Annotated in this window: 46 protein-coding genes, 1 pseudogene and 1 other annotated feature; of the genes and pseudogenes, 24 read left to right on the top strand and 23 right to left on the bottom strand. The window is 56.2% G+C overall.

Translation table 11 applies throughout. The features are described from left to right. Positions 1-91: 91 nt before the first annotated feature. Entirely contained in the window at positions 92-1,447 is a 1,356-nt protein-coding gene (locus HX884_RS10315) for a 6-phospho-beta-glucosidase (RefSeq protein ID WP_038979911.1), read from the top strand. 11 nt (positions 1,448-1,458) lie between these two features. Next, entirely contained in the window at positions 1,459-2,208 is a 750-nt protein-coding gene (gene chbG, locus HX884_RS10310) for a chitin disaccharide deacetylase (protein ID WP_013097018.1), read from the top strand. A gap of 89 nt (positions 2,209-2,297) precedes the next feature. Here chbG and katE read toward each other — a convergent pair whose 3' ends face one another. Continuing rightward, positions 2,298-4,547, bottom strand: coding sequence for a catalase HPII (gene katE, locus HX884_RS10305; RefSeq protein ID WP_126347629.1), 2,250 nt, complete (start codon positions 4,545-4,547; stop codon positions 2,298-2,300). A 188-nt stretch (positions 4,548-4,735) separates the two neighbouring features. Between katE and cedA the strand changes: the two genes are divergently transcribed. Further along, on the top strand, positions 4,736-4,984 hold the full coding sequence (cedA, locus tag HX884_RS10300) for a cell division activator CedA (RefSeq protein WP_071829998.1): 249 nt from the start codon (positions 4,736-4,738) through the stop codon (positions 4,982-4,984). Positions 4,985-5,037: 53 nt separating this feature from the next. Here the strand turns inward: cedA and tcyP are convergent, their stop codons facing one another. From tcyP to hxpB, 4 genes are all read right to left on the bottom strand, one after another. Then, positions 5,038-6,429, bottom strand: a complete 1,392-nt coding sequence (gene tcyP / locus HX884_RS10295; RefSeq protein ID WP_013097015.1) for a cystine/sulfocysteine:cation symporter — start codon at positions 6,427-6,429, stop codon at positions 5,038-5,040. Positions 6,430-6,556: 127 nt separating this feature from the next. After that, positions 6,557-7,147 carry a metal-dependent hydrolase gene (locus HX884_RS10290; RefSeq protein WP_013097014.1) on the bottom strand — a complete coding sequence of 197 codons (591 nt, stop codon included), beginning with the start codon at positions 7,145-7,147 and terminating at the stop codon, positions 6,557-6,559. A gap of 93 nt (positions 7,148-7,240) precedes the next feature. Then, on the bottom strand, positions 7,241-8,002 hold the full coding sequence (gene kduD / locus HX884_RS10285) for a 2-dehydro-3-deoxy-D-gluconate 5-dehydrogenase KduD (RefSeq protein WP_013097013.1): 762 nt from the start codon (positions 8,000-8,002) through the stop codon (positions 7,241-7,243). Between the two features lie 129 nt (positions 8,003-8,131). Continuing rightward, entirely contained in the window at positions 8,132-8,803 is a 672-nt protein-coding gene (gene hxpB, locus HX884_RS10280; protein WP_013097012.1) for a hexitol phosphatase HxpB, read from the bottom strand. Between the two features lie 148 nt (positions 8,804-8,951). On the opposite strand from hxpB, the gene HX884_RS10275 reads away from it, so the two are divergent. Continuing rightward, complete coding sequence (locus HX884_RS10275; RefSeq protein WP_013097011.1) at positions 8,952-9,488, top strand: YniB family protein; 537 nt, start codon at positions 8,952-8,954, stop codon at positions 9,486-9,488. Between the two features lie 33 nt (positions 9,489-9,521). On the opposite strand, the gene HX884_RS10270 is transcribed toward HX884_RS10275, so the two are convergent. The 3 genes from HX884_RS10270 to pfkB form a co-directional block, all read right to left on the bottom strand. Further along, the gene (locus HX884_RS10270; RefSeq protein ID WP_013097010.1) at positions 9,522-10,382 is read right to left on the bottom strand and encodes a fructosamine kinase family protein; all 861 of its coding nucleotides are present in this window, start codon (positions 10,380-10,382) and stop codon (positions 9,522-9,524) included. Between the two features lie 105 nt (positions 10,383-10,487). Beyond that, positions 10,488-10,778, bottom strand: a complete 291-nt coding sequence (ghoS, locus tag HX884_RS10265; RefSeq protein ID WP_013097009.1) for a type V toxin-antitoxin system endoribonuclease antitoxin GhoS — start codon at positions 10,776-10,778, stop codon at positions 10,488-10,490. A 103-nt stretch (positions 10,779-10,881) separates the two neighbouring features. Continuing rightward, positions 10,882-11,814: a 6-phosphofructokinase II gene (gene pfkB, locus HX884_RS10260; protein ID WP_020688369.1), complete on the bottom strand. Its 933-nt coding sequence runs from the start codon at positions 11,812-11,814 to the stop codon at positions 10,882-10,884. 295 nt (positions 11,815-12,109) lie between these two features. On the opposite strand from pfkB, the gene HX884_RS10255 reads away from it, so the two are divergent. Beyond that, complete coding sequence (locus tag HX884_RS10255; RefSeq protein WP_178328096.1) at positions 12,110-12,868, top strand: YdiY family protein; 759 nt, start codon at positions 12,110-12,112, stop codon at positions 12,866-12,868. A 261-nt stretch (positions 12,869-13,129) separates the two neighbouring features. Continuing rightward, positions 13,130-13,339, top strand: a complete 210-nt coding sequence (locus tag HX884_RS10250; protein ID WP_023620708.1) for a hypothetical protein — start codon at positions 13,130-13,132, stop codon at positions 13,337-13,339. Positions 13,340-13,446: 107 nt separating this feature from the next. Here HX884_RS10250 and yniD read toward each other — a convergent pair whose 3' ends face one another. Beyond that, the gene (gene yniD / locus HX884_RS10245) at positions 13,447-13,554 is read right to left on the bottom strand and encodes a small membrane protein YniD (protein WP_008500658.1); all 108 of its coding nucleotides are present in this window, start codon (positions 13,552-13,554) and stop codon (positions 13,447-13,449) included. Positions 13,555-13,639: 85 nt separating this feature from the next. Further along, positions 13,640-13,732: a stress response membrane protein YncL gene (gene yncL / locus HX884_RS10240; RefSeq protein ID WP_023620707.1), complete on the bottom strand. Its 93-nt coding sequence runs from the start codon at positions 13,730-13,732 to the stop codon at positions 13,640-13,642. 306 nt (positions 13,733-14,038) lie between these two features. Here yncL and thrS point away from each other — a divergent pair, with 306 nt between their 5' ends. From thrS to selO, 14 genes are all read left to right on the top strand, one after another. Further along, positions 14,039-15,967, top strand: a complete 1,929-nt coding sequence (gene thrS, locus HX884_RS10235; protein WP_013097005.1) for a threonine--tRNA ligase — start codon at positions 14,039-14,041, stop codon at positions 15,965-15,967. Between the two features lie 3 nt (positions 15,968-15,970). After that, on the top strand, positions 15,971-16,513 hold the full coding sequence (gene infC / locus HX884_RS10230) for a translation initiation factor IF-3 (protein WP_023616141.1): 543 nt from the start codon (positions 15,971-15,973) through the stop codon (positions 16,511-16,513). 97 nt (positions 16,514-16,610) lie between these two features. Next, a complete protein-coding gene (rpmI, locus tag HX884_RS10225) occupies positions 16,611-16,808 on the top strand; it encodes a 50S ribosomal protein L35 (RefSeq protein ID WP_001124225.1) in 198 nt (65 codons plus the stop codon). Between the two features lie 50 nt (positions 16,809-16,858). Further along, positions 16,859-17,215 carry a 50S ribosomal protein L20 gene (rplT, locus tag HX884_RS10220; protein ID WP_000124850.1) on the top strand — a complete coding sequence of 119 codons (357 nt, stop codon included), beginning with the start codon at positions 16,859-16,861 and terminating at the stop codon, positions 17,213-17,215. 178 nt (positions 17,216-17,393) lie between these two features. Then, positions 17,394-17,518: a sequence feature (Phe leader region), on the top strand. After that, positions 17,399-17,443 (top strand): pheST operon leader peptide PheM, encoded by a 45-nt coding sequence (pheM, locus tag HX884_RS10215; protein WP_001386830.1) that lies wholly within the window; start codon positions 17,399-17,401, stop codon positions 17,441-17,443. Its footprint overlaps the feature before it by 45 nt. A gap of 62 nt (positions 17,519-17,580) precedes the next feature. After that, positions 17,581-18,564 carry a phenylalanine--tRNA ligase subunit alpha gene (gene pheS, locus HX884_RS10210; RefSeq protein ID WP_178328095.1) on the top strand — a complete coding sequence of 328 codons (984 nt, stop codon included), beginning with the start codon at positions 17,581-17,583 and terminating at the stop codon, positions 18,562-18,564. Positions 18,565-18,579: 15 nt separating this feature from the next. Continuing rightward, positions 18,580-20,967: a phenylalanine--tRNA ligase subunit beta gene (pheT, locus tag HX884_RS10205; RefSeq protein ID WP_178328094.1), complete on the top strand. Its 2,388-nt coding sequence runs from the start codon at positions 18,580-18,582 to the stop codon at positions 20,965-20,967. Positions 20,968-20,971: 4 nt separating this feature from the next. After that, positions 20,972-21,271 carry an integration host factor subunit alpha gene (gene ihfA / locus HX884_RS10200; RefSeq protein WP_013097001.1) on the top strand — a complete coding sequence of 100 codons (300 nt, stop codon included), beginning with the start codon at positions 20,972-20,974 and terminating at the stop codon, positions 21,269-21,271. A gap of 103 nt (positions 21,272-21,374) precedes the next feature. Further along, positions 21,375-22,355: a vitamin B12 ABC transporter permease BtuC gene (gene btuC, locus HX884_RS10195; RefSeq protein ID WP_038419164.1), complete on the top strand. Its 981-nt coding sequence runs from the start codon at positions 21,375-21,377 to the stop codon at positions 22,353-22,355. 22 nt (positions 22,356-22,377) lie between these two features. Next, the gene (locus tag HX884_RS10190) at positions 22,378-22,929 is read left to right on the top strand and encodes a glutathione peroxidase (RefSeq protein ID WP_020688363.1); all 552 of its coding nucleotides are present in this window, start codon (positions 22,378-22,380) and stop codon (positions 22,927-22,929) included. Then, positions 22,929-23,684 (top strand): vitamin B12 ABC transporter ATP-binding protein BtuD, encoded by a 756-nt coding sequence (btuD, locus tag HX884_RS10185; protein ID WP_178328093.1) that lies wholly within the window; start codon positions 22,929-22,931, stop codon positions 23,682-23,684. Before HX884_RS10190 ends, btuD begins: the two co-directional genes overlap by 1 nt. A gap of 74 nt (positions 23,685-23,758) precedes the next feature. Continuing rightward, entirely contained in the window at positions 23,759-24,223 is a 465-nt protein-coding gene (locus HX884_RS10180) for a C40 family peptidase (RefSeq protein WP_023620702.1), read from the top strand. Positions 24,224-24,516: 293 nt separating this feature from the next. After that, on the top strand, positions 24,517-25,227 hold the full coding sequence (locus HX884_RS10175) for an EAL domain-containing protein (RefSeq protein ID WP_020688361.1): 711 nt from the start codon (positions 24,517-24,519) through the stop codon (positions 25,225-25,227). Between the two features lie 64 nt (positions 25,228-25,291). Then, the gene (selO, locus tag HX884_RS10170) at positions 25,292-26,734 is read left to right on the top strand and encodes a protein adenylyltransferase SelO (RefSeq protein WP_139936856.1); all 1,443 of its coding nucleotides are present in this window, start codon (positions 25,292-25,294) and stop codon (positions 26,732-26,734) included. A 39-nt stretch (positions 26,735-26,773) separates the two neighbouring features. On the opposite strand, the gene HX884_RS10165 is transcribed toward selO, so the two are convergent. Genes HX884_RS10165 through HX884_RS10145 form a run of 5 tightly spaced genes read right to left on the bottom strand, consistent with a single transcriptional unit; the run spans position 26,774 to position 31,547 of the window. Next, positions 26,774-27,544: a 3-hydroxybutyrate dehydrogenase gene (locus tag HX884_RS10165; protein ID WP_178328092.1), complete on the bottom strand. Its 771-nt coding sequence runs from the start codon at positions 27,542-27,544 to the stop codon at positions 26,774-26,776. A gap of 10 nt (positions 27,545-27,554) precedes the next feature. Further along, complete coding sequence (locus HX884_RS10160; protein WP_178328091.1) at positions 27,555-28,946, bottom strand: GntP family permease; 1,392 nt, start codon at positions 28,944-28,946, stop codon at positions 27,555-27,557. Between the two features lie 43 nt (positions 28,947-28,989). Beyond that, the gene (locus tag HX884_RS10155; protein ID WP_058684484.1) at positions 28,990-30,171 is read right to left on the bottom strand and encodes an acetyl-CoA C-acetyltransferase; all 1,182 of its coding nucleotides are present in this window, start codon (positions 30,169-30,171) and stop codon (positions 28,990-28,992) included. A 9-nt stretch (positions 30,172-30,180) separates the two neighbouring features. Further along, entirely contained in the window at positions 30,181-30,837 is a 657-nt protein-coding gene (locus tag HX884_RS10150) for a CoA transferase subunit B (RefSeq protein WP_020688356.1), read from the bottom strand. Positions 30,838-30,839: 2 nt separating this feature from the next. Continuing rightward, the gene (locus HX884_RS10145) at positions 30,840-31,547 is read right to left on the bottom strand and encodes a CoA transferase subunit A (protein ID WP_020688355.1); all 708 of its coding nucleotides are present in this window, start codon (positions 31,545-31,547) and stop codon (positions 30,840-30,842) included. Positions 31,548-31,687: 140 nt separating this feature from the next. Between HX884_RS10145 and HX884_RS10140 the strand changes: the two genes are divergently transcribed. Continuing rightward, complete coding sequence (locus HX884_RS10140; RefSeq protein ID WP_178328090.1) at positions 31,688-32,611, top strand: LysR family transcriptional regulator; 924 nt, start codon at positions 31,688-31,690, stop codon at positions 32,609-32,611. Here the strand turns inward: HX884_RS10140 and HX884_RS10135 are convergent. From HX884_RS10135 to ppsR, 8 genes are all read right to left on the bottom strand, one after another. Continuing rightward, on the bottom strand, positions 32,578-33,357 hold the full coding sequence (locus HX884_RS10135; RefSeq protein WP_058679432.1) for a heme ABC transporter ATP-binding protein: 780 nt from the start codon (positions 33,355-33,357) through the stop codon (positions 32,578-32,580). The two genes, HX884_RS10140 and HX884_RS10135, sit on opposite strands and share 34 nt — an antisense overlap. Further along, entirely contained in the window at positions 33,350-34,342 is a 993-nt protein-coding gene (locus tag HX884_RS10130) for an iron ABC transporter permease (protein WP_178328089.1), read from the bottom strand. Before HX884_RS10130 ends, HX884_RS10135 begins: the two co-directional genes overlap by 8 nt. Further along, the gene (locus HX884_RS10125) at positions 34,342-35,163 is read right to left on the bottom strand and encodes a hemin ABC transporter substrate-binding protein (RefSeq protein WP_029882023.1); all 822 of its coding nucleotides are present in this window, start codon (positions 35,161-35,163) and stop codon (positions 34,342-34,344) included. The genes HX884_RS10130 and HX884_RS10125 overlap by 1 nt, the downstream gene beginning before the upstream one ends. Further along, positions 35,160-36,188 carry a hemin-degrading factor gene (locus HX884_RS10120; protein WP_029882024.1) on the bottom strand — a complete coding sequence of 343 codons (1,029 nt, stop codon included), beginning with the start codon at positions 36,186-36,188 and terminating at the stop codon, positions 35,160-35,162. Before HX884_RS10120 ends, HX884_RS10125 begins: the two co-directional genes overlap by 4 nt. A 45-nt stretch (positions 36,189-36,233) precedes the next feature. Then, positions 36,234-38,219, bottom strand: coding sequence for a TonB-dependent hemoglobin/transferrin/lactoferrin family receptor (locus tag HX884_RS10115; protein WP_178328088.1), 1,986 nt, complete (start codon positions 38,217-38,219; stop codon positions 36,234-36,236). Positions 38,220-38,295: 76 nt separating this feature from the next. After that, positions 38,296-38,478 (bottom strand): hemin uptake protein HemP, encoded by a 183-nt coding sequence (gene hemP, locus HX884_RS10110; RefSeq protein ID WP_020688348.1) that lies wholly within the window; start codon positions 38,476-38,478, stop codon positions 38,296-38,298. 210 nt (positions 38,479-38,688) lie between these two features. Next, positions 38,689-39,735: a 3-deoxy-7-phosphoheptulonate synthase AroH gene (gene aroH / locus HX884_RS10105; RefSeq protein ID WP_038980294.1), complete on the bottom strand. Its 1,047-nt coding sequence runs from the start codon at positions 39,733-39,735 to the stop codon at positions 38,689-38,691. A gap of 152 nt (positions 39,736-39,887) precedes the next feature. Beyond that, positions 39,888-40,721 (bottom strand): posphoenolpyruvate synthetase regulatory kinase/phosphorylase PpsR, encoded by an 834-nt coding sequence (ppsR, locus tag HX884_RS10100; protein ID WP_023620693.1) that lies wholly within the window; start codon positions 40,719-40,721, stop codon positions 39,888-39,890. 335 nt (positions 40,722-41,056) lie between these two features. On the opposite strand from ppsR, the gene ppsA reads away from it, so the two are divergent. The 3 genes and pseudogenes from ppsA to HX884_RS10085 form a co-directional block, all read left to right on the top strand. Beyond that, complete coding sequence (gene ppsA, locus HX884_RS10095) at positions 41,057-43,435, top strand: phosphoenolpyruvate synthase (protein WP_013096979.1); 2,379 nt, start codon at positions 41,057-41,059, stop codon at positions 43,433-43,435. Positions 43,436-43,668: 233 nt separating this feature from the next. Then, on the top strand, positions 43,669-45,069 hold the full coding sequence (locus tag HX884_RS10090) for an MFS transporter (RefSeq protein ID WP_020688344.1): 1,401 nt from the start codon (positions 43,669-43,671) through the stop codon (positions 45,067-45,069). 3 nt (positions 45,070-45,072) lie between these two features. Continuing rightward, positions 45,073-46,389 (top strand): annotated as a pseudogene (locus HX884_RS10085) (glycoside hydrolase family 3 protein); the annotation flags it as partial. Positions 46,390-46,444 lie beyond the last annotated feature (55 nt).

The following is a 46,444-nucleotide window of genomic DNA, read 5'->3' as shown; positions in this document are numbered from 1 at the left end:
TGCGCTCCGGATGAATATGATGATCTCATATCAGGAACTTGTTCGCACCTTCCCTTGCAGGCGATTAACCTGATACGCTAAGGGAGATGTTATGCAAAAGAAATTAAAAGTCGTGACCATTGGCGGCGGCAGCAGCTATACCCCGGAATTACTGGAAGGTTTCCTGAAACGTTATCATGAATTACCGGTCAGTGAATTATGGCTGGTGGATGTTGAAGAAGGGCAGGAAAAGCTGAATATTATTTTTGACCTGTGCCAACGGATGGTAGAAAAAGCCGGTGTGCCCTTAACCGTGCATAAAACCCTCGATCGTCGCCTGGCGTTGCAGGACGCTGACTTCGTTACCACTCAGCTGCGAGTGGGCCAGCTCAAAGCGCGTGAACTGGACGAACGCATTCCGCTGAGCCACGGCTATCTGGGACAGGAAACCAACGGCGCGGGCGGCCTGTTTAAAGGTTTGCGCACCATCCCGGTCATTTTCGACATCATCAAAGATGTGCAGGAGATCTGCCCGAACGCATGGGTGATTAACTTTACCAACCCGGCCGGGATGGTCACCGAGGCGGTCTATCGCCATACCAACTTCAAGCGTTTTATCGGCGTCTGCAATATCCCGATTGGCATGAAGATGTTCATCCGCGACGTGCTGGAGCTGACCGACAACGACGATCTCTCTATTGATCTGTTCGGTCTCAACCACATGGTGTTCATCAGAGATGTGATAGTAAACGGCCAGTCTCGCTTTGCTGAACTGCTGGACGGCGTGGCTTCCGGCCGCCTGACCGCTGCATCGGTGAAAAATATCTTCGACCTGCCGTTCAGCGAAGGGCTCATCCGTTCCCTGAATCTGCTGCCATGCTCGTATCTGCTTTACTACTTCAAGCAGAAAGAGATGCTGGCCATCGAAATGGGCGAGTACTATAAAGGCGGTGCCCGCGCTCAGGTTGTGCAGAAAGTTGAAAAGCAGCTGTTTGATTTGTATAAAGATCCGAACCTGAACGTGAAGCCGAAAGAGCTTGAACAGCGCGGTGGGGCGTACTATTCCGACGCGGCGTGCGAAGTGATCAACGCCATTTACAATGACAAGCAGGCTGAGCACTACGTCAATGTGCCGCACCACGGCCATATCGACAATATCCCGACCGACTGGGCCGTAGAGATGACCTGTATCCTGGGCCGTGAGGGGGCAAAACCGCATCCGCGTATTACCCACTTTGATGACAAAGTGATGGGGCTCATCCATACCATCAAAGGGTTTGAAGTGGCGGCCAGCAACGCTGCGCTGAGCGGTGAGTTGAATGATGTGCTGCTGGCGTTGAACCTCAGCCCGCTGGTGCATTCCGACCGCGATGCGGAAGGGCTGGCCAGCGAGATGATACTGGCGCATGAAAAATGGCTGCCAAACTTTGCCGCCACGGTTGAGAAGCTCAAGCATCAACACCGTTAAGAGGACGTGCGATGGAAAACCTGCTGATCGTCAATGCTGATGATTTTGGCCTGTCTAAGGGGCAAAACTACGGCATTGTTGAAGCCTGCCGACGGGGTGTGGTGACCTCGACCACCGCGCTGGTGAATGGAGAGGCGATAGAACACGCGGCGCAGTTGAGCCGTGAAGCGCCTGAGCTGGGCGTGGGCATGCACTTTGTGTTGACGCTGGGGAGGCCGCTTTCAGCGATGCCGTGCCTGACGCGTGACGGGCAACTCGGGAAATGGATTTGGGAACTGGCGGAGCAGGACGCGCTGCCGCTCGAAGAGATTGCCCGCGAGCTGGACTGTCAGTACAACCGTTTTGTTGACCTCTTTGGTCGCGAACCAACCCATATCGACAGCCATCATCATGTGCATATGATCCCGGCGATTTTTCCGCTCGTTGCGGATTTTGCTCAACGTAAAGGCGTGGCGATGCGTGTGGATCGTGACGTGCGCGGGTTGCCGGGCTTTGCCGTGACCACATCGGAGGGGTTCAGCAGCGCATTTTACGGTGAGGAGATCGACGAAGCGCTGTTCCTGAAGGTGCTGGATGATTCCGCAGCCCGGGGGGAACGGTCGCTGGAGGTGATGGCGCATCCTGCGTTTGTCGATAACACCGTCCGTAAGAGCGCCTACTGCTGGCCGCGCTTGGCGGAGCTGGAGGTGCTGACGTCGCCGTCGCTGAAATACGCGATTGCCGAGCGCGGGTATCGGTTGGGGACTTTCGGGGATCTTTAAGACAAAGCCCGGTGGCGGCTTCGCCTTACCGGGCCTACAAAACCAGTCGAAATGTAGGCCGGGTAAGCGCAAGCGCCACCCGGCTTTTTTTACGCCGGTATCTGGTCAATCTTGCTGCTACGCGACCAGACGCGGTGCGCGGCTAGCAGATCAAACAACCTGGTCATAAACGCGTCGTCGACGTTATCGCCTTCCACAATCCCGTCTTCACCCTGATCGGCCACGTTCAGGCGTGCTTTAAACTGTCGCGCATCACCGGAAAGGGCGATCGGTTTCAGATGCTTATAGGCTTCAAGCAGATAATAGACCGCGTCACCGTTGCTCAGCAGGCTGGCAATATCGCCGCACGGCACAATCACCGCGTCCACTGTCAGGGATGGCGCACCGGCAAAGGTGGCGGCAACCGGCAGCACTGACCCGTCATCGGCAGTCACTTCACCCATTCGGGAGTAGAGCAATTTGGCGTGTACGCCTTTGGTTTTCAGCGCCTGCATGATCCCCAGCACGTCGCTGGCGCGAGTTTTGTCGTTAAGCAGGATCGCCACCACCCGGCCTTTAATCGAGCCTCCCGGCACCGCGTACAGGCTGAGCGCCGGATCTTTTTTCACCCCGTTGACCTCTTTTGGCGGGGCAAGATTGCGTTGCTCATCCGTCAGCGTAATGCCGAGGTTATCGGCCACGCTCTGGGCGAGTTGAATATCAATGTGTGCCAGCTGATCGACCACGCGCTCGCGGATGTAGGTCCGCACAACCTTGCTCAGTTCGAAGCTGAAGCCGCCGATAATATGCTGCTGCTCAATCGGTGTCTGGCTGTTCCAGAACAGGCGAGGGTGGGCGTAATACTCTCCAAATGACGGGCTGCGCTCGCGGATTTTGTTGCCGTCCACACGTTCCTGATACGACTCAAATCCACCCCGTTTCGGGCCAGGAGGCGTTTCGCGCGGCCAGTTATCGTTGATGGAGTTCGGCTCATAGTTGGCCGGGTTGGTATCAATATCCTGACGATGCATCCCGTCGCGCTGGAAATTGTGGTACGGACAGGTGGGGCGGTTAATCGGAATTTCATGGAAGTTCGGCCCGCCGAGTCGGCTGATCTGCGTATCGGTGTAGGAGAACAGTCGCCCCTGCAGCAGCGGATCGTTGGTGAAATCCAGGCCCGGGACGATATGCCCGGGGTGGAAGGCCGCCTGTTCGTTCTCGGCAAAGAAGTTATCCGGGTTGCGGTTAAGCACCATTTTGCCCACCAGCTGAACCGGTACCAGCTCCTCGGGGATCAGTTTGGTCGGATCCAGCAGGTCAAAATCGAATTTGAATTCGTCCTCTTCCGGGATCAGCTGTAACCCCAGCTCATATTCCGGGAAGTCGCCCGCTTCAATGGATTCCCACAGCTCGCGGCGATGGAAGTCCGGATCGCGCCCGGTCAGCTTCTGGGCTTCATCCCACACCAGCGAGGCTTTCCCGGCGACCGGTTTCCAGTGGAAACGGACAAACGTCGCTTTGCCCTCGGCGTTGATCATCCGGAAGGTATGAATGCCAAACCCTTCCATGGTGCGATAGCTGCGCGGGATCCCGCGGTCAGACATCGCCCACATCACGTTGTGTAACGTCTCGGGTTGCAGGGAGACATAGTCCCAGAAGGTGTCATGCGCACTTTGTCCCTGCGGTATCGCCCAGTGGGGCTCCGGTTTTACCGCATGGACAAAGTCAGGAAATTTATGCGCATCCTGAATGAAAAAGACCGGGGTGTTATTGCCGACCAGGTCGAAGATACCCTCTTCGGTATAAAACTTGGTGGCAAAGCCGCGAATATCTCGCACGGTATCAGCCGAACCTGCGCCACCCTGCACGGTGGAAAAGCGCACAAACACGGGGGTGATCTTATCCGGGTCTGAAAGGAAGTCAGCTTTGGTGATTTCCTTCAGGCTCTTGTAGGGCTGGAAATAGCCGTGAGCGGCGGAACCGCGCGCGTGCACGATACGCTCCGGGATACGCTCATGGTCAAAGTGGGTAATTTTTTCCCGCAGGATGAAGTCTTCCAGCAGAGTCGGTCCGCGGGATCCCGCGCGCAGGGAATTCTGATCGTCAGCGATGCGCACCCCCTGATTGGTGGTCAACGCATAGCCTTCTCCGCCTTTGCGGTGTGGCTCGAGTGATTTTAGCTTCTCATTGCCGGTGTCCGGCGATTTCATGCTACCGGGCGCGGTGGGCTGCTCGCCAGGGGCTGAGGGGCCCGGTGAAGGGCGATGAGAGCCATCTTCAGGTGCAAGGGAGTCCATACCCGGCTGTGATTCTTCAGTGCCATGAATGGGTGATTGATGTGTGTTATCTTTGTTCGACATTGCACGCTTCTCCTTTATTCATTCCTAAAAAACCCTGTTAACTATAGAACAATGTACGGAAAGGGCAGGCGAACTCAGCTTTTTCAGACACCGCCTTAGTAAAAGAGGCGGTCCACCACACGCAAGGCGCGACGCGTGGGGGCAGGATCGGCTATCATAGAAATTTCCTGCTTTCAGAATGTGCTTTAATGAACCAGTCGCTTATGAAACCTCTTCGTCAACAAAATCGCCAGGTTATTAGCTACGTGCCCCGTGTCGAACCCGCTCCCCCTGAACATGCGCTGAAGGTGGATGGCTATCGCGATGTCTGGCAGTTACGTGGCAAATATGTGGCCTTTGTGCTGATTGGCGAGCATTTCCGTCGTTCTCCGGTGTTTACCGTGCCGGAAGCGGCCCAGCGGTGGGCGGTACAAATTCGACAGGATGAAGAAGTTTGAAAAATAACACGTATAAAAAAACCGCCTGACGGCGGTTTTTTTATTTTCAATGATTAACGGTGCGCCAGCTCGGCGTCCTCTTCACTATCCAGGATGGCTTTGTCGGTCTGCTTCAGCCACTGGCTGGTCAGCGTACCGGCCGTCATTGAGCCGCTCACGTTCAGGGCGGTACGCCCCATGTCGATCAGCGGTTCAACGGAGATCAGCAGGGCCACCAGCGTCACCGGCAGGCCCAGCGCAGGCAGAACAATCAGCGCGGCGAAGGTAGCACCGCCGCCCACGCCCGCAACGCCTGCGGAGCTAATGGTGACAATACCGACCAGCGTAGCAATCCAGACCGGATCCAGCGGATTGATCCCAACCGTTGGCGCAACCATCACGGCCAGCATCGCCGGGTAGAGACCCGCACACCCGTTCTGACCAATCGTGGCACCAAAGGAGGCCGAGAAGCTGGCGATAGACTCAGGTACACCCAGGCGACGAGTCTGCGCTTCGACGTTCAGCGGAATAGATGCGGCGCTGGAACGGCTGGTGAAGGCAAAGGTCAGCACCGGCCAGACTTTACGGAAGTATTTCAGCGGGCTTACGCCGTTCACACCCAGCAGGATGCCGTGTACGACAAACATAATGCCCAGACCCAGATAAGAGGCGACAACGAAGCTGCCCAGCTTAATGATGTCCTGCAGGTTAGAGCCAGCAACCACTTTGGTCATCAGCGCCAGAACACCGTAAGGGGTCAGCTGCATCACCAGACGAACCAGCTTCATCACCCAGCTTTGCAGGGTATCGATAGCGGTCAGCACGCGCTCGCCTTTCGGCGCATCGTCTTTCAGCAGCTTCAGTGCCGCCACGCCCAGGAAGGCAGCAAAAATCACCACGCTGATGATGGAAGTTGGGCTGGCGCCTGTCAGGTCAGCAAACGGGTTCTTCGGAATGAAGGAGAGCACCATCTGCGGCACCGTCAGGTCAGCGACTTTACCCACGTAGTTGGTCTGAATTGCGGTCAGACGCGCGGTTTCAGCTGTACCCTGAACCAGACCCTCGGCGGTCAGGCCGAACAGGTTGGTCACCAGCACACCCACCAGCGCAGCAATCAGCGTGGTAAACAGCAGCGTACCAATGGTCAGGAAACTGATTTTACCCAACTGCGTAGCGTTATGCAGGCGAGCAACAGCGCTCAGAATAGAGGCAAATACCAGCGGCATGACGATCATCTGCAGCAACTGGACATAGCCGTTACCGACAATATTGAACCACTGAATGGAGTCTTTCAGTATCGGGCTATCGGAGCCGTAGACGGCATGTAAGGCCAGGCCAAACACGACACCCATGACCAGACCCACCAGCACTTTCTTCGCCAGGCTCCACTGTTTGTGGCGCGCCTGGGCGAGAATCAATAGCAATATAACGAACACGACAATGTTCGCGATGAGTGGAAAATTCATCCCCGTTCTCCTGATTTATTATGTGGCCGGTTTTTACCGGTCCTGTTGGCGCAAGGTTAGCAGAAGTGTGATGTCGCGCTTATATCCAAATGGAATGGGTTATGACAAATGCGATAATTTTGCTGGTTTACTGTTCAATCTGGTGATGAATAAAGCGATTGAACTGAAATTGCAGCGAATTGATCATCTGAGATGACCAGCGCACTGCACTGTTTTCGGGCAATGTCTGCGGCATCCAGACGGCATAGGCGAACAGAGCCATGCACAACACGCGCTCAAGCTGATTCCCTTTCTGAGGAACGAGAACAGGCAGGCGGAAACGCCAGCGGCAGGGCCACAGCAGCGGCACGCCAGCAGGCGTCAGCATATCGGCGAGAATATGACTCAAATAGCCCAGCACCATGCCCTGAATGGCATCGGCGGGCACTATCCAGCTTTCAGGTACTTTTAAATAGAACAGCGTCAGCAGGGCAAACACGGCCAGCAGGCTGTGCGTAAACCCGCGATGGCCAAACGCACGGGCGATAGGTTTTGAGATCCACTTCAGGCGTTGCCCAAGAAAAGATTTAGGATGGTCGATGTCGGGCAACAGGCAGGTCAGCACGGCAGAAGGAACAATATGCCACCAGTCCCCCTGTGCAAGCACGGGGGTAAGCTCAGCGTTTTTGGCAAATACTGCGCACGCAATGGAAAAAAGCAGGTGGCCTTCCGCCGTCATGATAAAACCCAGGAAACTGTCAATTCATACAGTATAGGGTTTTTATACAGTAGGCGAAAGAGGTGACGGTGTAACTCTTTGTCACAAAGCGGGTCAACGCGCCAGCCAGCCCCCGTCGACGGCCAGGGTATGGCCGTTCACGTAGTCTGAGGCGGCGGAGGCCAAAAACACCACCGGGCCCTGCAGATCTTCCGGTACGCCCCAACGCCCGGCAGGAATGCGGTCAAGGATTTCCTGGCTACGCTGCTCGTCATCACGCAGCTGCTGCGTATTATTGGTCGCCATGTAACCCGGTGCGATAGCGTTGACGTTAATGCCATGCGCCGCCCACTCGTTCGCCAGCAGACGGGTGATCCCCAGCACGCCACTTTTTGAGGCGGTATAAGAGGGCACGCGGATGCCGCCCTGGAAGGAGAGCATTGAGGCGATGTTGATGATTTTCCCACCCTGACCCTGGGCGATAAACTGCTTTGCCACGGCCTGTGAGAGGAAGAAGACGGATTTCAGATTGAGGTCGATCACCTCATCCCAGTCCTTTTCCGTGAACGCCAGCGCATCTTCCCGGCGAATCGTCCCGGCGTTATTCACCAGAATATCGACGCGCCCCATCTCAGCGACGGCATGCTCCACAACGCCCTGAAGACTCGCCTGCTGGCCGAGGTCGGCCCGAATGGCCGTAAACCGTCTGCCGAGCCCCGTCACGCTGGCCGCTGTTTGCTCAGGCGCTTTACGGTTGACGCCCACGATATCGCAGCCCGCCTGTGCCAGCGCGATGGCCATGCCTTGCCCCAGACCGGTATCGCATCCGGTGACGATGGCCACTTTTCCTGAAAGAGTAAAGGTATCCAGTATCATTCGCGCCTCAGAAGCAGGTGATTGTCGTTCTGAAACTTAGAATAGGAGTCGGGCGTGAGAAATGCAACCGAAATGGAACGGTGTTTTATTTTATTTTCAGGCAGCACGAGGCTGCCTGAAACAGAGCGTTTATTCGCCTCGCAGGTGTTGCACCGTCAGGTCAGCCAGGGAGTTTAGCTTCACGTCGGCAAGCGCAAAACGGGGATCGTGTCGGCCCTCTTCAGCAGGAACGACAATGGAACGCATCCGCGCAGCTTTTGAGGCCACCATGCCGTTAACAGAATCTTCCAGCGCCACGCAGGTTAGCGGATCAAGACCGAGCTTAGCGGCACAGTCCATATACACCTGGGGATGGGGCTTACTGTAGGGGAGCTTTTCCGCAGAGGCCAGCGCATCGAAACTGTCACGCAGCTCGAACATGGTGAGCACTTTTTCCAGCATGTGCAGCGGGGAGGCGGAGGCCAGTCCCACCTTCAGCCCCTGCGCCTTGCACAGGGCGACAGCTTCACGGACGCCCGGCAGCAGCGGCCTGGACTCTTCCACCAGCGCAATGGCGCGGCTGATAATGCGGGCGGTGACCTCATCGCGATCCGGGCCCACCCATGGCTGATGGGCATACCACAGGTCAACCACCATATCGATACGCAAGCCCAGCGTATCCGGAAGTTCATGGCGGCGGCTGATATCGACGCCGAGGCTGGCCATGACGTCCAGTTCAGCACGATCCCAGAGCGGTTCGGAATCGATCAGTAATCCATCCATGTCAAAAATAGCGGCAAGAATTTGGCGCGGTGTCGACATCACAACGTCTCCTTATTAAGGGTGTACGACAGACGATACGTGCTAAGTACAATCTGCAATTTAGCATATTGCCTTTAAAGATCGGGCGAAAATGACGGTCAGGAGGTAGACTTAGCCACAAATAACGCGTCTTTATGAAGAGGAACTGATGACGTATCAACAAGCTGGACGCATAGCTGTCTTAAAACGGGTTGCTGGCTGGGTGATTTTTATTCCTGCCGTTATTTCTACGCTGATTTCTGTGCTCAAGTTTATGTACGATCACAGCGAAAAACAGCCGGGTATCAATGCGGTCATGCTTGATTTTGCGCATGTCATGATTGAGATGATGCGTTTTAACACGCCATTTTTGAATATCTTCTGGTTCAACTCGCCCACGCCGGACTTTCACCAGCAGCTGAATATCGGGTTTTGGGTGATTTATGCGCTGATCTTTATCGCCATGGCGTTACAGGCGTCAGGGGCACGCATGAGCCGTCAGACCCGTTTTTTACGTGAAGGGGTGGAAGACCAGATGATTCTGGAACAGGCCAAAGGCCCGGAAGGGATGACGCGTGAACAGATCGAGTCCCGCATCGTGGTGCCACGTCACTCTATTTTCCTGCAAATCTTTCCGCTCTATGTCCTGCCGGTGATCATTATTGTGGCGGGCTACTTCTTTTTCTCACTGCTCGGCTTTTTATAATCACAGGGTGGCCTGAGGCCACCCGTCCTGCCTTCATGCGGCCAGTACGCGCTCAAGCGCCCGTTGTGCGTTCACCAGATGCTCACCCCCAAACAGGATTGCGCGGTTCATCAGGGTATAAAGCTGATACACCGGCTGACGGTCGAGGAAGCCCTGCGGTAAGGGGGAGATTGACTGATAGCCGTCATAAATTTGTGGCGGCTGCTCGGGGTGCAGGGGCAGCATGGCGAGGTCGCACTCTCTGTCGCCCCAGTAGCAGGCCGGATCGTATATATACGGCCCATTGGGGCCCAGCGCGCAGTTATCGGACCACAAATCGCCGTGCAGCAAAGAAGGCTGAGGCTGATGAGAGGCCAGGCGCTGCTGTATATGCTCGACGATAGCATCAATGTTGCCAAATTCGAGGCCTTTCTCGGCGGCGAGCTCAAGCTGCCAGCCGATACGCTGCTCGGCAAAAAAGGTCGACCAGCGGCGTTGCCAGGCATTCGGTTGTGGTGTGGTGGAGAGATCGTTATCAAAGTCGAGACCAAACTGCGGCTGGTCGCTCCATTGATGCAGGCGCGCTATCTGCTGTCCCAGAATAAACGCATTGTGGGCATCCAGCGGACGGGCAGGGAGATATTCCATCACTAGAAAGCTGTAGTCGCGGTCGCTGCCCACGGCCAGCACCTCCGGGACGGTGACCGTTTTGCTGCGCGACAACAGTTCCAGCTGATCGGCTTCGGCGGTGAAAATCGGGAGCAACTCTCGCTCGTCGCATTTTACGAAGAGATCACGCCCTGAGTAGCGTATATGCCATGCGGCGTGGATCTCTCCGCCTGGCAGTTCGTTACGCAGTTCAATTTCACCTTCGCCCAGTTGTTCACGTAAAAGATGACTGATAGCCTGCCACATGATCTCTCTCCCATGTTGTCTGCCAGATCATAAAGTTAGCGCATAACTGCGGTAAAAAAATACGAACTAACGCACACCTGAGCGGTTTACCTTCATGCAGGGCACTTATTGTTCTTTTTTCTGCCAGGTTTCCCAGGTATCCACATCAATTTCGGCAGGTTTATCTGTCACGCTCTCAGCCAGGCTTTCCGCCAGCGCGCGAACCTCCTCTTCGCTGAGGGCGCTTATCAGACCGAATGCCAGCGTGCCTAAATCATGAATATTGCCTTCTTCATCCGTCAGCGTGAGCAGGAAATTGGCCCGGGTAAAGGCGTTGTTAAGCTCATTCAGCTCGGTCAGCGACGCTTCATGAATGTTGACGGTAACGACGTAGCGGGTGATGTCACCACTGCTCATAATTCACCTCATTGTTATCATGAAAGTTTTCTTAGCATAGTCGATAGTGTGTGTTTGGCGACTTTGCACTGCATTTCCCCTTCAGCGCGAAGGGGAAAGCGGGTTAATTTCGGGACAGGTAATCGACAATTTTTTGCGTATCGGCCAGCGAACACAGCCGCGTTCCCTGGTTGATGGTTGCCGCGCTACCTGCCGCCACGCCGTAGCGTGTCATCTCTAACAGCGTCGCGCCCTGCGCCAGTTTTAGCGTCATTGCCCCAACCATGCTGTCGCCTGCGCCTACGGTACTCTGGCTTTTCATCGGCGGCGGGACAACCTGCACTGACCCCGTTTCATCCACGGCCAGCGCCCCTTGTGGGCCAAGAGAGACCACCACGCGCCGCGCTTTACCCGTGCGCACCAGCTCCTGGGCCGCGCTGCGCACATCATCTGGCTGAGTGAGTTCGCGGTTAACCAGCGCGCTCAGCTCTTTCTGGTTTGGTTTGACCAGCTCAAGATTGCCTGGCTCTAATGCTGCCTGCAACGCCTCGCCGCTGCTGTCTACAATACAGCGGATGCCGCGCTGCTGTGCGGCCCGAATGAGCGCCGTCAGCTTTTCCGTACTGACACCGGGCGGCAGACTGCCGCTGATGACCAGCAGTGAACCGCTTTCAATCGTCAGCACTTTCTCTTCAAGCTGACGGAACTCGTCGTCGCTCAGTCTGGCGCCTGGCATCACAAAGCGATATTGCTCTCCGCTGGACTCCACGTGCACGTGCAGATTTTGACGTGTCCAGTCTTTGGCCTCGACCGTCTCCACGGCGACCTGTTCATCTGCCAGCAGAGAGACAAGATGTTCGCCGGTGGCTCCGCCTGCGGGGAATATCGCCGTGGCTTTCCCACCGAGATGGGTGATGGCGCGTGCCACGTTGATCCCTCCGCCGCCGGGCTCAAACACCGGGGCACTGCAGCGGAGTTTACCTTCCGGGTAAATCTGCGGCGTGAGGGTGGCGGAATCGAGGGAAGGGGAGAGCGTCAGAGTGTAGATAGAAACCATCATTACCTCCTTTTAGCGTGGGTTCCTTTTAGTCTGGCACCATTTGGCAGGAAGGCAATGTAAATAACAGTATGATTTTCAATATGAATAATGACAAAGCGAAGGCTAAGCGATATATAAAATAAAACGCATTTTGGGATCGTTCTTATTCAAAAAATGAAATAAGAAAACATTGCTATGTTATTTGCGGCTTTTTATAATTTGTTACCTTTCTCTGGACGCCTTGTCATTGATCCTCAAGAAAGTTTCCGGGACCGTGTGGTCTCTTTTTTTGTTGTACGGACTCCTTAATAAAATGAAGCTTTTGAAGACAGTGCCCGCTGCACTGATGCTGGCGGGTGGCGTGTTTGCGGCTATGAACGCAACCGCTGATGATTCCGTTTTTACTGTCATGGACGATCCCACCGCGGCGAAAAAACCTTTTGAAGGTAATTTGAACGCCGGGTACCTGGCGCAATCCGGTAACACGAAAAGCTCCTCTCTGACGGCGGATAGCACGTTGACCTGGTACGGTAACACCACCGCCTGGTCTCTGTGGGGAAACGCCAGCAACACCTCCGCTAACGATGAACGCTCCTCCGAGAAATACGCGGTAGGTGGACGTAGCCGTTACAACATGACTGACTATGACTACCTGTTTGGCCAGGCAAGCTGGCTGACTGACCGCTACAACGGCTATCGTCAACGCGATGTGTTCACCGCAGGTTATGGTCGTCAGTTCCTGAACGGTCCGGTTCATAGCTTCCGTTTCGAATTCGGTCCGGGTGTCCGTTATGACGAGTTCACCGACGGCGATACCAAAATGCAACCGCTCGGCTATGCGTCTGGCACCTACGCCTGGCAGATAACCGACAACACGAAGTTCACCCAGGGTGTTTCTGTGTTTGGCGCCGAGGACACAACGCTGAACTCTGAGACAGCGCTGAATGTGGACATCAACGAACACTTTGGCCTGAAAGTGGCCTATAACGTGACCTGGAACTCTTCGCCTCCAGAGACTGCGCCGGATCATACCGACCGCAGAACCACCGTTTCACTGGGCTATAAGATGTAATGCAGACGGGCCGATTATTTCGGCCCGTTTTTTATTTTCAGAAACTGTGCTGTTTTATATTAAACGCCGTTTTAAAATAATTGGTCCTCAAAAATCTTCTTAATTTCTTCATAATTCATCCTGGCCAGACCGCATTCTGTTTATTTGACACAAATTGATAATAACCAGGCGAGGCAAAAGGATGAACCAGCGTTATACTCAATACACAGGCATTTATTTGCCTTGAGAAGTATTGCATGTCTTCAGAAAGAGAATAATAGTATGAAAAAAATCAAAAATACTGCTGCAGCCATGGTGCTTTCTGCACTTTCGTTTGGTGTATTCGCTGCAGATGATGCCAGTCAGGTTGGAATGACTCACGCTTCTGACGTTGAAGCCGGGTCAAACATCGCGCCGGGCGCGCCGTCTACCGGTCAATCAATGAATGACGCGTTTGATGTACATAAACTGGTAGCAGGTGAATGGTCCTGACAGGTAATTGTGTACGCCATTATTCCACCTGTATTTCGCCTTGACGAAAAACAGGTGGAATATCGATAACGTGTTTTATTCCGTACGCCGTAGCGTCAAATTCCCGCTTAGCCCCAAATCATCGCCGCCCAACGCAATAGCAGCATTGCACCGCAGATGGCAATTAAGACCAGCACCATTTTCCAGTGTTTGACGGCAAATCGTTTAGTTGGCATAACCTAATCCTTGTCTGTTGATGCCTTCAGTCTATCAAAATACGTGCTGTCGGGGACAGAAGGTTATGCCACACCATCGGTTGGGCTAGAACCAATGAAATCTCTCGGCAAGGATCAACGCTAAACCGGCAGCAGAAAGTATATTCAATATCACTACGGTTCTACTGGATACATTCATGTGATGCCTCATGGCTGTGTCAGGACCTGTTCAAGAATAGCTCAACAATCGGGTATTGCGAGCTCTGGCAGGCGATCGTGCCCTCATACGTTCAAACTGGTCGCAGAGGGTGCATACGCCCTGTCATTAGTGTTACCATTAGAAAGCCTGCCGTAAACCGGCATTATTCTGATTTTGGCAGGTGCAGGATGACGAGCCAATTTGACGATTGTTGGTCAGATGGTGTCGTAATCTCTTGTTAAACTATGATTATTTTCTTTGTATATGCTCTTATGTGTGGGGCATCACTGCAAATAAGGATATAAAATGCCTGTAATTACTCTTCCTGATGGCAGCCAACGCCATTTCGACCACGCCGTTAGCCCAATGGATGTTGCCCTGGACATCGGTCCTGGACTCGCGAAAGCGACCATCGCGGGCCGTGTGAACGGTGAGCTGGTTGATGCATCCGATCTGATCGAAAACGACGCGCAACTCTCTATCATCACCGCAAAAGATGAAGAAGGTCTGGAGATCATTCGTCACTCCTGTGCGCACCTGTTAGGTCATGCCATCAAACAGCTGTGGCCAAACACCAAAATGGCGATCGGCCCGGTTATCGACAACGGCTTCTACTACGACGTTGACCTTGACCACACCCTGACCCAGGAAGATATCGACGCGCTCGAGAAACGTATGCACGAGCTCGCCGAAACCAACTATGACGTCATTAAGAAGAAAGTCAGCTGGCACGAAGCGCGTGAAACATTCGTGAAGCGTGGCGAGAGCTATAAAGTCTCTATTCTTGATGAGAACATTGCTCATGATGACAAGCCTGGCTTGTATCATCACCAGGAATACATCGACATGTGCCGCGGGCCGCACGTGCCGAACATGCGCTTCTGCCATCACTTCAAACTGATGAAAATTGCTGGCGCCTACTGGCGTGGCGATAGCAACAACAAGATGTTGCAGCGTATTTATGGTACCGCGTGGGCAGATAAAAAAGCCCTGAACGCCTACCTGCAGCGCCTGGAAGAGGCGGCGAAGCGTGACCACCGTAAAATCGGTAAACAGCTTGACCTGTACCATATGCAGGAAGAAGCACCGGGTATGGTCTTCTGGCATAACGACGGCTGGACTATTTTCCGTGAACTGGAAACCTTCGTGCGTTCCAAGCTGAAAGAGTACCAGTATCAGGAAGTGAAAGGTCCGTTCATGATGGACCGTGTGCTGTGGGAAAAAACCGGCCACTGGGACAACTACAAAGATGCGATGTTCACCACCTCTTCTGAGAACCGTGAATACTGCATCAAGCCAATGAACTGCCCGGGCCACGTTCAGATCTTTAACCAAGGTCTGAAATCTTACCGCGATCTGCCGCTGCGTATGGCAGAATTCGGTAGCTGCCACCGTAACGAGCCATCAGGTGCGCTGCACGGTCTGATGCGTGTTCGTGGCTTTACGCAGGATGATGCGCATATCTTCTGTACTGAAGATCAGGTACGTGATGAAGTTAACGCCTGTATTCGTATGGTCTACGATATGTATAGTACCTTTGGCTTCGAGAAGATCGTGGTCAAACTCTCAACGCGTCCGGAAAAACGTATCGGTAGCGATGAGACCTGGGATCGTGCAGAAGCGGATCTCGCCGTGGCGCTGGAAGAGAACGGAATTCCGTTTGAATACCAGCTGGGTGAGGGCGCCTTCTACGGTCCGAAAATTGAATTTACTCTGTATGACTGCCTCGATCGCGCATGGCAGTGCGGCACAGTACAGCTGGACTTCTCCCTGCCTCAGCGTTTAAGCGCCTCTTACGTTGGCGAAGACAACGAGCGTCAGGTCCCTGTAATGATTCACCGTGCTATTCTCGGTTCTCTGGAGCGCTTCATTGGCATCCTGACCGAAGAGTTCGCGGGCTTCTTCCCAACCTGGCTTGCGCCGGTGCAGGTAGTGGTCATGAACATTACCGATTCTCAGGCGGATTACGTTAAAGAATTGACGCAGAAACTACAAAATGCGGGCATTCGCGTAAAAGCAGACTTGAGAAATGAGAAGATTGGCTTTAAAATCCGCGAGCACACTTTACGTCGTGTCCCGTATATGTTGGTCTGTGGTGATAAAGAGGTGGAAGCAGGCAAAGTTGCCGTTCGCACCCGCCGTGGTAAAGACCTGGGCAGCCTGGACGTAAGTGAAGTGATTGAGAAGCTGCAACAAGAGATTCGCAGCCGCAGTCTTCAACAACTGGAGGAATAAGGTATTAAAGGCGGAAAACGAGTTCAAACGGCACGTCCGAATCGTATCAATGGCGAGATTCGCGCCCAGGAAGTTCGCTTAACAGGTCTGGAAGGCGAGCAGCTGGGGATTGTGAGTCTGAGAGAAGCAATCGAAAAAGCTGAAGAAGCTGGAGTAGATTTAGTTGAAATCAGCCCTAACGCCGAACCGCCAGTTTGTCGTATCATGGACTACGGCAAGTTCCTTTATGAAAAAAGTAAGTCTTCTAAGGAACAGAAGAAGAAGCAAAAAGTTATCCAGGTTAAGGAAATTAAATTCCGTCCTGGTACCGACGATGGCGATTATCAGGTAAAACTCCGCAGCCTGATTCGCTTTCTGGAAGATGGCGATAAGGCCAAGATCACACTGCGTTTCCGCGGTCGTGAAATGGCCCACCAACAGATTGGTATGGAAGTGCTTAACCGCGTCCGTGACGATCTGAGTGAACTGGCAGTAGTCGAATCCTTCCCTACGAAGATCGAAGGCCGCCAGATGATCATGGTGCTCGCTCCTAAGAAGAAACAGTAAGGCCTTCAAGCAGCAAAATCTGTGGAGCCTTCGGGCCTCATAGGTTTTGCTCGCCTATGTTTCGTTTATTTAACAATGCGAAGTGGAAGTTATTAAAATGCCAAAAATTAAGACCGTACGCGGTGCTGCTAAGCGCTTCAAAAAAACCGGTAAAGGTGGTTTTAAGCACAAGCACGCTAACCTGCGTCACATTCTGACTAAGAAAGCTACCAAGCGTAAACGTCACCTGCGTCCAAAAGCCATGGTTTCTAAAGGCGATCTGGGCCTGGTTATCGCGTGCCTGCCGTACGCATAAGTCGTTAACGTTTAACTTTTTTAACTTAGAATAGATACAGGAGAGCACACATGGCTCGCGTAAAACGTGGTGTAATTGCACGTGCACGTCACAAGAAAATTTTGAAACAAGCTAAAGGCTACTACGGTGCGCGTTCACGCGTATACCGCGTTGCCTTCCAGGCTGTTATCAAAGCAGGTCAGTACGCTTACCGTGACCGTCGTCAGCGTAAGCGTCAGTTCCGTCAACTGTGGATTGCGCGTATCAACGCAGCAGCACGTCAGAACGGTATTTCTTACAGCAAATTCATCAACGGCCTGAAAAAAGCCTCTGTTGAAATCGACCGTAAGATCCTGGCTGACATCGCAGTATTCGACAAAGTCGCGTTCACCGCGCTGGTCGAAAAAGCGAAAGCAGCACTGGCATAAGCCAGTTGAGAGAGGGGGCCTGGCTCCCTCTTTTCATATACCCGTCATACTTCAAGCTGTACCTGCGTTGGCTGCGTTCGTTCCGAATTATTTAGGGTATAACCTTATCAGAACATTGACTTTTATCCGTGCAGGCTTTTCAATAAGGTCTTAACGGTTTTTACCACACAAGGTAACGCAAGCATGAATGCTGCTATTTTCCGCTTCTTCTTTTACTTTAGCACCTGACTTCAGGAGGCTAGCGCGTGAAAGATGAAACGAAAAACAGCGCCAGATAAGCCTCCCGATGGAGGCTTTTTTTGTGCCTGAATTTGAGAGAATACGTCCACCAAATCGGTGTCTGTACCGACATAATGAGGAAAATCATGTCACATCTCGCAGAGCTGGTTGCCAGTGCAACAGCCGCCATTAATCAGGCCTCAGATGTTGCCGCGTTAGACAATGTCCGCGTCGAATATTTGGGTAAGAAAGGGCATCTGACCCTTCAAATGACTACCCTGCGTGAGTTGCCGCCGGAAGAGCGCCCGGCAGCCGGTGCGGTGATAAACGAAGCCAAAGAGCAGGTTCAACAGGCTCTGAACGCGCGTAAAGCGGCGCTGGAAAGTGCCGTGCTGAATGCGCGTCTGGCGGCAGAGACGATCGATGTTTCTCTGCCTGGGCGCCGTATCGAAAACGGTGGCCTGCATCCGGTGACTCGTACCATCGATCGTATTGAAAGTTTCTTCGGTGAGCTCGGCTTTACCGTGGCGACTGGCCCGGAAATCGAAGATGATTACCATAACTTCGACGCTCTGAACATTCCAGGCCATCATCCGGCACGCGCTGACCACGACACTTTCTGGTTCGACGCCAGCCGTCTGCTGCGTACTCAGACCTCCGGCGTACAGATCCGTACCATGAAGGAGCAGGAACCCCCGATCCGTATCATTGCACCGGGCCGCGTGTACCGTAACGATTACGATCAGACCCACACCCCAATGTTCCACCAGATGGAAGGGCTGATCGTTGATAAAAACATCAGCTTCACCAACCTGAAAGGCACGCTGCACGACTTCCTGAACAACTTCTTTGAGGAAGATCTGCAGGTTCGTTTCCGTCCGTCCTATTTCCCGTTCACCGAACCGTCTGCGGAAGTGGACGTGATGGGCAAAAACGGCAAATGGCTGGAAGTGCTGGGCTGCGGCATGGTGCATCCGAACGTACTGCGCAACGTGGGTATTGACCCGGAAGTTTACTCCGGCTTTGCGTTTGGGATGGGCATGGAGCGTCTGACCATGCTGCGTTATGGCGTGACCGATTTGCGTGCATTCTTCGAAAACGATCTGCGTTTCCTCAAACAGTTTAAATAAGGGCAGGACAGAACAATGAAATTCAGTGAACTGTGGTTACGCGAATGGGTGAACACCACACTGGACAGCGAAGCGCTTTCCAACCAGATCACCATGGCGGGTCTGGAAGTTGACGGTGTAGAGCCGGTTTCTGGCGCCTTCACCGGCGTGGTCGTGGGCGAAGTGGTTGAATGCGGTCAGCACCCTAACGCTGACAAACTGCGCGTCACCAAAGTTAATGTGGGTGGCGATCGTCTGCTGGATATCGTCTGCGGCGCGCCAAACTGCCGTCAGGGCCTGAAAGTGGCCGTGGCGACTGTCGGCGCTGTGCTGCCGGGCGATTTCAAAATTAAAGCGGCCAAACTGCGCGGCGAGCCGTCTGAAGGCATGCTGTGCTCGTTCTCCGAGCTGGGTATTTCCGACGATCACAGCGGCATTATTGAACTGCCGCTGGATGCGCCAATCGGCACCGATATCCGCGAGTACCTTAAGCTCGATGACAACACCATCGAAATCAGCGTGACGCCAAACCGTGCGGACTGCTTAGGGATTATCGGCGTGGCTCGCGATGTTGCGGTGCTGAACCAGACCGAACTGAACGCGCCGGAGATTGTCCCGGTTGCTGCTACCATCAGTGACGTCCTGCCTATTCAGGTAGACGCGCCTGAAGCTTGCCCACGCTACCTCGGTCGTGTGGTGAAAGGTATCAACGTCAAAGCGCCAACCCCGCTGTGGATGAAAGAAAAACTGCGTCGCTGCGGTATCCGTTCTATTGATGCGGTTGTTGACGTGACCAACTATGTTCTGCTGGAACTGGGCCAGCCAATGCACGCATTCGATAAAGATCGTATCGACGGCGGGATTATCGTGCGTATGGCGAAAGAGGGTGAAACCCTGGTTCTGCTGGACGGCAGCGAAGCAAAACTGAATGCCGACACGCTGGTGATTGCCGATCACGGTAAGGCGCTGGCGATGGGCGGGATCTTCGGTGGCGAACACTCTGGCGTGAACGATGAAACGCAAAACGTTCTGCTGGAATGTGCCTTCTTCAGCCCGCTCTCTATTACCGGTCGTGCGCGTCGTCATGGTCTGCACACCGATGCCTCTCACCGCTACGAGCGCGGCGTTGACCCGGCGCTGCAGTACAAAGCGATGGAACGTGCGACCCGTCTGCTGATCGACATCTGCGGCGGCGAAGCGGGCCCGGTTATTGATGTAACCAACGAAGACACCCTGCCGAAGCGCGCGACCATTACCCTGCGTCGCAGCAAGCTGGATCGCCTGATTGGCCACCACGTTGCCGATGCACAGGTCACCGATATTCTGAAGCGTCTGGGTTGCGACGTGACGGAAGGGCAGGACGAGTGGAAAGCCGTTGCGCCATCATGGCGTTTCGACATGGAGATTGAAGAAGATCTGGTGGAAGAAGTGGCCCGCGTCTACGGCTACAACAACATCCCTGACGAGCCGGTACAGGCCGGTCTGGTGATGGGCTCCCACCGTGAAGCCGATCTCTCCCTGAAGCGTGTGAAAACCATGCTGAACGACAAAGGTTATCAGGAAGTGATCACCTACAGCTTTGTCGATCCTAAGCTGCAGCAGCTGATCCATCCAGGCCAGGAGGCGCTGATCCTGCCAAGCCCGATCTCCAGCGAGATGTCGGCAATGCGCCTGTCTCTGTGGACCGGCCTGCTGGGCACGATTGTCTACAACCAGAATCGTCAGCAAAACCGTGTGCGAATTTTCGAAAGCGGTTTGCGCTTTGTGCCGGATAATCAGGCAAATTTAGGCATCCGTCAGGATCTCATGCTGGCTGGCGCCATCAGCGGTAATCGCTATGAAGAGCACTGGGACCTGGCAAAAGGCACGGTTGATTTCTACGATATGAAGGGCGATCTGGAAGCGATTCTCGATCTGACCGGTAAATTATCTGAAATTGAATTCCGTGCAGAAGCCATTCCGGCACTCCATCCGGGCCAAAGTGCGGCTATCTATTTAGCGGGCAAACGCATTGGTTTTATTGGCGTTGTTCATCCTGAGCTGGAACGTAAACTGGACCTGAACGGCCGTACCATCGTGTTTGAGCTGGAATGGAGTCCGGTTGCAGACCGCGTGATTCCACAGGCGCAGGACGTCTCTCGCTTCCCGGCAAACCGCCGTGATATCGCGGTTGTGGTCGCTGAAAACGTGCCTGCAGCAGATATTTTGGCCGAGTGTAAGAAAGTTGGCGTAAATCAGGTAGTTGGCGTAAACTTATTTGACGTGTACCGCGGCAAGGGCGTAGCAGAAGGTTTCAAGAGCCTCGCTATCAGCCTTATCCTTCAGGATACCAGCCGTACACTCGAAGAAGAGGAGATTGCCGCTACCGTCGCCAAATGTGTAGAGGCATTAAAAGAGCGATTCCAGGCATCATTGAGGGATTGAACCTATGGCGCTTACAAAAGCTGAAATGTCAGAATATCTGTTTGATAAGCTTGGGCTTAGCAAACGGGATGCCAAAGAGCTGGTAGAGCTGTTTTTCGAAGAGATCCGTCGTGCTCTGGAAAATGGTGAGCAGGTAAAACTCTCCGGCTTTGGCAATTTTGATTTGCGAGACAAAAACCAACGTCCGGGCCGTAACCCGAAGACGGGGGAAGATATTCCCATTACAGCCCGCCGCGTGGTGACCTTCAGACCCGGACAGAAGTTAAAAAGCCGTGTCGAAAACGCAACGCCCAAAACAGAGTAATATGAACTAACTAAAAAGGCCGCTTTCGCGGCCTTTTTTCTTTGCTCTCGCTGGCAAACCCGCCGTAAAATCAATTACATCTCACGCTAATAAAACCGTACACATGCTTGATTTTGCCCATCGCCAACAGCGTTCCGATCGACGCCGCCTGCTTTTGCTGGTACTGCTGCTTTTTGTTGCCGCCGGTTTCAGCCTGTGTGCTGGCGACCAGTGGCTAAGCCCGGCACGCTGGTTTGGTCCTGAAGGGCAGCTTTTCGTCTGGCAAATTCGTCTGCCGCGCACGCTGGCGGTGATCCTGGTCGGTGCCGCGCTGGCGCTCTCAGGCACCATTATGCAGGCGTTGTTTGAAAACCCTCTGGCAGAGCCGGGGCTGCTCGGTGTCTCAAATGGCGCCGGTGTAGGGCTGATTGCCGCGGTGATGCTCGGCGGTGGGGCGCTTTCCCCCTGGGGCGTTAGCCTCAGCGCCATTCTCGGGGCATTGCTGATCACCCTTATTCTCCTGCGCTTCGCACGACGCCATTTATCAACCAGTCGGCTGCTGCTTGCCGGGGTTGCGTTGGGGATCATCTGCAGCGCGTTGATGACCTGGGCGGTCTACTTCTCCACCTCGTTCGATCTGCGTCAGCTGATGTACTGGATGATGGGCGGGTTTGGCGGCGTAGACTGGCGGCAGGGCTGGCTGATGGTGCTGCTGGTCCCGGTCATACTGTGGGCGGGCGTGCAGTCGCAGCCGCTGAATATTCTCGCTCTTGGTGAAACCTCAGCCCGCCAGCTCGGGATGCCGATTGGCGTCTGGCGCAACGCGCTGGTGATTGCAATCGGCTGGCTGGTGGGAGTGAGCGTGGCGCTGGCGGGGGCGATCGGCTTTATCGGGCTGGTTATCCCGCACATGCTGCGTCTGTGTGGCATCACCGACCATCGAATCTTACTTCCCGCCTCGGCAGTGGCCGGTGCGGCAACGCTGCTGGTGGCGGATATCATCGCCAGGCTCGCCCTGAACGCCGCTGAGTTGCCCATCGGTGTGGTCACCGCCACGCTGGGCGCGCCGGTGTTTATCTGGCTACTATTAAAAGCTGGACGTTAAATCGATAACCTGAGGAAATGCTATGCAGTCTGATATTCTGAATACCGAAGTGACCACCATCGACGGGGACAAAACCACCCTGGAACGCTACAAAGGCAACGTGTTGCTCATTGTGAACGTGGCGTCTAAATGTGGTCTGACGCCGCAGTATGAGCAGTTGGAAAACATTCAGAAAGCCTGGGAGAAAGACGGCTTTACCGTACTGGGCTTCCCGTGCAATCAGTTCCTGGGTCAGGAGCCGGGCAGCGAAGAGGAGATCAAAACGTTTTGCAGCACCACCTATGGCGTGACGTTCCCGATGTTCAGCAAAATTGATGTGAATGGCGAAAATCGTCACCCGCTGTATGCCAAACTGGTGGCCGCCGCGCCGACCGCCGTGGCACCGGAAGGCAGTGGCTTTTACGAGCGTATGGCCAGCAAAGGGCGAGCACCGCTCTATCCGGACGATATCCTGTGGAATTTCGAAAAATTCCTGATTGGTCGTGACGGCCAGGTCGTTCAGCGTTTTTCTCCGGATATGACGCCTGAAGATCCTATCGTCATGGAGTCAATCAAGCTGGCGCTGGCGAAATAATGACGCAGCTGATGCAGCTCACGGACGTTGCCGAGACGGGGCGTCTGGAGCCGGTGACGGCGGCCATCCGTGCAGGTGAAATCCTGCATCTGGTGGGGCCGAACGGGGCAGGGAAGAGTACGCTGCTGGCGCGCATGGCGGGGCTGACATTCGGGCCAGGCTCGATCACCTTGCACGATAGCCCCCTGAGTGACTGGTCGGCGGTCGCGCTGGCGCACCGGCGGAGCTACCTTGTTCAGCAGCAGGTCCTGCCGTTTGCGATGCCGGTCTGGCACTATCTGATGCTGCATCTGCACGATAAACAGCAGACCGCGCTGCTCACCGAAGTGGCGGCAGCGTTGGGGTTAGAGGACAAACTTTCCCGGCATGCCAGCCAGCTTTCCGGTGGCGAGTGGCAGCGCGTCCGTCTGGCGGCGGTGATCCTTCAGATCCATCCGGCGGGCAACCCTCACGGGCGACTGTTGTTGCTGGACGAGCCGATGAGCGGTCTGGACGTGGCGCAACAGGCGGCGCTGGACACGCTCCTCAGCGCACTGTGTCGACAAGGCATTGCCGTGGTGATGAGCAGCCATGACCTTAACCATACGCTGCGCCATGCGCACAGCGTCTGGCTTCTGGCGCGCGGGAAGATGATTGCCAGCGGCACGCGCGATAGCGTCCTTACGCCGCCAAATCTCGCTCGTGCTTACCATATGCCGTTCCGCAGGCTGGATATCGAAGGACATAAGATGCTGATTTCTACCGCACACGAGTAACCGTTTCTTGCCTGTTAGCGCCATTGCACGCTAAATTACGAAAAGAATAAAAAAAGCAGAGGATTCGTCTGGACATGCGATTCTGGTTTCTCATGGTGGCAGCGTTATTTCTTGCGGGATGCAGTAGCCATCGCGCACCGCCGCCTAACCCACGACTTTCAGATTCAATCACCGTGATTGCCAGCCTGAACGATCAGCTGAGCAACTGGCGCGGGACACCGTATCGCTACGGTGGCATGAGTCGCGGTGGGGTGGATTGCTCCGGCTTTGTGCTGATGACGTTCCGGGATAAGTTTGATTTGCAGCTTCCACGCGAAACGCGCAAACAGGCTGAAATCGGTACCGAAATTGATAAAGATGAGTTGTTACCCGGCGACCTGGTTTTTTTCAAAACCGGCTCGGGTGAAAGTGGTCTGCATGTTGGCATTTATGATACGGATAACCAGTTTATTCATGCCTCGACCAGTCGTGGGGTGATGCGTTCTTCCCTCGATAATGTTTACTGGCGTAAAAATTTCTGGCAGGCACGACGTATTTAGTCCGCCACCGACCACGCATTTCTGACGGCATGGCACAATTAAACCATGCCGTTTTTTTGCAAATAAGATGATTAAAGTTAAATTTACAACAAATTACTTATGTCCTTATGTGTCTGTTTTATCTAAAACTGGCTATTACGCAGCAACCAGGATAAGATTATTTTAGATTCAGGGATAAATCTGAAAATTAATACGGATCTAATGAAATTAAACTTATTAAAATCAAGACAGTGGAATTGTGTCAGCAATTGCTCCAGGATGTCCTCTCTCATCTTTAATGCGGGGCGAGTGCAATGATTATTACGTTAGATAATGCCTACCAGTCTGAACTGTTGCTCCAGCCTGCCCGCAATAATGCCGGTGAGCTTAAAGGATTAGAGGTGACGGTTAACTTTACTGGCGTCGGCAGCGATGTACGGATCCCCACTGAACTCGTTATCCCACGTCTGACACCGGCAGAAGAGTTAGCGCTGTTTCAAGAAAAACTGCAATTGCTTGATACCTGCAAACTGTTTTTTATTCAGCATCAGTTAATTGCATGGATCAATATTACACCTGTAATAGTTGAGTTTTTATTAAGTAATGGGAACGCTGTTTCAATACTTGAGCGTTATCCGTTTCTTGAGTTTACTGTTAATGAGAATTATCCAGGTTTAAATAACGGAAAAGACGATCCTGAACTGGCGAGAATGGCGATTCATTTTCCGCTGGTACTGGCAAACTTTGGTGCCGGTGAAGCCTCGCTTAAAGCCGTTTATGATGGTTTGTTTAAACGTGTCATTCTGGACAAAGGGTTTATCCAGCAGCACGCGGCAGCGCTTTCTTTTGAGCCCTTTATGCGTGCTATTCTGTGGCAAATAACGTCACATTGTCAGTCTGTGCTCGTCGCCGGTATTGACGATCATGCCCTGTTGCAGCGCGTTTTATCCTTCAACTTTGGTGCCATGCAGGGGGCGCTGTGGCCTGCCGTAACTGCAGAGCGCGTCACCACGCTGGTTCAGTGATAACCCTTTCTTTCGCCCGTGTTTAAGTCCGGGTAAACCCTCTACACTAAAAGCAGGAGGACTTATGACCCTGTCTTTTACTGCGCACTGGCATGACGAGTTGCCGGGTTTTTATACCGCACTCAAACCAACACCATTACATCATTCCCGTCTTGTCTGGCATAACGATTCGCTGGCGAACGACCTGGCTATCCCACCGGAAATGTTCCAGCCTTCAGACGGCGCGGGCGTCTGGGGAGGGGAAACGCTGCTCGATGGCATGCAGCCCCTCGCTCAGGTCTATAGCGGACACCAGTTTGGCGTCTGGGCGGGACAGCTGGGGGACGGCCGTGGGATCCTGCTCGGCGAACAACAGCTTCCCGGCGGAGAGACGGTCGACTGGCACCTGAAAGGGGCGGGTCTCACACCCTATTCACGCATGGGCGACGGGCGCGCGGTACTGCGCTCAACCATCCGTGAAAGTCTGGCGTCGGAAGCGATGCATGCGCTGGGTATTCCCACCACGCGCGCGCTGACGATAGTGACCAGTGACACCCCGGTGGTTCGCGAAACGGTAGAGAAAGGCGCGATGCTGATGCGCATTGCGCAAAGCCATCTGCGTTTCGGCCATTTTGAACACTTTTATTATCGCCGCGAGCCGGAAAACGTACGCCAGCTTGCCGATTACGCCATCCGACGGCACTGGCCGCAGTTACAGGACGAGGCCGACAAATACCACCTCTGGTTCCGGGATGTGGTTGCCCGCACGGCAATCATGATTGCCCGCTGGCAGTCCGTAGGCTTTGCTCATGGCGTGATGAACACCGACAACATGTCAATTCTGGGGCTGACCTTTGATTACGGTCCGTTTGGTTTTCTCGATGACTATCAGCCGGGGTATATCTGCAACCACTCGGACTATCAGGGGCGCTACAGCTTTGACAATCAGCCGGCGGTGGGGCTGTGGAATCTGCAGCGTCTGGCACAATCTCTGTCGCCGTTTATCGACGTTGATGCCCTGAATGATGCGCTCGACGGCTATCAGGAGACATTGCTGCGCGAATACGGCACGCTGATGCGCAACAAGCTGGGGCTGATGACGCAGGAGAAGGGCGATAACGCTATTCTGAATGGCTTGTTTGCGCTCATGGCGCGTGAGGGCAGCGACTATACCCGTACCTTCCGTATGCTCGGCCAGACAGAGCAGCATAGCGCCGCCTCACCGCTGCGCGATGAGTTTATCGACCGACAGGCGTTTGACGACTGGTTTGCCACTTACCGCGCGCGCCTGCAACAAGAGCAGGTGGATGACGCGACCCGGCAGGCGCAGATGAACGCGGCGAACCCGGCGATGGTCTTGCGCAACTGGCTGGCGCAGCGGGCGATTGAGCAGGCGGAGCAAGGTGAGTATGCAGAATTACACCGGCTGCACGTAGCGTTGCGCACGCCGTTTGCCGACCGGGACGACGATTATGTCAGCCGCCCGCCTGACTGGGGCAAGCGGCTGGAGGTCAGCTGCTCAAGCTAATGTTTTGGCCGGGAAGCACAGGCTTGCCCGGCCGATACGTCACTGGGAGACCCACCCGCCGTCCATATTCCACGCCGCGCCCCGCACGTGCACGGCGCTGTCGCTACATAAAAACAGCGCCAGTTCACCCAGCTGTTCTGGCGTAACAAACTCTCCTGATGGCTGTTTCTCCGCAAGCAACTGCTCGCGCGCCCGATCCGCAGGCACACCTTCTGCGATACGTTTGTCGATCTGCTGCTGAACCAGCGGCGTAAGCACCCATCCCGGGCAGATGGCGTTAGCAGTAATACCGGTGCGGGCAGTCTCCAGCGCCAGGGATTTTGTAAAACCGACCACCCCGTGCTTGGCGGCGACATAGGCTGACTTCTCTTTTGACGCCACCAGCCCATGCACGGAGGCGATATTAATGATGCGTCCCCAGTTTTTCTCGCGCATTGCAGGCAGCGCCAGTCGGCTGGTGTGAAACACCGACGACAGGTTAATGGCAATAATGTCGTTCCATTTCTCCACCGGGAACGCCTCAACCGGGGCGACATGCTGTATCCCGGCATTATTGATAAGAATATCCACTCCGCCGAACTGCGTGTCGGCGTAGCGCATCATCGCATCGATTTGCAGAGCGTCACGCAGATCTGCAGCGTGATAGCCCGGTTTTTTCCCCAGCCGGGCGATCTCTTCTCTTGCTGCGTCACTGTCGCCAAAACCGTTAAGGATCAGCTGCGCTCCGGCCTTTGCCAGTACGCGGGCGATGCCCAGACCAATACCGCTGGTCGAGCCGGTCACCAGCGCCGTTTTACCGTTCAGATTCATTTTATTCTCCTTACACAATGCCGGTGAGATAGAACACGGCAATGACAAAAAGCACCGCCAGACTTTTGATGATCGTGATGGCGAAAATACCGCCATAGGCCTGACGATGGCTAAGACCGGTGATGGCCAGCAGCGTAATCACCGCGCCGTTATGGGGGAGTGTATCCATGCCACCGCTGGCCATAGAAGCCACCCGGTGCAGGACCTCCAGCGGAATATTCGCGGCATGGGCGGCGGCGACAAAGCTGTCTGCCATGGCCGCCAGCGCAATGCTCATCCCACCTGAAGCCGAACCGGTGATCCCGGCGAGAACGGTCACGCTGATCGCTTCATTCAGTAACGGGTTCGGAATAGCCGCCAGCGCGTGGGATAAGACCAGAAAGCCGGGCAGGGCGGCGATAACTGCACCGAAACCATATTCCGAGGCGGTATTCATCGCCGCCAGGATCGCGCCGCTCACTGCCGTCCGGCTGCCTTCCGCCAGACGTCCCCGGATGTTGCGAAAACCAAAGATCAGCACCAGCACGATACCGGAAATCAGCGCAGCTTCCACGGCCCAGATGGCGGTGATCTTGCTGACCTCGGTCACAATCGGCTTTGCCAGTCCGGGCAGGGTCAGCTCGTGGCTGGTGCCATACCAGCCGGGGATCCAGCGGGTAAACAGCAGGTTGAGGATCCCCACCACCAGCAGGGGGGAAATCGCAATCAGCGGATGGGGAAGGTTAATGTTGTCCGGCGTTTCCGGTTCGTTTTTCAGATCCGTGCCGTAACCTTCATTGTTATTGAGCGCTTTCCGCCGCTGGCGCTCCAGCCAGAGCAGGCCAAAGCAGATAATAAACAGCGAGCCAATCAGCCCCAGCCAGGGGGCAGCCCAGGCATTAGTGCCGAAGAAGCTGGTGGGGATAATATTCTGGATCTGCGGCGTGCCGGGCAGGGCGTCCATGGTGAACGAGAACGCCCCCAGCGCCACGGTCGCCGGGATCAGCCGTTTGGGGATCCCGCTCTGGCGAAACAGTTCGGCGGCGAAAGGATAAACGGCAAACGCCACCACAAAGAGCGACACGCCGCCGTAGGTTAACAGTGCGCAGACCAGCACAATCACCGGAATGGCGTGGCGGCGGCCAAGGATTTGAATCGCTGCGGCAACAATGGCGCGTGAGAAGCCGGAGAGTTCAATCAGCTTGCCAAACACGGCGCCCAGCAGGAACACCGGGAAGTAGAGCTTGACGAAGCCCACCATCTTTTCCATAAACAGGCCGGTAAACGTCGGGCCGACAGCGCCCGGGTCGGTTAACAGCACGGCACCCAGCGCCGCAATGGGCGCAAAAAGAATAACGCTATATCCGCGATAGGCCGCCAGCATCAGCAGCGCCAGCGCCGCCAGGGCAATTAACACACTCATTGCGACTCCTTACTGTTGTTATATTCGGGTACTCACGAGAGGTTTAACGCTCGACGGTCAGCGCAATGCCTTGCCCGCCGCCTATGCACAGAGTGACCAGCCCTTTTTTGGCGTCACGGCGCTGCATCTCATGCAGCAGCGTCACAAGGATCCGACAGCCGGATGCACCAATCGGATGGCCCAGCGCGATAGCGCCACCGTTAACGTTCACCTTGCGCGCATCCCAGCCAAGCAGGTTACCAACCGCCAGCGCCTGCGCGGCAAAAGCTTCGTTGGCTTCGATGAGATCCACCTCATCCAGCGTCCAGCCTGCCCGCGCCAGCGCGGTCTGGCAGGCGCTGACGGGGCCGATGCCCATTACGGACGGGTCGACCCCGGTAACGGCGTAGCTCACGATCCGGCCCAGCATCGGTAGTCCGCTCGCCTGTGCTTTTTCTTCGCTCATCAGCAACACCGCGGCGGCGCCATCGTTCAGGGTGGAGGCATTCCCCGCCGTGACCGTGCCGTCCTCCTGGCGAAACGCGGGGCGCAGTTGCGCAAGCTGTTCTGCGGTGGTTCCTGGCCGGGGTTGTTCGTCATGACGAATCACCAATGGCGGCTTCTTGCCCTGTTTCACCGTTACCGGGGTAATCTCGGCCTCAAAGCGAGCAGATTCGATGGCAGACGCCGCCTTTTGCTGTGACCCGGCGGCGAAGGCATCCTGCTGCTCGCGTGAAATGCCGTGCTGCCGGGCGACGTTTTCCGCGGTGATCCCCATGTGGTAATCGTTAAACGCATCCCACAGGCCGTCGACGATCATGCTGTCCTGCAGGCCCGTGTGGCCAAAACGCAGCCCGGAACGGGCGCCATCCAGCAGGTAAGGGGCATTGCTCATGCTCTCCTGACCGCCCGCGATCACCACCTCTGCGTCTCCACAGCGGATAGCCTGTGCCGCAAGCTGTACCGCCTTCAGCCCCGCGCCGCAGACCAGATTGACCGTGGTGGCAGGGGTACTGACGGGCAGTCCGGCGGCGATAGCCGTCTGACGTGCCGGGTTTTGTCCGCAGCCTGCCGTCAGCACCTGCCCAAAAATCAGTTCGTCTGTGTCACCTGCCGAAAGCGAGCTCTCCTCAAGCAGGCGGCGCACCGCGACAGCACCAAGTTCAACGGCGGAAAGGGGAGAGAGCGAACCGCGAAAACTGCCAATCGGCGTTCGCGTTGCCCCGACTATCATGACGTTTTTCATGTTGAGTCCTCAGCTAAAGCGCATTTCGCGAACGTCGTCCGCCACGATGATTTTTCCGGCAGTTTTGCTGACGATCTCGTCAATGCCGACGCCGGGGGCGTATTCACGCAGAATGAACGCACCGTCTTTAATTTCCAGCAGGGCCAGGTCGGTTAACACCCGGCGGATGCAGCCCACGCCGGTGAGCGGTAGCGTGCAGCGCGACAGCAGTTTGGACTCACCGCTCTTCGACGCGTGGGTCATCACTACAATGATGTTCTGCGCCCCGGCGACAAGATCCATGGCGCCGCCCATGCCTTTCACCATCTTTCCGGGGATCATCCACGAGGCGATGTTGCCTTCCACGTCCACCTCAAACGCCCCGAGCACCGTGAGGTCGACGTGACCCCCCCGGATCATGGCGAAGGACTGGGCCGAGTCGAAAATGGCGGCACCGGTTCGCGCGGTGACGGTCTGCTTACCGGCGTTAATCATGTCGGCATCAAGGCTCTGCGCATCGGGAAATTCCCCCATCCCCAGCAGTCCGTTCTCTGACTGGAGCATCACGTCCATGCCGGCCGGGATGTAGTTCGCCACCAGCGTCGGGATACCGATCCCCAGGTTGACGTAGTAACCGTCGCGCAGTTCGCGGGCGACGCGCATGGCCATCTGTTCGCGGGTTAACATGGTCAGACTCCCTCTGCGCGCAGCGTGCGCTGTTCAATGCGTTTCTCAAACTGGCCGACAATCAGCCTGTCGACATAAATTCCCGGGGTGTGAATGGCGGACGGCGGCAGCTCACCCGGCGGGACAATCTCTTCCACCTCCACCACGGTTATCCGTCCTGCGGTGGCCATTAGCGGGTTGAAATTTTGCGCGGTGTGGCGGTAGATAACGTTGCCGTACCAGTCCGCTTTCCAGCCTTTGATCAGCGCAAAATCGCCGGTAATAGCCTCTTCAAGGATGTAGTGCTTACCGGCAAACTGACGTACCTCTTTCCCGGCGGCCACGGGCGTGCCATAGCCGGTGGCCGTGTAAAATGCCGGAATACCGGCCCCGCCCGCGCGCACCTTTTCGGCCAGCGTGCCCTGGGGCGTCAGCTCAACCTCCAGCTCGCCGCTCAGCACCTGCTGTTCGAACAGCGCGTTCTCGCCGACGTAAGACGCTACCACCTTCCGCACCTGGCGTGTCTCCAGCAGCAGCCCGAGCCCGAAACCATCCACGCCGCAGTTGTTCGATACCACCGTCAGGCCCTGCACCTGACGGCGTTTGACTTCCGCAATCAGATTTTCAGGAATACCGCACAGGCCAAAGCCGCCCGCCAGCAATGTCATCCCGTCCGTCAGCCCCTCCAGCGCCTGCGCATAGCTGCCGACGCGTTTATCCAGTCCTGCCATAGCCATCCCTCCTGTTGTCCGTGGCGGTATCATTGGGGGCGACGACTCTTTTGTTAATTTTGAATTTGTGACCCACTCATTTGGTTTTTTTATTAATTTCCTGTTAACTAAATTTTTTCAATTAGTTAACAGGATGAAAAATGAGAATGAGTGTCAAACAGTTACGCGCGTTTTTAGCGGTAGCTCACACTCTCAATTTTGCGCACGCCAGCGAACGGTTAAATCTTTCTCAGCCAGCCCTCAGCCTGACGATTAAAGGGCTGGAGGATGCGCTGGGGGGCCCGCTGCTGCAGCGAAGCACGCGTAAGGTCACCCTGACGCAGGAGGGCGAAACCTTTTTACCGATGGCGCGGCAGCTGCTGGCTGACTGGGATAACGTTGAAGAGGCAATGCACCAGTGCTTTACGCTGCAGCGCGGCAAAATCTCGGTCGCGGCCATGCCGTCTTTTGCGGCTAACGTCCTGCCGGAGGTGCTGAAAGCGTTTCGCGATCGCAATGCCGGGATCAACGTCACCGTGCATGATGTCATCAACGAACAGGTAATTGAGATGGTGCGGGAAGGGCGGGTCGAGATGGGGATCGCCTTTGAACCGGCGCCGACGCATAACCTGCTGTTTACGCCGCTGGGCCTCGACCGGTTTGTCGCCATTGTGCCGAAAGCGTCCCCCCTTGCGATGAAAAAACGCCTCTCCTGGAATGAACTGCTGACGCTGGATTTCATTACCCTGCAGCGCCCCTCGGCGGTGCGCCTGATGATGGAAGAGGAGCTGGCCCATAGCGGCCGCAAGCTGGAGGTGGCGCTGGAGAGCCATCAGCTGGTGACGGTAGGAAGGATGGTCGCCAGCGGGCTGGGCGGCAGTGCCGTACCGGCGCTGTGCGAGGCGCAGATGACATCGCTGGGTGCGGTCTGTATTCCGCTGGACAGCCCGCCGATAGAAAAATGTATCGGGGTGATCCATCCAGGGCACACGCAGCTCTCAAAAGCGGCGCATGCCCTGCTGGAAACCCTGAAAGATTTTTATCAGCCCGGTCAGGGGGCGAGAAACACCTGCGGTGCGGCATGAGCCGGGTGTCGGCCAACGTGCACCTGCGCGCCGTACCAGCGCGTCAGCGTATCGGCCTGCAGAACCGCCTCCGGGGCTCCCTGAGCGACCATTTTGCCGTTATGTAACAGCAGGATCCGATCCGCCCACAGCGCCGCCAGATTGAGATCGTGCAGCACCACACAGACATGCAGATGCCCCCGACGGGTCAGGGAAGAGAGCAGGCGCAGCAGATGCTGCTGGTGGTAAAGATCCAGCGCGGACGTGGGTTCATCCAGAAACAGCCAGCCGCGCGGCGCACCGTCGCACCAGAGCTGTGCCAGTGCGCGGGCGAGTTGAACGCGTTGCTGCTCCCCGCCGGAGAGCGCCGCAAACTGCCTGCCCGCCAGCGGTAAACAGCCGGAGATAGCCATCACCTCCTCAATCACCGACGCCTCAGGGCGGCGCGTCCACGGCGCACGCCCCATCCCGATCACCGCTTCTACCGGCCAGTCGAATCCGAGCTGGGTATTCTGGCGCATGACCGCCCGGTAGCGGGAGAGTCTGTCCGGCGGCCAGGCCGCAAGCGGCGTTCCCGCCAGACTGCACCGTCCGCTCGCGGGTTTGAGATAGCCGGTAAGCAGGCGTAACAAGGTCGATTTCCCGGCACCGTTGGGGCCAATCAACGCCACCAGTTCGCCCTGAGAGAGGGTCAGCGACACGTCGTCGATCAGCGTCCGTTGTCCGGCGTGAAAGACAATATTTTCCGCACAGTAGCGTTCAGCCATGCGCACCTCCGCGACGAAAGATAAGCCACAGGAACCACGGCGCACCGAGAAGACTGGTCAATAAACCGACCGGCATTTCCGCCGGGGCGACCAGGGTACGCGCCAGCGTATCGGCAGCCAGCAACAGTAACGCACCGGCCAGCACCGAGCCGGGGATCACCGCCCGGTGGTCGGCCCCCAGCCACATGCGCACCAGGTGTGGCACCACCAGGCCAATAAAGCCGATGACGCCGCTGACGGCCACCGCGGCGGCCACCAGCAGGGCGCTGCACAGCAGCAGGAGCCGCTGCACAACGGCTACCTCCACCCCGAGGTAGTGCGCCTCTTCTTCGCCAAGCTGCAGCAAATTAAGCGCGCCAGCCAGACGCCAGATAACCAGCACGGTGGGAACCATCAGCGAGCAGACGGCCAGCAGCGTTGACCACTGGGCCTGACCGAGGCTGCCCATGCCCCAGAGTGAGAGCTGGCGAAGCTGGGCATCATTACTGAGCCATGACAGCACGCCGACGGCCGCCCCGCACAGGGCATTGATGGCAATCCCCACCAGCAGCAGTCGCGACAGGGAACTGTCACGCTGCCGGCTGAGCAGGAAAATGACGAATGTGGCGGCCAGCGCGCCGAGAAACGCCGCCAGCATCGGGGCGTACAGCATCACCAGCGCGGGCAGCGAGAGCGGAATAACCACCCACAGCGCAACGGCGAGTGCTGCGCCGCTGCTGATCCCCAGCAGGCCCGGATCGGCCAGCGGGTTACGAAACAGTCCCTGCATCACACAGCCCGCCAGCGCCAGTGAGCCGCCGATTGCCAGCGCCAGCAGCACGCGGGGCAGGCGGATCGTCAGCCAGATCTGACGCAGCGCGTCGTCGCTGCCGGTCCACAGCAGGCTGACCGGCAGGCGCAACGCGCCCACACCGCTGGCCGCCAGCGTCATGACGGCCAGCAGCGCGGCCAGCAACCACAATGCCAGTACGGCGCGTCGGGACATCAGGGCAGTTGCTCCGCTTTACGGCGTAACTGCTGGATCGCCTGTGGCGTTCGCACGCTAAAGCCCAGCAGCGCCATATCGTCGATGGCCAGCATCTGCCGGTGACGTCCCGCTGGCGTTTGCGCCAGACCGGGCAGTTGCCACACCGCATCCGCCCCACCCAGAGCGTTCACGCCATCCTGCGAGATCACCACCAGGTCGGGCTGACTGGCGATAACGCCTTCCTGAGACAGCGGCTGATAGCGAGTGAAGCCCTGCATCGCGTTCTGCAGCCCTGCCGCACGAATGACAGCATCCGCTGCGGTTTGTTGCCCGGCGGCCATCGCGGTCATCCCGCCGTGGTTGAGAATAAACAGCACCCGTTTATTGAGCGGTGACACGGGAAGCGCCGACAGCGCCTGACGCAGCGAGTTGCGCAGGGTTTTCCCTTCTGCCTCGCGGTGCGTCGCCTCAGCGATAACCCGAACCTTTTCATCGATAACACTGAGGTCATTGCCTGCCGGAACGGTGATCACCCTGACGTGACTCTGCTCTACCTGTTTTAACGCCAGAGACGGCTGTGCCTGTGCACTGGCCAGTACCAGCGTGGGGCGCATGGACAAAATGCCTTCGGCATTCAGCTGGCGCAGATAGCCCACGTCCGGCAGCGTGTTCGCCGCCTGTGGCCACTGGCTGGTGCTGTCGCGTGCCACCAGCGAAGACGCAGCGCCGAGCGCATAGACAATCTCGGTGACGTCGCCGCCGAGCGCGACGATTTTCTCCTGTGGCGCAGCAAATGCAAGCAGCGGCAGGGCGCTGATCAGGGCAAGCCATTTTTTCATGCGGCCAGCCCTTTTGCCGTTAAGGCGTCGATCTGGCTGCGCCACTGACTCTGCTCGGGTTCGCCTTCGCTCCGCTGGCCGTACAGCTGGGCAATCTGCGTGCCGTCGGCGGCAAACAGCTCCAGGCTGGTGACATGTCCGTCAGCCGTCGGTTTGCGCGTGACCCAGGATTCGGCGATGGCGCCTTCCAGCAGATGGAGGGTGAAAGCCGGGTTGAAGATGTTCAGCCAGCCCTTCATCGGCATCAGTTTTTCCACCACGCCGGTGAAGATCTGCACGCAGCCGCGGTTGCCGACGAAAATCATAATTTCGTTCCCGTCCTGGCGTGCCGTTTCCAGCAGCTGGGCCAGTGCGGTGTTGTCGACCCTGCAGGCCAGATCGTCGCCCACCAGGCGAAACGCCTGTTGACGGCTGAGGTTGTGGCGCTTGAGCAGGCTGAAGAACTGATGCACGTCGGTCATGGCACGCCACTCTGTGTCCACGAGCGAGGCGTCCGGGTTTTCAGCGTGAGCCGGGACATCGGCCGTTTTCAACGCCAGCGGCGGATTCCCGGCAAAGATAAAGCGGGTGAGCAGATCGCCCCAGGCGGTGAGGTCGGTGTTATCCGTGGCGTAAACCTTCAGCAGGGCGTCGCCCTGGTGGTCGAAGAACTGAATGCTCTGCCGCTCGCCGTGGGCGGTGGCCTCGCTGATATGAAATACGCTCGCCCACTGGTTAAGGAACAGGCGCAGATCCAGCGCGCGCGGGTTGAGGATCAGCCCGGCGTGGCCGCTCAGGTGTTGATGGGTAAAGGCGCCGACCTGCTCGTGAACGGCGTAGTCGTTGCGGCAGATGCATTTGGTTTCGCCCACCGCTTCCAGCGCGGCCAGGATCTCGCGGACGTCACCGCGCAGGCGCCAGGCGTCATGGCCCACACGGGCGAAGGTCAGCTCGGCTTCGCTGATGTTCATTAAACCTGCAATGTCGCGCGCGTACTTACCCGGATTTTCGTCTTTTAGCTCAAGCCAGCGTGTGTAGTGATTCATTGTCTTTTCCTCTCAAAGCATTGCCCCGGGCAGCCGGGGCGGGGATTACCATTGATAACTGACGAAAATCTTCCCGTTTCGGCCATCCTGCGGAATGCCCTGTGGCGACCAGTATTGTTTGTCGAAGGCGTTGCCCAGCACCAGCGTGGTGGTGACGCCTTTAAGCTGCGCCTGGCCGGTGTAGCTCACGTAGAAATCGTTAACCGCGTAGCCGGGCTGCTCGCTGTAGCTGCTGCTGATGTGCGTTGAGCGATCGACAAAGGTGCCGATCCAGCCGACGGAGAAGCCGCTTTGTGCCAGCGGAACATCCAGCTTGCTGGTGACGGTATCCGGGTTGATGCTGGAAATATACTCGCCCGTGTCGGTATCTTTTCCGCGCGTGCGGTTATAGGCGAGGTCGAGGTTGAACAGGTCGGCGGAGTATTTCGCCATCACGTCCCAGCCCCAGATTTTGGCGTTCGGGACGTTATATGACATGGTGGTCGCCGCCGCAAAATCGACGGTAGTGGAGATGTAGTCTTTGGCGTTGGTATCGAAATAGCTGGCTTTAAACTCCAGCGCATCGTTGGCCAGCATCAGATCATCAAAGCGCAGACCAAAACCATACTCCTGCGTTTCGTTGGTTTCCGGGCGCAGATTGGGGTTGGGCACCCAGTAGTTGGTATAGAAGCGGCCAATGGAGAAGTGTTTGGCGTCGTTATACATTTCGCCCATGGTTGGCGCGCGGAACGCCTGCGCGTAAGAGCCGAACAGCATCAGCCAGTCGGTCGGGCTGACGGTTAACCCGGCGCGGGAGGACCACTTATCGGCATCCACATCCTTGTAGCCGTCGCTGCTGCCGCGGTAGTTGTCGTAGCGCGTGCCGCCAAGAAGGGTCACGGGGAGGTCGCGCAGGGTGATTTCATCCTGCAGCCAGCCGGAGCTGAAATCGATTTGTGCCTGGGGGAAGCCCGTTGTTGCCCCGCCCGGGCGTTGCTCCTGACGATAATACTCACCGCCGTAGGTCAGCAGATGTGAGGCAAAGGAATCGCTGAACAGGCGGGTGCGGTTCTCCACTTTGCCGCCTTTGGTGGTCTGTTTGCGAAACTCACCGCTGCCGTCGATGTTCTGGGCGTTGATACGCGCTTCGGACCAGTAAATTTTCGCGTCGGCGTTCAGCCAGTCGTTACCCTGTGGAGCAAGGTGATAGCCGAGCTGCGCGTCACGCTGGATGGTGGAACGGTTGGTCAGCGGGTTACTGCTGCTGTCTGCTGTACTGGTTTGCGGGTTTTTCGGCTCCTGTGCGGCATTGTTGTAATAGCGCAGGGAGCCGCTCAGGCTCTGGGCCGCGTCGATTTTCCAGCTGCCCTTCGCCAGCATGTTCTGAATGGATTCGTCGTTCGGGGCGGTGGTGCCGTCACTCTGGCGCAGATCGCCACGATCCCGGCTCGACCAGGAGACCAGCCCGTCCAGGGTATCGGTGCGGCCATAGGCGCTGGCCCCCATGCCGATGCTGTGATCGCCCGTCGCACCGGTAGCGAACACGCGATAGCCGCTGTTTTTACCCGGCTCAAGCAGATCTTTGGCATCGACGGTGTCATAGGCAATCACACCGCCCAGCGCGCCACTGCCGTATAGCAGGGCCGACGGACCGCGCACCACTTCGATACGTTTAATCAGCGCCGGATCGAGGAACGTGCTGTTCAGGTGGCCGGTGTCGGTTCCCTGGCGCACGCCGTCAACCAGTACCAGCACGCCGCGACGGTCATAACCGCGCAGGTTAACGTCCTGGCCGTTGGTACGTCCGGTGCCATCGAGCGTCAGGCCGGGGACGTTACGCAGCAGGTCGGCTGCCGAGCTGGCAGTTTGTTTATCCGGTGTGCTGGCGTCAATCACGCTCACCATCATGGGGGCTTCGAAGGCGCTACGGGCGTTACCCGTGGCGGTCACGGTCATTTCATCTGTGGTAGCAAACGCGACGCCCGGCAGGGTGCTGACAATCGCTAGCGCCAGAAGTGACGGACGTAAAGGCGCGGAAGGCAGGTGTGGCATAGCAACTCTCCATTAAGAATTGAAAGCGCTGGCTGCCTGGGGTTCACCTGGGTGGCTGGCGGAGTTTTTGTGTTGTTTATTTTGTGAGGATCAATTTTCCGGCATGGGTCTGGCGCAGCAGGTAGCGTTGACCGTCATGCTCGATAATGACCCGTCCCTCATCGCCCAGCAGGGTTTTGCTGTCAATGCGACGCTCGGCGGGGGCGGATGCTGTGTCTGTTTTTGGCGGCGTTGCCGCAGTGTTATCCGTACGTGACATAATGTTTATAAATAACAATCAATGTAACAATGATAATCATTATCAATAAACTGCAAATTCGCGGCAAGCGTTTTTGTGAAAAAAGGGTGAGAGGATCAAATTTGTGGGTGAAGTGCGGTCAGATGCCCTCACCCCGACCCTCTCCCACAGGGAGAGGGAGAAGGGCACGGATCGTAGGCCGGGTAAGCGCAGCGCCACCCGACAATAAGATCAGAAGCGCGAATCTACCGCAGACGCCAGTTTCTCCAGCAGCAGTTCGCTGTCTTCCCAGCTCAGGCACGGGTCGGTGATCGACTGGCCGTAAACCAGCGGCTGACCCGACACGATTTTCTGCGTGCCTTCGCGGATAAAGCTTTCGGCCATAATGCCCGCAATGGCGCTTGAACCGCTGCGGATCTGCTGGCAGATCTCATCGCAGACATCCAGCTGGCGACGGTGCTGTTTCTGACAGTTACCGTGGCTGAAGTCCACCACCAGATGTTCCGGCAGATCGAACTCGGCCAGCGTTTCACAGGCCGCGGCGATATCCCCGGCGTGATAGTTCGGTTTCTTGCCGCCGCGCATAATGATATGCCCGTACGGGTTACCGCTGGTCTGGTAGATGGTCATCTGGCCGCTCTTATCCGGCGAGAGGAACATGTGGCTGGCACGCGCAGCGCGGATCGCATCGACCGCAATCCGGGTGTTGCCATCGGTTCCGTTTTTAAACCCGACCGGGCAGGAGAGGGCAGAGGCCATTTCACGGTGGATCTGGCTCTCGGTGGTCCGCGCGCCAATCGCGCCCCAGCTGATCAGATCGGCGATAAACTGGCCGGTCACCATATCGAGAAACTCGGTGGCCGTGGGAACGCCCAGCTCGTTCACCTGCAAAAGCAGCTTACGTGCCAGCTCAATCCCATGGTTAACGCGATAGCTGCCGTTGAGATCGGGGTCTGAAATTAATCCTTTCCAGCCCACCACGGTACGGGGTTTTTCAAAGTAGGTCCGCATCACGATCTCAAGGCGATGCTGGTGTTGTTCCCGCAGCCCCTGTAGCCGTTTTGCATAATCCATCGCCGCGTCCAGGTCATGGATCGAGCAGGGGCCAATTACCACCAGAAGACGTTTGTCTTCACCATTAAGAATTTTTTCAATGCGTCGGCGCGAGGCCGTAACATGCTCCGCAACGCCTGCGGAAAGTGGATGCCGCTGTGCCAGTTCAGCCGGTGTAACCAGGCTGTCAATGCGCGCTGTGCGGAGTTCGTCGGTTTTATTCATGGAATGTCTCAGAAATTTTTTGCTTCATCGGCAGACTACCGGGAAGTGATGGGCATCACCTTAAACCAATCCCTGCTGATTTCAAGTTCGGGGCGGCTCCGCCCCGAGGATGTGGTGGATGATACCTGAATCTGAGTTAATGTACTAGCATATTAGTACATGCGGCGATTAAGACCCATGATGTCGAGAATTTTGGTGGCGATCTCTTCGACCGAATAGTTGGTGCTGTTCAGCCAAGGGATCTGGTTTTTGCGGTACAGCGCTTCCACTTCGGAGACCTCCATTCGACACTGGCGCATGGAGGCGTAGCGGCTGTTCTCGCGGCGCTCTTCGCGGATGGCGGCAAGGCGCTCCGGATTAATGGTCAGCCCGAACAGCTTGTGCTGCAGCGGCTTCAGGGCGGCAGGCAGCACCAGATTGTCCATATCATCGGCAATGAACGGGTAGTTGGCGGCACGAATACCAAACTGCATCGCCAGGTAGAGGCTGGTAGGGGTTTTGCCGCAGCGCGAGACGCCCAGCAAAATGACCTGCGCCTGGTCGAGGTTTCGCAGCGAGATGCCGTCGTCATGCGCCAGGGTGTAGTCAATGGCGGCGATACGCGCATCGTATTTGGTCAGGTTGCCAGGGTTCAGCCCGTGGGTTCGGTGGGCGATGGGGGTCGGGTCGAGCTTCAGCTCGCTCTGCAGCGGGGCCACCAGCGCCTGCACGATATCCTGACAAAAGCCTTCGCTTTGCAGAATGATGTTGCGAATTTCCGGGATCACGATGGAGTAGAACACCAGCGGGCGTACGCCCGTCTGCTGGTAAATGGCATCAATCTGGTCCTTGACCGCCCGCGCGCGGCTCTCATTTTCCACAAACGGCAGCGTGATGCTGTTAATCGAAACGGGGAACTGTGACATCACCGCATGCCCCAGCACCTCGGCGGTAATCGCCGTACCATCAGAAATATAAAAAACGTGGCGATCGACAGCATTATCCATTTTATCCACCCTGAATATCGGACCTAATTGTCTGAAAGCATAAATTAAAAAAGTTAATTGCACAGCAAAGAAGTTATCTGAATTTAAAATGAAATGGTGTTTTTGATTTTCCTGAAAAGTGGATTTCATTTTTCAAATAGCGACGCCATTTTTGTGGTTTTTGGCTGAATATATAGGAATCATCGGCTTATCCGGTGGAGGGAAAGTATCCGAAAAGTTGAAAATTTAAATTGCTTACACGATTCACCGTTTTTTTAGCGTAAATAAATATGCCAGTATAAATACGTAGACAGGTGTTTCTTACTCCGATCAAATATCACAAAAGGATTGTTTCGATGTCCAACAATGGCTCGTCACCGCTGGTGCTTTGGTATAACCAACTCGGCATGAATGATGTAGACAGAGTTGGGGGCAAAAATGCCTCCCTGGGTGAAATGATTACAAATCTGTCCGGTATGGGTGTCTCCGTACCAAACGGGTTTGCCACGACCGCCGATGCGTTTAACCTGTTTTTAGACCAGAGCGGTGTAAACCAGCGCATTTACGACCTGCTGGATAAAACGGATATTGATGACGTTACCGAGCTTGCTAAAGCCGGGGCGCAGATCCGCCAGTGGATTATCGACACACCTTTCCAGCCGGAACTGGAAAAAGCCATTCACGATGCGTACAACCAGCTCTCCGCTGATGATGCGCAGGCCTCTTTCGCCGTGCGCTCCTCGGCAACCGCAGAAGACATGCCGGATGCCTCGTTCGCCGGACAACAGGAAACCTTCCTGAACGTTCAGGGGTATGACGCGGTGCTGGTGGCGGTGAAACACGTGTTCGCCTCCCTGTTTAACGATCGCGCTATCTCCTATCGCGTGCATCAGGGCTATGACCATCGCGGCGTCGCGCTCTCTGCGGGCGTACAGCGTATGGTGCGTTCCGACGTGGGCTCTTCCGGCGTGATGTTCTCCATTGATACCGAGTCCGGCTTCGACCAGGTGGTATTCATCACCTCCGCGTGGGGTCTGGGTGAGATGGTGGTGCAGGGTGCCGTGAACCCTGACGAATTCTACGTCCACAAACCGACGCTTGCCGCCAACCGTCCGGCGGTGGTTCGTCGCACCATGGGCTCGAAAAAAATCCGCATGATCTATGCCCCGACCCAGGAGCATGGCAAGCAGGTGAAGATTGAAGATGTACCGCAGGAGCTGCGCGACCGCTTCTCCCTGACCGACGCCGAAGTGCAGGAGCTGGCGAAGCAGGCGGTGCAGATTGAAAAACACTACGGCCGTCCGATGGACATCGAATGGGCCAAAGATGGTCACACCGGCAAGCTGTTCATCGTCCAGGCGCGCCCGGAAACGGTTCGCTCCCGCGGCCAGGTGATGGAGCGTTATACCCTCCACGCGCAGGGCAAAATCGTGGCGGAAGGTCGCGCGATTGGTCACCGCATTGGTGCCGGTCCGGTGAAAGTGATCCACGATATCAGCGAGATGAACCGTATTGAACCGGGCGACGTGCTGGTAACCGACATGACCGACCCGGACTGGGAACCGATCATGAAGAAAGCCGCGGCTATCGTCACCAACCGCGGTGGCCGTACCTGTCACGCGGCGATCATCGCCCGCGAGCTGGGGATCCCGGCGGTTGTCGGCTGCGGTGACGCAACCGAACGCATGAAGGACGGACAGAACGTGACCGTCTCCTGTGCCGAAGGGGATACCGGCTACGTGTATGCTGACATCCTTGACTTCAGCGTGAAAAGCTCCAGCGTCGATACCATGCCGGACCTGCCGCTGAAGATCATGATGAACGTCGGTAACCCGGACCGCGCGTTTGACTTCGCCTGCCTGCCGAACGAAGGCGTGGGCCTGGCGCGTCTGGAATTTATCATCAACCGTATGATTGGCGTTCACCCGCGCGCGCTGCTGGAGTTTGACGACCAGGACGCAAAGCTGCAGAACGAAATCCGCGAGATGATGAAAGGCTACGACTCGCCGAAAGAGTTTTATGTTGGCCGTCTGACCGAAGGGATCGCGACGCTCGGTGCGGCGTTTTATCCGAAGCGCGTGATCGTGCGTCTGTCGGACTTTAAGTCTAACGAATACGCCAACCTGGTGGGCGGCGAGCGTTACGAGCCGGAAGAAGAGAACCCGATGCTGGGCTTCCGTGGGGCCGGACGTTATGTCTCCGACAGCTTCCGCGACTGCTTCGCGCTGGAATGTGAAGCGGTAAAACGCGTGCGCAACGACATGGGGCTGACTAACGTTGAGATCATGATCCCGTTCGTACGTACCGTGGACCAGGCGAAAGCGGTGGTGGACGAGCTGGCGCGTCAGGGGCTGAAGCGCGGCGAAAATGGGCTGAAGATCATCATGATGTGTGAGATCCCGTCCAACGCCCTGCTGGCAGAGCAGTTCCTGGAGCACTTCGACGGCTTCTCTATCGGTTCGAACGACATGACGCAGCTGACGCTGGGTCTGGACCGTGACTCCGGCGTGGTCTCTGAGCTGTTCGACGAACGCAACGAGGCGGTGAAAGCCCTGCTGTCGATGTCCATCCGTGCGGCGAAGAAACAGGGTAAATACGTCGGGATTTGTGGCCAGGGCCCTTCTGACCATGAAGACTTCGCGGCCTGGCTGATGGAAGAGGGGATCGACAGTCTTTCCCTCAACCCGGACACCGTGGTGCAAACCTGGCTGAGCCTGGCTGAACTGAACAAGTAACGTCTTCCGTATCTGAAAAGGCGAGGGAAATAATCCTCGCCTTTTTTATTTCCGCTTATATTTGCTCCCCATCACAAATAAATTAAAAAACCAAATATCATAATTTGTCTGTTAATTTAGACAATTGTTAGCACACAAAGGGTTGCTAATACTTGAGCCTTACCGCGCAAATCAACACGATTTTGCGCAACTGGTTGAAATACGTTTTAACCTGATAAAAAGGCAAATAACAAATGACAATCTCCTCTGTACTGCGTACCAAAGATAAAATAGGTTATGGCTTAGGTGATATGGCCAGTGCGCTGGTCTGGCAAACAGCGACGTTATTTCTTGCTTATTTCTATACAGACGTTTTCGGTTTACCTGCGGCCATTATGGGCACCATGTTTTTAGTGGTGCGCGTGGTCGATGCCTTTATTGATCCCTGTATCGGCGCGCTGGTGGATCGCACCCAAACGCGTCACGGTCGTTTCCGTCCTTGGCTGCTGTGGTTTGCCATTCCGTTTGGCGTAAGCTGCCTCATTACGTTCTACGTTCCCGACGTCGGGCCCACGGCGAAAATCGTCTATGCCTGTGTGACCTACGGGATTTTAAGCCTCATCTATTCCGCCATTAACGTCCCTTACTGCGCCATGCCGGGCGCGCTGACGCTGGATCCGCGTGAGCGCCATTCGCTGCAGTCGTGGCGCTTTGGCCTGTCGTTTATCGGCGGGTTGATTGTGACGGTTATCGCTTTGCCGTTGGTTTCGCATCTTGGACAGGGCAACGTACAGAAAGGCTATTTCTATGCCATGAGCCTGATGGGATTACTGGGGATTATTTTATTCTTCTGCTGCTTCCTGATGACCCGCGAGCGCTATTCTCCGCGGAATGATACTTCTGGCTCCATGCTCACCGATTTAAAACTGCTGGCCGGGAACAGCCAGTGGCGAATTGTGTTCCTGTTTAATATTTTGCTGTTAACGGCGGTCGTGACGCGCGGCTCTGCCACGATGTATTACGTGAATTATGTGCTGTTGCGCCCGGAACTGGTGTTTGCCTTTATCGTCTCCGGGATGGTGGCCTCCTTAAGTGGCGCATTATTATCCGAACGGCTGCTGGGGAAATTTGACCGCGTTCGCGCTTATCAGTGGACCATTATTTCCTTCGTGATTTTTGGGGCGCTGATCTTCTTCCTGCCGCCTTCACAGGTCTGGCTGATTTTCGGCCTCAATATTGTCTTTAGCTTCATCCAGAACCTGACCACGCCGCTGCAGTGGACCATGTTCTCCGATGTGGTCGACTATGAAGAGCACCGCAGCGGTCGCCGGCTCGATGGTCTGGTCTTCTCCACCGCGCTGTTCGCCATCAAATTTGGTCTGGCGTTGGGTGGGGCAGTGGTGGGTTGGGTGCTCGGGATGGTGGATTACGCGCCAGGCCAGGCAACCCAGACGCCGCACGTACTCACGACCATTAACGCACTGTTTACCCTCATTCCGTGCGTGCTGTTCCTCTGCATGGTCGCGCTACTTGCCATCTACAAACTCAACAGTCGGCTGGTGGATACCATCGCCCGCGAACTGGCCAGCAAGCGCGACGTGCGGCCAGAAGCAGGGCAACTCAGCCCGGCTGCCCCTTCCGCCCTACAGGAGTAAAACATGACTGCAATCTATAAGGACGCGGGACGTCCCGTGCACGAGCGCGTCGCCGACTTGCTGGCACGCATGACCCCGGAAGAGAAGTTCGCCCAGATGCACGCGTACTGGCTGATCCTCGATGAAAACGGCAACCACCGTGAACGCAGCGACTTGAGTGACGAATTCGCGGGGGTGAGTGAACAGGCCTCGCTCAGCGAACGGCTTAAGCTGGGCGTCGGGCAGATCACCCGTCCGCTGGGTACCCATATCGTTGATGCGCAAACCGGCGTGCGCGCCGCCAACCGTCTGCAGCGCATGATGATGGAAGAGACGCGGCTCGGCATTCCGGCGCTGTTCCATGAGGAGTGTCTGGTGGGGTTGTTGTGCAAAGCGGCCACGCTGTTCCCGTCATCGCTCAACTACGGTTCAACCTGGGATCCGGCGCTGGTGCAGCGGGCAGCCGAGCAGATAGGCAAAGAGGCGCGGTCCGTGGGCTGCCAGCAGGGGCTGGCCCCGGTGCTGGATGTCTCCCGCGATGTGCGCTGGGGGCGCACGGAAGAGACCTTTGGCGAAGATCCCTGGCTGGTGGGCGTGATGGCCACGGCCTACGTTAAAGGGCTGCAGGGCGATAAACGCGATCTGCTGGCCACGCTTAAGCACTATGTGGGCCACTCGTTCAGCGAGGGAGCGCGCAACCATGCCCCGGTTCATCTGGGCTTTAGCGAACTGAATGATACCTTCCTGCTGCCGTTTGAAATGGCGGTGAAGCTGGCCAATGCCGGGTCGGTGATGCCTGCCTACCACGATATCGACAATCAGCCGGGGCACAGTGACCACTTCCTGCTGACCACCGTCCTGCGCGAACAGTGGGGCTTTGACGGGATCGTTGTGGCGGACTATGGCGGCGTCAGCCTGCTACATCAGCATCACGGGGTCTCGCATGATGCGACCGAATCCGCCGCGCTGGCCTTTAATGCCGGGCTTGATGTTGAGCTGCCGAAAGATGACTGCGCCCGCCATCTGGCCGAGGCCGTCGAGCGTGGTCTGATCTCCATGGCGAAAGTGGACGAGATTGTAGGACGCGTGCTGACCGAAAAATTCCGTCTCGGCCTGTTTGAAAACCCGTATGCCGATGAAAGCGGCATTGATTTGCAAAATGAGACTACCCGGCAGGTTGCACGTGAGGTGGCGACCCGTTCGCTGACGCTGCTGGAGAATAACGGCATTTTGCCTCTCGGCGGCAAACCCCGCGTGGCGGTGGTGGGCCCCACGGCGGACGATCCGCTGGCGTTGCTCAGCGGCTACAGCTTCCCGGTGCATTTGATTATCAGCGATATGGGGCTTTGTTGAATAAATCAGATTTCGGGTAAGTCTCCCCCGTAGCGGGTTGTGT

The organism is Enterobacter sp. SECR19-1250 (genome assembly GCF_013391025.1).
Lineage (GTDB): Bacteria > Pseudomonadota > Gammaproteobacteria > Enterobacterales > Enterobacteriaceae > Enterobacter > Enterobacter cloacae.
The sequence above is the reverse complement of the archived record's forward strand: the minus strand, read 5'-3'. Positions and strand labels throughout refer to the sequence as shown.

Bases quoted from the DNA above. Each gene is read 5' to 3' on its own strand.
- yniD (WP_008500658.1), bottom strand. From the start codon at position 13,554: ATGCCAACTAAACGATTTGCCGTCAAACACTGGAAAATGGTGCTGGTC.
- aroH (WP_038980294.1), bottom strand. From the start codon at position 39,735: ATGAATAAAACCGACGAACTCCGCACAGCGCGCATTGACAGCCTGGTT.
- HX884_RS10255 (WP_178328096.1), top strand. From the start codon at position 12,110: ATGAAGCTTTTGAAGACAGTGCCCGCTGCACTGATGCTGGCGGGTGGC.
- HX884_RS10135 (WP_058679432.1), bottom strand. From the start codon at position 33,357: ATGGCTGAACGCTACTGTGCGGAAAATATTGTCTTTCACGCCGGACAA.
- HX884_RS10120 (WP_029882024.1), bottom strand. From the start codon at position 36,188: ATGAATCACTACACACGCTGGCTTGAGCTAAAAGACGAAAATCCGGGT.
- btuD (WP_178328093.1), top strand. From the start codon at position 22,929: ATGACGCAGCTGATGCAGCTCACGGACGTTGCCGAGACGGGGCGTCTG.
- ihfA (WP_013097001.1), top strand. From the start codon at position 20,972: ATGGCGCTTACAAAAGCTGAAATGTCAGAATATCTGTTTGATAAGCTT.
- thrS (WP_013097005.1), top strand. From the start codon at position 14,039: ATGCCTGTAATTACTCTTCCTGATGGCAGCCAACGCCATTTCGACCAC.
- HX884_RS10175 (WP_020688361.1), top strand. From the start codon at position 24,517: ATGATTATTACGTTAGATAATGCCTACCAGTCTGAACTGTTGCTCCAG.
- HX884_RS10130 (WP_178328089.1), bottom strand. From the start codon at position 34,342: ATGTCCCGACGCGCCGTACTGGCATTGTGGTTGCTGGCCGCGCTGCTG.
- ppsR (WP_023620693.1), bottom strand. From the start codon at position 40,721: ATGGATAATGCTGTCGATCGCCACGTTTTTTATATTTCTGATGGTACG.
- btuC (WP_038419164.1), top strand. From the start codon at position 21,375: ATGCTTGATTTTGCCCATCGCCAACAGCGTTCCGATCGACGCCGCCTG.
- HX884_RS10275 (WP_013097011.1), top strand. From the start codon at position 8,952: ATGACGTATCAACAAGCTGGACGCATAGCTGTCTTAAAACGGGTTGCT.
- ppsA (WP_013096979.1), top strand. From the start codon at position 41,057: ATGTCCAACAATGGCTCGTCACCGCTGGTGCTTTGGTATAACCAACTC.
- HX884_RS10165 (WP_178328092.1), bottom strand. From the start codon at position 27,544: ATGAATCTGAACGGTAAAACGGCGCTGGTGACCGGCTCGACCAGCGGT.
- HX884_RS10090 (WP_020688344.1), top strand. From the start codon at position 43,669: ATGACAATCTCCTCTGTACTGCGTACCAAAGATAAAATAGGTTATGGC.
- chbG (WP_013097018.1), top strand. From the start codon at position 1,459: ATGGAAAACCTGCTGATCGTCAATGCTGATGATTTTGGCCTGTCTAAG.
- HX884_RS10125 (WP_029882023.1), bottom strand. From the start codon at position 35,163: ATGAAAAAATGGCTTGCCCTGATCAGCGCCCTGCCGCTGCTTGCATTT.
- HX884_RS10160 (WP_178328091.1), bottom strand. From the start codon at position 28,946: ATGAGTGTGTTAATTGCCCTGGCGGCGCTGGCGCTGCTGATGCTGGCG.
- HX884_RS10180 (WP_023620702.1), top strand. From the start codon at position 23,759: ATGCGATTCTGGTTTCTCATGGTGGCAGCGTTATTTCTTGCGGGATGC.
- tcyP (WP_013097015.1), bottom strand. From the start codon at position 6,429: ATGAATTTTCCACTCATCGCGAACATTGTCGTGTTCGTTATATTGCTA.
- HX884_RS10140 (WP_178328090.1), top strand. From the start codon at position 31,688: ATGAGAATGAGTGTCAAACAGTTACGCGCGTTTTTAGCGGTAGCTCAC.
- ghoS (WP_013097009.1), bottom strand. From the start codon at position 10,778: ATGAGCAGTGGTGACATCACCCGCTACGTCGTTACCGTCAACATTCAT.
- HX884_RS10155 (WP_058684484.1), bottom strand. From the start codon at position 30,171: ATGAAAAACGTCATGATAGTCGGGGCAACGCGAACGCCGATTGGCAGT.
- hxpB (WP_013097012.1), bottom strand. From the start codon at position 8,803: ATGTCGACACCGCGCCAAATTCTTGCCGCTATTTTTGACATGGATGGA.
- rpmI (WP_001124225.1), top strand. From the start codon at position 16,611: ATGCCAAAAATTAAGACCGTACGCGGTGCTGCTAAGCGCTTCAAAAAA.
- HX884_RS10150 (WP_020688356.1), bottom strand. From the start codon at position 30,837: ATGTTAACCCGCGAACAGATGGCCATGCGCGTCGCCCGCGAACTGCGC.
- cedA (WP_071829998.1), top strand. From the start codon at position 4,736: ATGAACCAGTCGCTTATGAAACCTCTTCGTCAACAAAATCGCCAGGTT.
- hemP (WP_020688348.1), bottom strand. From the start codon at position 38,478: ATGTCACGTACGGATAACACTGCGGCAACGCCGCCAAAAACAGACACA.
- HX884_RS10290 (WP_013097014.1), bottom strand. From the start codon at position 7,147: ATGACGGCGGAAGGCCACCTGCTTTTTTCCATTGCGTGCGCAGTATTT.
- HX884_RS10270 (WP_013097010.1), bottom strand. From the start codon at position 10,382: ATGTGGCAGGCTATCAGTCATCTTTTACGTGAACAACTGGGCGAAGGT.
- HX884_RS10115 (WP_178328088.1), bottom strand. From the start codon at position 38,219: ATGCCACACCTGCCTTCCGCGCCTTTACGTCCGTCACTTCTGGCGCTA.
- HX884_RS10250 (WP_023620708.1), top strand. From the start codon at position 13,130: ATGAAAAAAATCAAAAATACTGCTGCAGCCATGGTGCTTTCTGCACTT.
- HX884_RS10145 (WP_020688355.1), bottom strand. From the start codon at position 31,547: ATGGCAGGACTGGATAAACGCGTCGGCAGCTATGCGCAGGCGCTGGAG.
- selO (WP_139936856.1), top strand. From the start codon at position 25,292: ATGACCCTGTCTTTTACTGCGCACTGGCATGACGAGTTGCCGGGTTTT.
- pheT (WP_178328094.1), top strand. From the start codon at position 18,580: ATGAAATTCAGTGAACTGTGGTTACGCGAATGGGTGAACACCACACTG.
- rplT (WP_000124850.1), top strand. From the start codon at position 16,859: ATGGCTCGCGTAAAACGTGGTGTAATTGCACGTGCACGTCACAAGAAA.
- kduD (WP_013097013.1), bottom strand. From the start codon at position 8,002: ATGATACTGGATACCTTTACTCTTTCAGGAAAAGTGGCCATCGTCACC.
- HX884_RS10315 (WP_038979911.1), top strand. From the start codon at position 92: ATGCAAAAGAAATTAAAAGTCGTGACCATTGGCGGCGGCAGCAGCTAT.
- pheS (WP_178328095.1), top strand. From the start codon at position 17,581: ATGTCACATCTCGCAGAGCTGGTTGCCAGTGCAACAGCCGCCATTAAT.
- yncL (WP_023620707.1), bottom strand. From the start codon at position 13,732: ATGAATGTATCCAGTAGAACCGTAGTGATATTGAATATACTTTCTGCT.
- katE (WP_126347629.1), bottom strand. From the start codon at position 4,547: ATGTCGAACAAAGATAACACACATCAATCACCCATTCATGGCACTGAA.
- pfkB (WP_020688369.1), bottom strand. From the start codon at position 11,814: ATGGTTTCTATCTACACTCTGACGCTCTCCCCTTCCCTCGATTCCGCC.
- HX884_RS10190 (WP_020688363.1), top strand. From the start codon at position 22,378: ATGCAGTCTGATATTCTGAATACCGAAGTGACCACCATCGACGGGGAC.